Annotated in this window: 54 protein-coding genes and 4 tRNA genes (2 of these 58 only partly in view); 31 read left to right on the forward strand and 27 right to left on the reverse strand. The window is 42.0% G+C overall.

Annotated elements, in window-relative coordinates; translation table 11 throughout:
• From L0Z67_RS16120 to L0Z67_RS16150, 7 genes are all read left to right on the forward strand, one after another.
• Positions 1–1456, forward strand: the 3' portion of a protein-coding gene (locus tag L0Z67_RS16120) for an ATP-binding cassette domain-containing protein (RefSeq protein WP_062568378.1). 464 nt of this gene lie to the left of the window's left edge; 1456 of the gene's 1920 nt are visible here — the last part of the coding sequence; its start codon lies off the left edge, out of view; it ends in the stop codon at positions 1454–1456.
• Positions 1443–1859 (forward strand): TIGR02444 family protein, encoded by a 417-nt coding sequence (locus L0Z67_RS16125; protein ID WP_062568379.1) that lies wholly within the window; start codon positions 1443–1445, stop codon positions 1857–1859. Before L0Z67_RS16120 ends, L0Z67_RS16125 begins: the two co-directional genes overlap by 14 nt.
• 237 nt (positions 1860–2096) lie before the next feature.
• Positions 2097–2237: a DUF3149 domain-containing protein gene (locus tag L0Z67_RS16130; protein ID WP_074989877.1), complete on the forward strand. Its 141-nt coding sequence runs from the start codon at positions 2097–2099 to the stop codon at positions 2235–2237.
• A gap of 142 nt (positions 2238–2379) precedes the next feature.
• Complete coding sequence (locus L0Z67_RS16135) at positions 2380–3360, forward strand: hydrolase (RefSeq protein WP_062568380.1); 981 nt, start codon at positions 2380–2382, stop codon at positions 3358–3360.
• Positions 3357–3614, forward strand: a complete 258-nt coding sequence (locus L0Z67_RS16140; protein ID WP_062568381.1) for a YheU family protein — start codon at positions 3357–3359, stop codon at positions 3612–3614. The genes L0Z67_RS16135 and L0Z67_RS16140 overlap by 4 nt, the downstream gene beginning before the upstream one ends.
• Before the next feature lie 59 nt (positions 3615–3673).
• Positions 3674–4867 (forward strand): dipeptidase, encoded by a 1194-nt coding sequence (locus L0Z67_RS16145; protein WP_193987976.1) that lies wholly within the window; start codon positions 3674–3676, stop codon positions 4865–4867.
• A gap of 123 nt (positions 4868–4990) precedes the next feature.
• Positions 4991–5866 carry a hypothetical protein gene (locus L0Z67_RS16150; RefSeq protein ID WP_405128252.1) on the forward strand — a complete coding sequence of 292 codons (876 nt, stop codon included), beginning with the start codon at positions 4991–4993 and terminating at the stop codon, positions 5864–5866.
• A gap of 76 nt (positions 5867–5942) precedes the next feature.
• Here L0Z67_RS16150 and tuf read toward each other — a convergent pair whose 3' ends face one another.
• The 8 genes from tuf to murB form a co-directional block, all read right to left on the reverse strand.
• Entirely contained in the window at positions 5943–7127 is a 1185-nt protein-coding gene (gene tuf / locus L0Z67_RS16155) for an elongation factor Tu (protein ID WP_062567544.1), read from the reverse strand.
• Between the two features lie 136 nt (positions 7128–7263).
• A tRNA-Thr gene (locus L0Z67_RS16160) sits at positions 7264–7339 on the reverse strand.
• A 12-nt stretch (positions 7340–7351) separates the two neighbouring features.
• Positions 7352–7426 (reverse strand) — tRNA-Gly (locus L0Z67_RS16165).
• Positions 7427–7470: 44 nt separating this feature from the next.
• A tRNA-Tyr gene (locus L0Z67_RS16170) sits at positions 7471–7555 on the reverse strand.
• Positions 7556–7595: 40 nt separating this feature from the next.
• A tRNA-Thr gene (locus L0Z67_RS16175) sits at positions 7596–7671 on the reverse strand.
• A gap of 117 nt (positions 7672–7788) precedes the next feature.
• Entirely contained in the window at positions 7789–8487 is a 699-nt protein-coding gene (locus L0Z67_RS16180; protein ID WP_193987978.1) for a type III pantothenate kinase, read from the reverse strand.
• Entirely contained in the window at positions 8484–9476 is a 993-nt protein-coding gene (gene birA / locus L0Z67_RS16185; protein WP_062567542.1) for a bifunctional biotin--[acetyl-CoA-carboxylase] ligase/biotin operon repressor BirA, read from the reverse strand. Before birA ends, L0Z67_RS16180 begins: the two co-directional genes overlap by 4 nt.
• Entirely contained in the window at positions 9473–10483 is a 1011-nt protein-coding gene (murB, locus tag L0Z67_RS16190; RefSeq protein WP_062567541.1) for a UDP-N-acetylmuramate dehydrogenase, read from the reverse strand. Before murB ends, birA begins: the two co-directional genes overlap by 4 nt.
• 144 nt (positions 10484–10627) lie before the next feature.
• On the opposite strand from murB, the gene L0Z67_RS16195 reads away from it, so the two are divergent.
• Entirely contained in the window at positions 10628–12472 is a 1845-nt protein-coding gene (locus tag L0Z67_RS16195; protein WP_405128253.1) for a M1 family metallopeptidase, read from the forward strand.
• A gap of 54 nt (positions 12473–12526) precedes the next feature.
• On the opposite strand, the gene L0Z67_RS16200 is transcribed toward L0Z67_RS16195, so the two are convergent.
• Entirely contained in the window at positions 12527–13150 is a 624-nt protein-coding gene (locus L0Z67_RS16200) for a DUF2057 domain-containing protein (RefSeq protein WP_405128254.1), read from the reverse strand.
• A 104-nt stretch (positions 13151–13254) separates the two neighbouring features.
• Between L0Z67_RS16200 and L0Z67_RS16205 the strand changes: the two genes are divergently transcribed.
• The 4 genes from L0Z67_RS16205 to L0Z67_RS16220 all read left to right on the forward strand — a co-directional run bounded on the left by L0Z67_RS16205 (position 13255) and on the right by L0Z67_RS16220 (position 17139).
• Positions 13255–13626, forward strand: a complete 372-nt coding sequence (locus L0Z67_RS16205) for a histidine triad nucleotide-binding protein (protein WP_062567538.1) — start codon at positions 13255–13257, stop codon at positions 13624–13626.
• Between the two features lie 230 nt (positions 13627–13856).
• Positions 13857–14513: a response regulator transcription factor gene (locus L0Z67_RS16210; protein ID WP_062567537.1), complete on the forward strand. Its 657-nt coding sequence runs from the start codon at positions 13857–13859 to the stop codon at positions 14511–14513.
• Between the two features lie 109 nt (positions 14514–14622).
• The gene (locus L0Z67_RS16215) at positions 14623–16779 is read left to right on the forward strand and encodes an ATP-binding protein (RefSeq protein WP_237128192.1); all 2157 of its coding nucleotides are present in this window, start codon (positions 14623–14625) and stop codon (positions 16777–16779) included.
• 96 nt (positions 16780–16875) lie between these two features.
• On the forward strand, positions 16876–17139 hold the full coding sequence (locus L0Z67_RS16220; protein ID WP_405128255.1) for a hypothetical protein: 264 nt from the start codon (positions 16876–16878) through the stop codon (positions 17137–17139).
• Positions 17140–17197: 58 nt separating this feature from the next.
• Here L0Z67_RS16220 and L0Z67_RS16225 read toward each other — a convergent pair whose 3' ends face one another.
• The 3 genes from L0Z67_RS16225 to L0Z67_RS16235 are packed head-to-tail and all read right to left on the reverse strand — an operon-like array spanning position 17198 to position 20585.
• The gene (locus L0Z67_RS16225; protein ID WP_237128193.1) at positions 17198–18625 is read right to left on the reverse strand and encodes a mannose-1-phosphate guanylyltransferase/mannose-6-phosphate isomerase; all 1428 of its coding nucleotides are present in this window, start codon (positions 18623–18625) and stop codon (positions 17198–17200) included.
• A gap of 56 nt (positions 18626–18681) precedes the next feature.
• Entirely contained in the window at positions 18682–19455 is a 774-nt protein-coding gene (locus L0Z67_RS16230; protein WP_193987984.1) for an amidohydrolase, read from the reverse strand.
• The gene (locus tag L0Z67_RS16235; RefSeq protein ID WP_193987985.1) at positions 19443–20585 is read right to left on the reverse strand and encodes a methionine aminotransferase; all 1143 of its coding nucleotides are present in this window, start codon (positions 20583–20585) and stop codon (positions 19443–19445) included. The genes L0Z67_RS16230 and L0Z67_RS16235 overlap by 13 nt, the downstream gene beginning before the upstream one ends.
• Positions 20586–20684: 99 nt before the next feature.
• Between L0Z67_RS16235 and L0Z67_RS16240 the strand changes: the two genes are divergently transcribed.
• From L0Z67_RS16240 to L0Z67_RS16255, 4 genes are read left to right on the forward strand one after another with little or no spacing between them, the layout of a single operon-like run.
• Positions 20685–21314 (forward strand): methylthioribulose 1-phosphate dehydratase, encoded by a 630-nt coding sequence (locus L0Z67_RS16240; protein ID WP_062567531.1) that lies wholly within the window; start codon positions 20685–20687, stop codon positions 21312–21314.
• Positions 21311–21997, forward strand: a complete 687-nt coding sequence (gene mtnC / locus L0Z67_RS16245; protein WP_405128256.1) for an acireductone synthase — start codon at positions 21311–21313, stop codon at positions 21995–21997. The genes L0Z67_RS16240 and mtnC overlap by 4 nt, the downstream gene beginning before the upstream one ends.
• Positions 21994–22536: a 1,2-dihydroxy-3-keto-5-methylthiopentene dioxygenase gene (locus L0Z67_RS16250; protein WP_405128257.1), complete on the forward strand. Its 543-nt coding sequence runs from the start codon at positions 21994–21996 to the stop codon at positions 22534–22536. The genes mtnC and L0Z67_RS16250 overlap by 4 nt, the downstream gene beginning before the upstream one ends.
• Before the next feature lies 1 nt (position 22537).
• A complete protein-coding gene (locus L0Z67_RS16255; protein ID WP_193987986.1) occupies positions 22538–22888 on the forward strand; it encodes a gamma-glutamylcyclotransferase family protein in 351 nt (116 codons plus the stop codon).
• Positions 22889–22920: 32 nt separating this feature from the next.
• Here L0Z67_RS16255 and mtnA read toward each other — a convergent pair whose 3' ends face one another.
• On the reverse strand, positions 22921–23946 hold the full coding sequence (mtnA, locus tag L0Z67_RS16260; protein ID WP_193987987.1) for an S-methyl-5-thioribose-1-phosphate isomerase: 1026 nt from the start codon (positions 23944–23946) through the stop codon (positions 22921–22923).
• A 132-nt stretch (positions 23947–24078) separates the two neighbouring features.
• Between mtnA and mtnK the strand changes: the two genes are divergently transcribed.
• Positions 24079–25296 (forward strand): S-methyl-5-thioribose kinase, encoded by a 1218-nt coding sequence (gene mtnK / locus L0Z67_RS16265; RefSeq protein WP_405128258.1) that lies wholly within the window; start codon positions 24079–24081, stop codon positions 25294–25296.
• Between the two features lie 28 nt (positions 25297–25324).
• Here the strand turns inward: mtnK and L0Z67_RS16270 are convergent, their stop codons facing one another.
• Both L0Z67_RS16270 and L0Z67_RS16275 read right to left on the reverse strand, forming a co-directional pair.
• Complete coding sequence (locus L0Z67_RS16270; RefSeq protein ID WP_062567525.1) at positions 25325–26806, reverse strand: FMN-binding glutamate synthase family protein; 1482 nt, start codon at positions 26804–26806, stop codon at positions 25325–25327.
• 111 nt (positions 26807–26917) lie between these two features.
• On the reverse strand, positions 26918–28693 hold the full coding sequence (locus tag L0Z67_RS16275) for a DUF885 domain-containing protein (protein WP_405128739.1): 1776 nt from the start codon (positions 28691–28693) through the stop codon (positions 26918–26920).
• A 401-nt stretch (positions 28694–29094) separates the two neighbouring features.
• Here L0Z67_RS16275 and L0Z67_RS16280 point away from each other — a divergent pair, with 401 nt between their 5' ends.
• From L0Z67_RS16280 to hemB, 11 genes are all read left to right on the forward strand, one after another.
• On the forward strand, positions 29095–30081 hold the full coding sequence (locus tag L0Z67_RS16280) for a GGDEF domain-containing protein (RefSeq protein WP_062567552.1): 987 nt from the start codon (positions 29095–29097) through the stop codon (positions 30079–30081).
• Positions 30082–30195: 114 nt separating this feature from the next.
• Complete coding sequence (ubiE, locus tag L0Z67_RS16285) at positions 30196–30951, forward strand: bifunctional demethylmenaquinone methyltransferase/2-methoxy-6-polyprenyl-1,4-benzoquinol methylase UbiE (RefSeq protein WP_405128259.1); 756 nt, start codon at positions 30196–30198, stop codon at positions 30949–30951.
• A gap of 12 nt (positions 30952–30963) precedes the next feature.
• Positions 30964–31569, forward strand: coding sequence for an SCP2 domain-containing protein (locus L0Z67_RS16290; RefSeq protein WP_405128260.1), 606 nt, complete (start codon positions 30964–30966; stop codon positions 31567–31569).
• A 17-nt stretch (positions 31570–31586) separates the two neighbouring features.
• A complete protein-coding gene (gene ubiB, locus L0Z67_RS16295) occupies positions 31587–33188 on the forward strand; it encodes a ubiquinone biosynthesis regulatory protein kinase UbiB (RefSeq protein ID WP_062567521.1) in 1602 nt (533 codons plus the stop codon).
• Between the two features lie 78 nt (positions 33189–33266).
• Positions 33267–33509: a twin-arginine translocase TatA/TatE family subunit gene (tatA, locus tag L0Z67_RS16300; RefSeq protein WP_405128261.1), complete on the forward strand. Its 243-nt coding sequence runs from the start codon at positions 33267–33269 to the stop codon at positions 33507–33509.
• A 5-nt stretch (positions 33510–33514) separates the two neighbouring features.
• Entirely contained in the window at positions 33515–33847 is a 333-nt protein-coding gene (tatB, locus tag L0Z67_RS16305; protein ID WP_062567519.1) for a Sec-independent protein translocase protein TatB, read from the forward strand.
• A gap of 50 nt (positions 33848–33897) precedes the next feature.
• Positions 33898–34638, forward strand: coding sequence for a twin-arginine translocase subunit TatC (gene tatC, locus L0Z67_RS16310; RefSeq protein WP_062567518.1), 741 nt, complete (start codon positions 33898–33900; stop codon positions 34636–34638).
• A 1-nt stretch (position 34639) separates the two neighbouring features.
• Complete coding sequence (locus L0Z67_RS16315; protein ID WP_062567517.1) at positions 34640–35176, forward strand: hypothetical protein; 537 nt, start codon at positions 34640–34642, stop codon at positions 35174–35176.
• Complete coding sequence (locus L0Z67_RS16320; RefSeq protein WP_062567516.1) at positions 35176–35958, forward strand: TatD family hydrolase; 783 nt, start codon at positions 35176–35178, stop codon at positions 35956–35958. The genes L0Z67_RS16315 and L0Z67_RS16320 overlap by 1 nt, the downstream gene beginning before the upstream one ends.
• 1 nt (position 35959) lies before the next feature.
• Positions 35960–37807 carry a diguanylate cyclase gene (locus tag L0Z67_RS16325; RefSeq protein WP_237128197.1) on the forward strand — a complete coding sequence of 616 codons (1848 nt, stop codon included), beginning with the start codon at positions 35960–35962 and terminating at the stop codon, positions 37805–37807.
• A 12-nt stretch (positions 37808–37819) separates the two neighbouring features.
• Complete coding sequence (gene hemB, locus L0Z67_RS16330; protein ID WP_062567514.1) at positions 37820–38833, forward strand: porphobilinogen synthase; 1014 nt, start codon at positions 37820–37822, stop codon at positions 38831–38833.
• A gap of 76 nt (positions 38834–38909) precedes the next feature.
• On the opposite strand, the gene fusA is transcribed toward hemB, so the two are convergent.
• The 12 genes from fusA to L0Z67_RS16390 all read right to left on the reverse strand — a co-directional run bounded on the left by fusA (position 38910) and on the right by L0Z67_RS16390 (position 52727).
• Complete coding sequence (gene fusA, locus L0Z67_RS16335; RefSeq protein WP_062567513.1) at positions 38910–40997, reverse strand: elongation factor G; 2088 nt, start codon at positions 40995–40997, stop codon at positions 38910–38912.
• Positions 40998–41207: 210 nt separating this feature from the next.
• Positions 41208–41936: a response regulator gene (locus tag L0Z67_RS16340; protein WP_237114589.1), complete on the reverse strand. Its 729-nt coding sequence runs from the start codon at positions 41934–41936 to the stop codon at positions 41208–41210.
• A 36-nt stretch (positions 41937–41972) separates the two neighbouring features.
• The gene (locus tag L0Z67_RS16345; RefSeq protein ID WP_062567511.1) at positions 41973–43595 is read right to left on the reverse strand and encodes a sensor histidine kinase; all 1623 of its coding nucleotides are present in this window, start codon (positions 43593–43595) and stop codon (positions 41973–41975) included.
• 14 nt (positions 43596–43609) lie between these two features.
• Complete coding sequence (locus tag L0Z67_RS16350; RefSeq protein WP_062567510.1) at positions 43610–45148, reverse strand: tripartite tricarboxylate transporter permease; 1539 nt, start codon at positions 45146–45148, stop codon at positions 43610–43612.
• 3 nt (positions 45149–45151) lie between these two features.
• Positions 45152–45616, reverse strand: coding sequence for a tripartite tricarboxylate transporter TctB family protein (locus L0Z67_RS16355; RefSeq protein ID WP_062567509.1), 465 nt, complete (start codon positions 45614–45616; stop codon positions 45152–45154).
• Between the two features lie 13 nt (positions 45617–45629).
• Complete coding sequence (locus tag L0Z67_RS16360; protein WP_062567551.1) at positions 45630–46595, reverse strand: tripartite tricarboxylate transporter substrate binding protein; 966 nt, start codon at positions 46593–46595, stop codon at positions 45630–45632.
• An 18-nt stretch (positions 46596–46613) separates the two neighbouring features.
• Entirely contained in the window at positions 46614–47855 is a 1242-nt protein-coding gene (locus L0Z67_RS16365; RefSeq protein ID WP_237128200.1) for a porin, read from the reverse strand.
• A 219-nt stretch (positions 47856–48074) separates the two neighbouring features.
• Entirely contained in the window at positions 48075–48734 is a 660-nt protein-coding gene (locus L0Z67_RS16370) for a CoA transferase subunit B (protein WP_193987998.1), read from the reverse strand.
• A gap of 11 nt (positions 48735–48745) precedes the next feature.
• On the reverse strand, positions 48746–49453 hold the full coding sequence (locus L0Z67_RS16375; protein WP_193987999.1) for a CoA transferase subunit A: 708 nt from the start codon (positions 49451–49453) through the stop codon (positions 48746–48748).
• 9 nt (positions 49454–49462) lie between these two features.
• Positions 49463–50224 carry a 3-hydroxybutyrate dehydrogenase gene (locus tag L0Z67_RS16380; RefSeq protein ID WP_405128262.1) on the reverse strand — a complete coding sequence of 254 codons (762 nt, stop codon included), beginning with the start codon at positions 50222–50224 and terminating at the stop codon, positions 49463–49465.
• Between the two features lie 4 nt (positions 50225–50228).
• On the reverse strand, positions 50229–51416 hold the full coding sequence (locus tag L0Z67_RS16385; RefSeq protein WP_405128263.1) for a homoserine O-acetyltransferase: 1188 nt from the start codon (positions 51414–51416) through the stop codon (positions 50229–50231).
• A gap of 9 nt (positions 51417–51425) precedes the next feature.
• Positions 51426–52727 carry a GntP family permease gene (locus L0Z67_RS16390; protein WP_062567503.1) on the reverse strand — a complete coding sequence of 434 codons (1302 nt, stop codon included), beginning with the start codon at positions 52725–52727 and terminating at the stop codon, positions 51426–51428.
• 295 nt (positions 52728–53022) lie between these two features.
• On the opposite strand from L0Z67_RS16390, the gene L0Z67_RS16395 reads away from it, so the two are divergent.
• The 3 genes from L0Z67_RS16395 to L0Z67_RS16405 all read left to right on the forward strand — a co-directional run.
• Positions 53023–55314 (forward strand): TonB-dependent receptor, encoded by a 2292-nt coding sequence (locus L0Z67_RS16395; protein ID WP_405128264.1) that lies wholly within the window; start codon positions 53023–53025, stop codon positions 55312–55314.
• 112 nt (positions 55315–55426) lie between these two features.
• The gene (locus L0Z67_RS16400; RefSeq protein ID WP_054562939.1) at positions 55427–56089 is read left to right on the forward strand and encodes a response regulator transcription factor; all 663 of its coding nucleotides are present in this window, start codon (positions 55427–55429) and stop codon (positions 56087–56089) included.
• Between the two features lie 182 nt (positions 56090–56271).
• Positions 56272–57671, forward strand: partial view of a serine hydrolase gene (locus L0Z67_RS16405; protein WP_405128265.1) — the 5' portion only. The gene runs 85 nt beyond the window's last position; 1400 of the gene's 1485 nt are visible here — the first part of the coding sequence; the start codon lies at positions 56272–56274; the stop codon falls past the right edge of the window.

Here is a 57671-nt window from a genome sequence, read left to right on the forward strand (position 1 = left end):
TATGCGTCTAAACTTGGCTCAAGCGCTTATTCGTGACGCTGACTTATTGCTGTTAGATGAACCAACCAACCACTTAGATCTCGATGCCGTATACTGGTTAGAGCGCTTTTTACGCGCCTATACTGGCACCCTAGTACTGATTTCTCACGACCGTGAATTCTTAGACGCGGTGGTTGATCAAATTTGGCACATCGATCAGCAAAAAATTAATGTTTACAAAGGCCACTACTCGCAATTCGAACGCCAAAAAGCGGAGCGTTTACTGCAACAGCAAGCTATGTTCGAAAAACAACAAGAACAAATCGCTCATCTAGAAAAGTTTATTACACGCTTTAAGGCTAAAGCCAGTAAAGCAAAACAAGCACAAAGCCGCGTAAAAGCCTTAGAGCGAATGGAAAAACTAGCGCCTGCGCATGCCGACTCCCCTTTCGATTTTGAATTTGCAGACCCCACTGCGCTGCCAAACCCCTTGATGACACTCGACCAAGCCAAAGCGGGCTATGGCGACATCACTATTCTACATAGTATTAAGCTAAACCTAGTACCAGGTAGCCGTATTGCCCTGCTTGGTCGAAATGGTGCGGGTAAGTCTACACTTATCAAGCTGCTAGCAGGTGAACTTGACCCACAAGCGGGCGAAGTGTTCCAGCATCAAGGCTTAAATATTGGTTACTTTGCGCAGCACCAACTGGAGTCTCTTGATTTAACAGCCAGTGCTGTTACGCATTTACAACGTTTAAATCCGCAAGCAACAGAGCAATCACTGCGCGACTTTTTAGGGGGCTTTGCCTTCATTGGTGATAAAGCCCTTGAGCCAGTTGCGCCATTTTCGGGGGGTGAAAAAGCACGTTTAGTGCTGGCTATGTTGGTATATCAAAAACCTAACTTACTCTTACTGGATGAGCCTACCAACCACCTAGATTTAGAAATGCGACATGCTCTTGTCATGGCACTACAGGGATTTGAAGGTGCGATGGTTACCGTATCGCACGACCGCCATATGCTAAAAAATACCGCCGATGAGTATTACCTTGTTGATAACGGCGAAGTCACGCAATTTGGCTACGACCTTGATGCTTATTACCAGTGGCTACTCAATGCGAATAAAGAAGCGGCAAAAACACCAGAAGACAATGCAACAAAAGCTCATTCAAGTGTAAACCGCAAGGAACAAAAGCGCTTAGAAGCTGAGTTTAGAAAGTCAGTGCAGCCATTAAAAAAACAAATCGACACGCTTGAAAAGCAGCTCGATAAGTACGCAACAGAGCTTAGTGAAGTTGAAACTGCGCTCGGCGACAATGATTTATATAATGACGACAATAAAGCGAAGCTAACAAAGTTACTAGCAAAGCAAGCTGAGTTAACCCCAAAACTAAATGCCGTTGAAGAAGAATTATTGATGGCGCTGGAAGAACTCGAAGAAAAAGAACAGGCCTTCGCCGATGAAACCGCTTAATAGCGAAGCATTTTGGCAGTTTGCGTGTCGACTTTATGATGAAGAAGGCATGCAAACACGGCTGTTAGGTTATCAAAACCAGCAAGGCAAAAATGTGAATGTGTGCTTGTTGCTTTATTATTTAGACTCTCTTGAGCTTGCTTTAAACGAATCTCAACTTAATCAGCTTGAGTTATGCATTGGTGAGTTTGACCAGCAGGTATTAAAACCTCTACGCACGGCTCGCGCCTATCTAAAAGCTAATCAAAGCGAAATTGCTGACTACACCACAATTCGTAAAGAATTACTCAGTGCAGAACTCAAGCTCGAAAAACAACAGCAGCAAATGCTCATTGATAGCGTGAATACTTGCACACTTACATCAAACCCAAAAGCAGATAATTTAAAGTTGTATATAAGATAAAGGTGATTAGCAAACCCAACTCATATCACCACTACCTTACCCCGTAAAATTTCACAGCAATAAAATAACGCTCTCGCTCGAATAAAGGCGAGTACTAATAACTTAGACTCAGTAAACTTGATCCAAATCAACTTCTAAATCGCCTTGTGTAGCTTCAGGAAAATAGCTTGATCTGGATCATGTCAGGCTATGCCAAGCCAGCCTATGATTAACCCATAGACATTAGGAGGCACAACCATGAACGTATTCTTTAGAGATTTTTTTAGCGACCCAGTCTTATTTATGTCATTTGGCATTTTGGCAGTTGTTATCGTTTTATGCCTTTTTTACGTCGGGTATTTCATTAAAAAAGTACACGACGCTGAAGTTCCTAAGTAAGAATTAAGCACGACGCACAAAGCCCCTATCCAATTTTATTGTTTAGGGGCTTTTTATTTGCATAAGCCAAAATCGTTAAACTGTTCTAAAAAAGCAAAAACTTGCTACAATAGGCGCTTGTTTTGTCTTTAAAGTGTCAACTATGTTACCTGAGTTTAAACCTGCGTGGTGGATGCGCAATCGTCATTTACAAACCATAATGCCGCGCTTTTTTCGCCCTTTTCATAAAACACGTTACAACTTATCGACACTCAACACTCCAGATGGTGATTTCTTAGAGCTTGCATGGGCACAACCCCACAATGACCACGCACCACTGGCAATTGTATTGCACGGGCTTGAAGGCAATATAAATAGCTTTTATGCCAAAGGCATGATGAAAAAACTAAAGCAGCAAGGGTTTGCGGTTGTGCTTATGCATTTTCGCAACTGCTCACGGGAAGTTAATCGATTGGCTCGTGCCTATCATAGTGGTGAAACTGAAGACCTGCGCTTTTTTATTAATTATTTGAAAGGCAAATTTCCTTCTCGCCCATTATTTGCCGTCGGTTTTTCTTTAGGTGGCAATGTCTTAGCTAAATACTTAGGTGAACAAGGCCAATCCTCACACTTAACTGGCGCTGCGGTAGTATCGGCGCCATTTGACTTGTCTGCCTCGTGTGAAATTATTCGTAAAAGTTTGTGCAAGATATACCAAAAATACCTGCTTGATCGCATGAAAAAATCAATGCAAAGAAAGTTGCCACAAATTCAGCAACAAATAAATCTAACACCTGAAAAGTTAAAGTCGATTAATGACTTATGGCAGTTTGACGACATGCTGACCGCCCCCTTACATGGCTTTTCAGGGGCAGAAGATTATTATCAACAAGCCAGTGCTAAACCTTATCTAAAAACAATCGCGACACCGACTTTAATCGTACATGCTAAAGATGACCCCATGCTATCAGTTAAAGCAGTACCTAATGGTACAGATGTCAGTGACTATGTTACTCTGCGGGTGTCAGATAAAGGCGGACACGTAGGCTTTATTAGTGGTAATAACCCATTTAAGCCTGTTTATTGGTTAGAGCACATAGTGCCTAGCTACTTCACACAGATCGTTAAAAAAGAGCAGTTATGATCATCCCTCATGAACAAATTGATAAAGACACGCTATATAACTTAATTGAAAGCTATGTGCTACGTGAAGGCACCGATTATGGTGAGCAAGAGGTAAGTATTGAAAATAAAGTTGCGCAGGTTCATCAACAGCTTAAAAGTGGTGAAGCGATGGTGTTTTTTTCTGAGTTACATGAATCGGTAACAATAATATCGAAAGCTGAATTCATTGCTCTGCAAGCTGATCCTGAGTATCAGGCGTCGTTTAACGACTAAACTTGTAAGTTATACTGTAACCCTTCACAATGGCTTTTTAACTTAAAGAGCCATTAAAAATGAAAAAACTAAGCTCATTGGTTGCCGCCGTTTCGCTGGCTTTAATTAGCCAAGCACACGCTGAACAGGCTACTGCATCAGACAAAGCCATAAAACTGGCAAAAGACACTATTTTAATCGACACCCATATCGATGTTCCTTATCGCATTCATAATAAGTGGGCTGATGTAACAAAAGCCACCGATGACGGCGATTTTGACTACCCACGCGCAGTACAAGGAGGTTTAAACGCTCCTTTTATGTCGATTTATATTCCTGCAAACCTAGAATTTGAAGGCAAAGGGAAAAGCTACCAACTTGCTAATCAGCTGATTGATAGTATGGAAGCCATTGTGCAACGTGCTCCTGATAAGTTTGCTATTGCAGATTCAACCGCCGATATCAAAGCGCAGTTTAAACAAGGCAAAATGTCGATTGCAATGGGTATGGAAAACGGCTCGCCGATTGAAGGTGAGATGAAAAACCTTAAGCATTTTTATGATCGTGGTGTACGTTACATCACCCTTGCACACTCACAGAGCAACCACATTTCTGACTCATCTTATGATATCCGCCGTAAATGGAAAGGCCTGAGCCCATTCGGTAAAGAACTGGTTAAAGAAATGAACAACATAGGTATGTTGGTAGATGTTTCACATATTTCTGATGATGCATTTTATCAAGTAATGGAAATTTCAAAAGTCCCTGTGATTGCATCACACTCTTCACTTCGTAAATATACGCCTGGCTTTGAGCGTAATATGAATGATGACATGCTATTAGCGCTGAAAAAGAATGGCGGCGTTATTCAAATCAACTTTGGTTCAAGCTTTGTGACAGCACAAGCTGGCTCTTGGTATGACCAACTAAAATCAGCAAAAGCCGATAAGAAAAAAGACGGTACTAAGCTAAGCAAAGATTTTGACGCAGCTTATCGTGCTAAAAACCCATTCCCTTATGCAAGCCTTGAGCAGGTGCTAGATCACATCGACCATGTCGTTGAGCTCATTGGTATTGATTATGTTGGTATTGGCTCTGACTACGATGGTGTAGGCGACTCTCTACCTACTGGCTTAAAAGATGTAGCAAGCTACCCTAACCTTGTTCAAGGGCTTATGGATAGAGGCTACAGCGATAAAGATATTAAAAAGATTCTAAGTGGCAATATGCTACGTGTTTGGCAACAAGCTGAAGCGTATGCAAAAGCGCACTAATTTTAATCACCAATCAAAGCGCAGTACTCACTGCGCTTTTTGTTTTTATCAGTACAAGTGATTGATCATACTAATTGCCTGTTTTAATCTGCTGGTATTACACAGCAACTTGGATTATGTGATATGTCGACTTGGCAAGGAAATATTGCACTTGTTTTGGCAAGCACTGCGCTTGGACTAACGGTTTACAACCATTTCAGTGTAGATAAGCAACGTGCTCCTAGCTCACTTCCCTTTACTATCGATGATTCAATTATTCCCAAACAAGATAGAGAAAACCTCGTTGCTCTACATGGTTATATTCTTGACTTAGAGACACGTATTAACGAGCTTGAGAATAGTACACCCACGATTGAGCCTTCGCTTATCGAATCAAAAGTAAAACAAGTCATCGAAGAGCGTGAAAAAGCACGTATCGCAGAAGCAACGAAAAGAAACCCTTCCGTAAATTGGTTCCGACAACTACCTGAAGATTATCGACAGCGTATAAAAGCCGATCCGAACTACGCGAATAAATCGATTAATGATGCATTTACAGCGTTATTAAACATGAGTAATACCGACGATGATCGCCTAGCAGCTTATGGACAACTCAAAATGACCTTAGGTATGCTGAGACGAGACTTGGATGATACACAGGAATCCTCGGCCATTGATGCCATGATAAGCATCAGTGAGTATACAAACGAGCCTAAGATACGCATTCAAGCATTGGAGAATTTATCTCACTTAGATGCAGTTTCACCTAAACTAGCCGACTATTTTCAAAAGCTGTTATTAAATGATGCGAATGAGTACGTTAAAAATCTTTCAGCAAGTGCATTAGTGGCGCAGTTTTTCCGCGCCAAGCAGCTAGGAAAAACCCAATTAGCGACGACTCTGGCACAGCGCATCCAAATGCTAGAATCCAATGGTGATAGTAAAGTGGCGAATGCTATGACTAATAACCTTAAGCACCCGCACTTAAGAGATGAGCTCAATAAATTTATCGAGCAGTAGCCAAAACTTTCTTTGGGCATTAAAAAAGGCCGCCTAAGCGACCTTTTTATGAGCTGTGAAGCTCTATCTGTTGATATTACTCAACGATAGTAGCTACAACACCAGCACCAACTGTACGGCCACCTTCACGGATAGCGAAGCGTAAACCTTCGTCCATCGCGATTGGAGCGATTAGCTCTACAGTCATCTTGATGTTGTCACCAGGCATTACCATTTCAACGCCGTCTGGTAACTGTACGTCACCTGTTACGTCAGTTGTACGGAAGTAGAACTGTGGACGGTAACCTTTGAAGAATGGCGTGTGACGACCACCTTCATCTTTAGAAAGTACGTATACTTCTGAAGTGAACTTCGTGTGTGGAGTGATTGAACCAGGCTTCGCTAGTACTTGACCACGTTCAACGTCTTCACGCTTAGTACCACGTAGAAGTGCACCGATGTTCTCACCCGCACGACCTTCGTCTAGAAGCTTACGGAACATCTCAACACCTGTACACGTTGTCTTCGTAGTTTCTTTGATACCTACGATTTCAACTTCGTCATTCACGTTGATGATACCAGCTTCAACACGGCCAGTTACAACTGTACCACGACCTTGGATTGAGAATACGTCTTCGATAGGCATGATGAATGGCTTATCGATGTCACGCTCTGGCTCTGGGATGTAAGAATCTAGTGCTTCTGCAAGCTCAACGATTTTGTCTTCCCACTCTTTCTCGCCTTCTAACGCTTTAAGCGCAGAACCTTGGATTAGTGGTAAGTCATCACCTGGGAAGTCGTACTCAGAAAGAAGTTCACGAACTTCCATCTCAACTAGCTCAAGTAGCTCTTCGTCGTCAACCATGTCACATTTGTTCATGAATACGATGATGTAAGGTACACCAACCTGACGAGAAAGTAGGATGTGCTCACGAGTTTGTGGCATAGGACCGTCAGTCGCAGCAACTACTAGGATTGCGCCGTCCATTTGAGCAGCACCAGTGATCATGTTTTTAACATAATCGGCGTGTCCTGGACAGTCTACGTGTGCGTAGTGACGAGTTGGTGTATCGTACTCAACGTGTGAAGTTGAGATTGTGATACCACGCTCACGCTCTTCTGGAGCGTTATCGATTGATGCGAAGTCTTTCGCTACACCACCGTATACTTTTGCAAGTACGTTAGTGATTGCTGCAGTTAGGGTAGTTTTACCGTGGTCAACGTGGCCGATTGTACCTACGTTTACGTGCGGTTTTACGCGTTCAAACTTTTCTTTTGCCATGACGGAACCTATCAGTTTTGTGTATCTAGATTACATATGAAAATAATCCACCGAGGGTAGATTAATTTAATTTTTTCAAATTTCAAATAGTTTTTTCTGACAGATAAAGGAAGAAATTAAGATGAGTTCTCGATACTGGTGCTGATAGGCAGATTTGAACTGCCGACCTCACCCTTACCAAGGGTGCGCTCTACCAACTGAGCTATATCAGCAACACCAGAGTCTGGAGCGGGCAGCGGGAATCGAACCCGCATCATCAGCTTGGAAGGCTGAGGTAATAGCCATTATACGATGCCCGCATAGAAACCTGTTCTTAAACTACCTCTAACCGTCAAGAATAAAGTGGTGGAGGGAGCTGGATTCGAACCAGCGAAGGCTGAGCCGTCAGATTTACAGTCTGATCCCTTTGGCCGCTCGGGAACCCCTCCACGAAAATTCTTTACTAAGTCACTTCCGGTAAAAGGAAAGTGGTGCCGACTATCCGAGTTGAACGGATGACCTACTGATTACAAGTCAGTTGCTCTACCAACTGAGCTAAGTCGGCACTGCTTTAGTACGGGGCGAGATTCTAAGGTAAGGTTTATTGTGATGCAACAATAAAATTAAAAAAAGTGTGATTTTGTGTGTTAAACGCTCACTATTCAGGCAAATTAGCGCTTTTTTACGGTTTTGCTGTCAGTTCTCGCCAATAATTAAGGCCCTTAAAAACCAATAAGCTATCAAATTGACTGTGAGAAAATGAATCAGCTAGCAATTTTCCATAGCCACCGGCAAACAACAAGGTAACTGATGCACCACTTATGTGCTGCTTAGCTTGTTCAATAGCACCTAGCGTGGCCACCAGCGCACCATTTTTTAAACCATTCGGTGTATTACAGCCTAATTCAGGACTAAAAGGTATTTGTGCATCATCAAACACCCGCTTAGTGTTTTGGGTCAACGAGGTCGTCATTAAATCAAGGCCTGGTAATATCCATCCCCCCAAATGCGTACCTTCAGAGTTAAGTACATCAATCGTTGTAGCTGTACCGGCATCGATAATAATGCAGTTTTGCTGAGGATACTCTACAAAAGCAGCAATCACTGCTAACCAACGATCGATCCCTAAATTTTGATACTGCTGATAGGCGCAGCTTAAGGTGGCAAGCTTAGCAGTGACCACCGCTTCAAAGTTAGGAATGGAATGTTGTTGTGCTTGTGCTAATAAAGGCCTGAGTAACTCTGCGCTACCCACACACGCATAAACCAGTTCTTGTATTTGTGACCAAGGTATTGCGTTAAGTTCGCATGCCTGATAATGGTTACCATCAAACAAAACCGCTTTAATTGCGGTATTACCTACATCAACTAACAGTTTCATAACTCAGCCTTACGCAATGAAATTTCTCCACCATAATAGCTTTTTACTTCGCCATCTTGACGAATACGAACGCCACCTTGGCTGTCAATCCCTTCACAAATACCACGCCAACTCCGATGCCCTGTATTAAGCTCAACGTATTCATTTGCAAATGCGTTTAACTGATTCCACGTCAGATACATATCATTTAAGCCTGTTTGTTGATACTGCGCTAAACGTTTTTCTAAATAAAAACATAAGTAAGCCACCAGCTTATTTTTATCAAGTTCCTGAACATGTTGACTTAAGTCTGTCCATGCTTGGTCGATATGCTGACTGGCACTTTCTGGCATATGCAAATTAATACCTATGCCTATCACAAGCTGGCAAGGCCCCTGTGGCTGACCATCAAGCTCAACTAATACGCCAGCCAGTTTTTCACGGTTTAAGTAAATATCATTAGGCCATTTTAGCGCTATATCCAATTGATATAAGGCCTTAAGCGTGTCGTAAACAGCAAGCCCAACGGCAATAGATACACCCATAGCCGCTTGCAAGCCATCATCCAAACGCCAAAAATAGCTAAAATATAAATTTGCACCAAACGGAGACTGCCAAACACGCCCACGGCGACCTCTTCCTGCTTGCTGCATTTCTGCAACGAGTACGGTGCCGGACGTGAGTGGAATATCGCTTTGTAAGCGACGCATTAGCTCACTATTGGTAGAATCTATAATTGGCTGTACTTCGACATTAGCTGTGGTGCCACCCAACTCATTATAATGCTTGCCAATTTTATCTTTGTTCAGTAAGCCCGCACTATTATTAAGGCAATACCCTTTACCCGTGACCTTGAAAATATCGAGCCCCATTTCCTGCAAAGAGTGAATATGTTTACCCACTGCTGCGCGGCTGATACCGAGCTGCTCACCCAATTGCTGACCAGAAATAAAACCACCGGTATTCAGAGCCTGTAAAATTGCCAGTTTATTGCCGTCTGGCGCTTTCATGATGAAGCTCCCAATTCAATATGGCATTCACATTCGGCGTTAATCAGTCGCACTTCGTGTTGCAGAGCAATTTGATATTTTTGCCAGACCTGCTGCTGAATATGTTTCACCATTTTAATTAAGTCATCACCATTACTATTACCGTGATTCACTAACACCAATGCTTGCTGCTGATGAACCTCTACCCCTGCAACTTTATAGCCTTTTAAGCCTGCCTGCTCAATCAACCAGCCTGCCGCAACTTTATGATGCTCAGAATCGACAAAATAATGAGGTAAGTTTGGGTATTGTTGTAACAATAATGCTAGCTGCTCATTACTGATCACTGGGTTTTTGAAAAAACTGCCCGCATTCGCAAGTTCGCTTGGGTTAGGTAATTTACTGTTTCTAGTCGCAATGATTTGCTCAAACACTTGTTGTGGAGAAGGTTGTGTAAGTTTTTGCAATGGCCCATAACTTAGTACTGGCTGCCATTTTTTAGGTAAGAGTAATCCTACATGAGTGATCACCGCTTTATTTTTAAGTGCATGTTTAAAAATAGAGTCGCGATAGCTAAATTGGCACTCGTCTTTGGCTAAACGTTTAATCGTCTTTGTCGCAATATCAAAGTATTCAACATAGCTAACAAACTTTTCCAGTTCTACACCATATGCACCAATATTTTGCACAGGCGCGGCTCCCACAGTACCGGGGATCAGGGCTAGATTTTCAAGCCCAGGCATGCCATTAGCAATAGTCATAGCAACTAATTGATGCCAGTTCTCTCCAGCCGCCACATGAAATAAGAAAGCATCACTTTGTTCTTGAATTGCTACCCCTTTGGTTGTCATGTGAATCACTGAGCCTTGGTAGTCAGATAAAAATACCGTATTACTGCCTTCGCCTAAAATACAAAAAGGGACAGAAAAGTCTGTAGTTATAAGCTGATTCACATCATCGATTTGATAGAAGTGCTGGCATTGGCTTGGCAAAGAAAAGGTATGAAAAGATTGCAGGGACTGAGCCACAAAACGCCTCAAAGGTTACCGGTAACTAATCGCATTAGTGTAACCTATCGTCGCAAAATACGCATTAGATTGTAAAAATCACTCAACCCACTGCACTAATCATGTTATAAAACAGGCTCTTTTCATTACCGTTCTAGGGTTATTATGAAGTTTAAACCATTACTTTTAAGTCTTGCTATGGCCGGTGCTTGCTCTCAAGCAACTGCTGACGCAATCAGCCAGCACACTTACGCAAACTTAGATGACGTAACAACCACTCACCTATTACTAGATTTAGATGTTGATTTTGATGATAAGCAATTAGAAGGTTTTGTTGAGCATACGCTAGATTGGCATAATGCAACCAGCAAAACGCTTGTTCTTGATACCCGCGATTTAGATATCGACAAAGTCATGTATCAAGATGACAAAGGCAGCTGGCACAACGCTGACTTTACCCTTGCTGCACGTGATGACGTAAAGGGCTCAAAATTAACAATTAAATTTAAAAGCCAAGCGGTTAAAGCGCGTATTTACTACAACAGCCGTCCAGAAGCTTCAGGTTTACAGTGGTTAACACCAGAGCAAACAGCCAGTAAGTCACACCCCTTTATGTACAGCCAATCACAAGCAATTCACGCTCGTAGTTGGATCCCAGTACAAGATACGCCAGCAATGCGCGTGACGTACTCTGCTCGTATTCACACACCAAAAGATATTCGTGCGGTAATGAGTGCAGACAACAAAGATGCGCTCTATAAAGATGGTGACTATTTATTCAATATGCCACAACCCATCTCGCCATACTTAATCGCAATTGGTGCGGGTAATCTAGAATTTAAAGCCATGTCTAAGCAAACCGGTATTTTTGCTGAGCCAACCATTTTAGATGCATCTGTGGCTGAGTTTAACGACACGCAAGCGATGATTGATAAAACGAACGCGATGTATGGCGAATATGCATGGGGGCGCTATGACTTATTAATGCTACCACCAAGCTTCCCATTTGGTGGCATGGAAAACCCGCGTTTATCCTTCATCACTCCAACTGTTGTTGCTGGCGATAAAAGCTTAGTAAATCTAATTGCTCACGAGCTTGCTCACTCTTGGTCGGGTAACTTAGTGACGAATGCTACGTGGGAAGATTTATGGTTAAACGAAGGCTTCACGTCTTATGTTGAAAACCGCATCATGGAAGAAGTATTTGGTCGTGACCGTGCTGTGATGGAACAAGCGCTTGATGCCGCTGGCTTGCGTAAGCTCATTAAAACGTTACCGGCACCAGATACACGCCTTAACTTAAAACTTAATGGCCGTGATCCTGACGACGCATTTAGCTCAGTACCTTACACCAAAGGCCAGCTTTTCTTAATCTACCTAGAAAACAAGTTTGGTCGTGATAAGTTCGATCCATTTGTAAAAGCTTACTTCGATGAGTTTTCATTTAAGTCTTTAACAACAGCTCAGTTTGTTACTTACTTAAAAGCCAACTTAATCGAAAAATATCCAGGCATTGTCAGCATGGATAAAGTAAATGAGTGGATTTTTGAGCCTGGTTTACCAAGTGATGCACCAAACCCAACGTCTGATGCATTCGATAAAGTCGACGCAGTTACAAAAACATGGCTAAACGGTGAGATTAGCGCAGCTGACTTACCAACCGCGGATTGGTCTGTTCATGAGTGGCTACACTTTTTAAATAACCTACCTCGTGATTTAAGCATTGAGAAAATGACTGAGCTTGATAACCAGTTCAATCTAACGCAGTCAACTAATGCGGAGCGTGCTTTCGCATGGTTTATGTTAGCAGTCGGTAATGGTTATCAACCTATCTACCCTGCACTTGATAAGCACTTATCTGGTATTGGTCGCCGTAAGTTAATTGTGCCACTTTATAGAGCACTTATTAACAACGGTAAAAAAGACTGGGCGCATGATGTGTACTTAAAAGCCCGTGCGGGTTATCACCCACTTGCACAAGGTACCGTTGACGACTTATTCACAAAATAATAAGTCAAGCACAAAAAAGGCGCTGAAAATCAGCGCCTTTTAATTTTCCAATTCTTATTTTGTCACTTTATCTAAAAATGCACGACGCTCTTCAGGGCTTGCTTGTTGCCACCAAAACTCAAGCATGGACGCTGCGTTTGGCATATTTTTCAAGCCCGCCTGTCCGCCAGGTACTTTTGCTGGCAAAGTAACAGGGGCTGCCGTTGCCGGTTGAGGACTTGATGCAGCAACAGGCGCCCTCGCCACGGCTTGAGCAGGTGCTGGTGCTGTACGATAGCCTATGGTTGATAATGGCATAGCAAGCTCGCTACCTTTTGCTTTTAAACTTACTTGCGGTGATTCAGCAAACACTTCTGCTGCCACGGCATTGCTGGCACGATTAAACACTAAATCATAGTTTTTGCCGCTTTCAACCGTTACTTCAACCCAAAATGGCTCCGATTCAACAACTTGATGATCGTCATAACCTTGTTCATAAAGATCGGTGTATTTTAATTTTAACTGATAAGTACCAGGTGCAAGCTCAACATCGTCAACTCGACTAAAAAACGATTGTTCTATTAAACGTTCACCCACCTGCAAAGGCACAAGCTCTTCTGGAAAGTGGATAGTTTCAGCTAGGCTGCTGGCACTGTAAAATAGTGCAAACATACTAGTTAGTAATACTGACTTACGCATGATCACTCCTTGGTTGTTTAACTTGCGGCAGTTTCAGTTTGACACTGCAAATAAAGTTTGTCATTAGTGGGCGGTCAATTAACTACGAATTAAGAGAGCTAAGTATGAGCCAAGAGACTATTTTTACAAAGATAATTAACCGCGAAATCCCTTCTGATATCGTGTATGAAGATGATTTAGCACTCGCTTTTAAAGATATAAATCCACAAGCACCGTTTCACGTTTTAATTATTCCAAAAACGCCTATCGCAACGATTAATGACATCACACAGGAGCATGCACCTCTTGTTGGTCACCTATATGTAGTGGCTGCAAAACTCGCGAAGCAATTTGGTTTTAGTGATGATGGTTTTCGCGTTGTTATGAATTGCAATGACCATGGCGGCCAAACCGTGTACCATATCCACCTACACATGCTTGCAGGTAAAGAGATGGGTTGGCCTCCTTATCAAGATAAGAAGAAACAACAAATCTAATACGTTTTAATGTTAATAATTGTAAAAAACAATACAAACTAACTAATACTGTCTATTATAAATAGATATCAGTTAGTTAACATAAATATTAAGGTTAACTAACGGTATTTTTTGAAACAAAATAGACACAAACTGTACTTTTCCTGCGCAAGACTCAGAAATTTCTAATACGAAAGGGGTGGATGGCGTGGTAGGATGCAAGAGTCAACTTTATTCAAGAGTGTATAAATATGAGTAGTTCAGCCTTTTTACTATTAGATTCAGAACCGGTTAACACAATTGGCATTAATGTCTTAGAACCTTTATTGAAGACTCAAGGCCTTGCGGTTACATCTGGTACTGATATTTCTGAAGTTCCGGAAGGTACACGCTTGTTATTCATTGAAACATCAAGCACCGACGCGTGGGGAAAACTTAAAGAGCAACTGGTGAATCTTCGTATTAAATGCGACATTGTATTGTTTAATCTTGATGAAAACCCAGAACTTGCGAATCGCGCTTTATTAACGGGTATTCGTGGTGTGTTCTACACAACAGATAATGCCGACGTGTTAATGAAAGGCATTCGTCTATTGTTAGAAGACCAACTTTGGTATCGCCGTGAAATAATGTGTAACGCATTAAATCGCATGTTGCAGTTCAACAAAGATGCATTACATAAATTGACTGATGGTGATATTGAACCTGTTAAACTAACTAAACGCGAAAAAGCGATCATTTCGCTAATGAGCAAAGGTTCTAAAAACAAAGAGATTGCTGAGGACTTAAGTATTAGTCCGCACACGGTGAAAACTCATCTATACAGTGCATTTAGAAAAACTAAATGCCGTAACCGTATTGAGCTTTTATCTTGGGCACAGCAAAATATTCCTGACGAAATTCGTTAAGATTTATTCTCTAAAAAACAGACGCACATTGCGTCTGTTTTTGTTTCTGGTTGCTAAACATAACAATAGACTTTATTCTCAAGCTGTTAATTAATGCCTCGGAAATACAATGCTCGACTCAGCGACCCTCTACTATGCAAGCGCAGCCATGATGGCTGTGATGACATTACTTAGTTATCTCACGTGGCGAACCAACAAAAATACTCCAGGCACCTTACTTTATATTTTTTACCCATTGGTGATGTTTATTTCAGTTATGAGCTTTGCACTGCATGGTCATATCAATAACATCGCGAGTATTTCCATCGCTAACTCATTTATGTTTAGCGCATCAATCATTCACGTTCTCGCAATTTGCCAATTTTTTAACGCGAAATGTATTGGTTTAAGAGCCTTTATTGGCATAACTATCGTGCTGGCACTGACAATGATTTACCTTGCCACAGACAATACCGAGCTACGTAGCCGAATCCTCGTCTCAGATTTACAGCACATTATTGAATCATTATTTTTGCTGGCTCTATTTATCCGTAACGGTCGGAAAAGCTATCCGAATGGCAGCATTGTATACATTATGATCTTAGTAATTATTCTTGCAGTATTCACTGGTCGCACCTTAATGATGGGTGATGTCAGTACAGCCAATTTATTATCTGAGAACTGGTTTAGTATCACGCTGTTTATCAATGGTGTCATTGCACCTATGTTTTACGCCACAGGTATGGCTTTACTTTGTAATGAAAGACGCGAGCAAAATTTAAATCAGCTTACCGAGAAAGCACATAAAGACCTCGAAATTAGAGGATTATTTTTATCGACTATCAGCCATGAAATTCGCACTCCTTTGAATGGTATTTTAGGCAGTGCGCAGCTTATTATGAACCAATCTAGCGATCCCCGAGATAAACCTTATTGCGAAGCGATTATTAACTCAGCTGAATCCCTTAATTTACTGGTCGATAAGGTACTTGATTATGCAAGTCTCGACCAGCGAGACGAAGCCCTCTACGAAGAAGATGTTGAGCTTAAAACATGGCTTAATAATTTGTGTCTATTGCTGAGTCCTCTGGCTGAACAAAAGCACTTAAAGTTTGAACTTATTTATGACCTTCCTGAGCAAGCATGTTACTACTGTGATCAACAAAAGCTCAGACAAGTAATCATCAATCTTGTCGGTAATGCGATTAAATTTACAGATCACGGCTCAGTCAAAATTCATGTAAAACTACTTAAAGAAGGTCAGTTTGAAAACCTCCTTCGCATCAGTGTTATTGACTCAGGCCCAGGCATTGAAGATGAAGAAATAGCATATCTAACAGAACCCTATGTACAAAGTAGCGCAGGAAAAGAAAAAGGCGGTACAGGCCTCGGCTTGGCGATTACTAGTCGCTTGCTTGAAAAGCTCGGCAGTAAGTTAAATATAAAAAGTGAGCTGGCAAAAGGTAGTACGTTTAGCTTTGATATTAACCTTGCTGTTGGTGAATTAAGCCTTGTAGAACAACGCCATCAATCTAAAGATTATGTCACAGGCCTAGATGTTCTATTAGTGGAAGATCTCGACTTAAACCAAAAGATTGCAATTGAATTTATGGCTGATGACGAGCATAAAATTAAGCTGGCAAAAGACGGAAATAGCGCTATTGAGCTGATGCAAAAGCATCACTTTGATGTCGTACTTCTCGACATGAATTTACCGGATCTGACAGGCCAAGAAGTGCTTAAAAGGCTCAAGGCGATGGACCATCTAAACCAACGTACTCCTGTGCTTGCTTTTACTGCAAGCCTCAGTCCTGATGAAATAAAAGAATATTTGGCTCTAGGTATCAAAGACATCGTTGGCAAACCAATTAAACAGCAAAAGCTGCGCCAAGCGCTTAGTGATTCACAATCAAATCAAGCGGCGAGCATCGCAGTCGAGCTTCGAGATACCCTTTACGATGAAACAGCTGCCGCAGCACTTATTAGTTCATTCAATGAAGATGAAGTATCCTCTATTTATAATGAATTTGTTTTATCAGCCCGTAATAAACTAATTCGCTGCCAGCAACTCGTTGAAGATGATAAAGAGCAATGTATAAAGCTCTTGCACCGCCAAGCAAGTACTGCTTTACAGCTTGGCTTTAACCGCTATGGCTTAGAATTAAAAAAAGTAGAACGTAAATTACTCGATAATAAGCCCCTAAAGGAATCCCTCACCGGTGCGCTAGGCCTTTGGCAAGAAAGCTTGCAAGCATATTTGGCACATGTAAGAAGTGAGTTGAGCTAAATTAGATGTAGTTATAAGGCCAAACAAATTAAATATACAAAGTACCGTTACTCAAGTAATGATAATTAACGCACTACAGAACCAAGGATAGGACTTATGCTGATTTTTAAAATTTTAATTTTAGTTGCATTATTAAAGCTGTTAATAAATACCGAACGACCCAGTTTATGTGCGGGTATTTACACAGCTATTGTGTTGTTGTTTAACCTAATGTTCGGCCTTGGTTTCATTGCATCCATTGTTGGCGCTGCCATTTCTGGGGTACTCGCGTTAATTTATTTTTGGCTGTTGAACCATTTCAGAGAGACCGCTATTTTCTGGCTGGTACTCATTTTAGGGCTCGCTATTGGTTTAGTTTAGCTTGCCTCTTGAGTAAAGAGCATAATAGCGTTTTCAGTAAGCGCAACTTACTTAAGCGTCAAGAGTTGTGGCCATTTCGGCCATACTCATCTTCAAAACGTTCAATATCGCATTCATCTAAAACAGCACCGGTTTGCACCTCAATAACAACAAGTGGCTCATGATAATAGTTAGCTAAGCGATGTATTTGCTTTGCTGCAATGTAGCAAGACTGATCGGCACTTAGTTCAAATTCATCATCGCCCACACGTACACTTGCAATACCTGAAACCACAACCCAATGCTCTGCTCGATGTTGATGCCGTTGTGTAGACAGCGTAGCGCCACAATTGACGCTAATTTTTTTTACTTTAAAACCAACGCTTTCTACCAATGTGCGATAGTTACCCCATGGCCTAAATACGACTTGATGGTGCGTTAGTTTATCACTTGCTGATACAGTAAGTTGTTTGAGTAACTCAGGGAGTTTATTAAGGGCATTTTTATCAGCGACTAAAGTCGCATCATGGGTATGTATAATTGCTTTATTAGTCACCCCTAACGCGGCAATTGTATGATCGGCTTCGCTTATTAGTAGATTATTATCGCTATCAACGCTCACCCCTTGTGAGCTTAAGTAGTTACCAAACGGGTCTTTATCAGCAAGTTTCGAAAGCGCAGAAAAGCTCCCTATATCACTCCAATTTAAATCAATCGGGATCACTGCGACCTTGTCACTACGCTCTAAAATAGCGTAATCAATTGAGTCACTTGGGCATGTACTAAGTACTGTGTTATTCGGCCTGAGAAAACCTAGATCTTCTTTAAATTCAGCAGCCTTAGTGACACTTTCTGCTATTTTTGGTGCAAAGCGGTTAAGCTCGTTTAAATACACATTAGGTAGAAACAAAAACATGCCACTATTCCAGTTATAGTCACCACTAAGTACGTATTGCTCTGCCAGCGTTTGAGCTGGCTTTTCTTTAAACTCTACAACCTTAAAACACCCTTCACGGCTTAGCTCTTCACCTTGGCGGATGTAACCATAACCGGTATGTGGTGCGGTCGGTTTAATTGCAAATGTTATTAGTTGCTGTTGTTCGCAAAGAGCAATAGCGTCATCTAAGCGCGCTATTAACTTTTCAAAATCACTAATATGGTGATCAGCGGGCATGACTAATAACGGATCCATTAGACCATTTTGCACTGCATATTCAGCGGCTAGTGCGATAGCTGGCGCCGTGTTTTTACCTTCTGGCTCAAGTAGCAAAGTAAAGTCATCAACGACCTCTGATACCTGTGACTTCGCAATAAAGCGATGCTCTTCATTGCATACCAAAATAGGCGGATTGAAGCGTGAGCTTATCACCCGTTTCAAAGTACTTTGTAGTAGTGACTCATCACTAAGCAAAGATAAAAATTGTTTAGGCATTGCTTTACGCGACAATGGCCATAGCCGAGAGCCGATGCCACCAGCAAGAATAACAGGCGTGATTTTGTAACTCATGATTGCTTACAGTAAAAAAAACAACCATGAGTTTAACAAATTTTTAAGGGTTCGGCTTAGAGTAACTGAAATTGATCAGCATCTAAGTGGGCAGGAAAAGTACGACGAAAATCCTCCAGCGGCGATTTTTCTATATGCTGAATAATAATACCCGACTGATTATCATCTAGCTTAGCAAGCGTATCCCCTTTAAAATCATAAATTGCTGTGCCACCACTGTGGGCAACATCATTGCCATCTTCACCGATGCGATTGACACCTGCAACATAACAAAGATTTTCCATCGCTCGTGCTTTTAATAATGTGTCCCATACATGACGTCTGGCTGCTGGCCAGTTTGCGATATTAATCATTACATCATAATCATCACTATTACGCTGAAACACGGGAAAGCGTAAGTCATAACACACTTGTGGGAGAATACGAAAATCATTGATGGTGAACACCTCACGCTGTTTACCTGCAATAACATAATCGCCTTCGTTACCTAAGCAGAATAAATGGCGTTTATCGTAAAATCTCACTTCACCATTTGGCCAAACCCAATAAAAGCGGTTTGCCTTTTTGTCTCCTTGCGCAACCAGCACAGAGCCAGCAATCACGGCATTCTTTTGCTTTGCTGTGGCTTGTAACCAATTTAGCACTTCACCTTGCTCTGGCTCACTACAATCAAGATTAATCGCAAAACCAGTGGCAAAGGTTTCTGGTAATACGATTAAATCAACTTGTTCATTGAAGCTATTAAGCTGCTCAGTAAAGTGTGCAAGGTTAGCGCTTTTATCAAGCCAATGCAGTGATGACTGTATTAAGGCTAAGGTTAAAGTTGACATAAAACCTCCGCGGCACGTTTTAACGTGTCATCATTTTTGGCAAAACATAACCGTATCACTTTATCGTGACTCTGAGTGCTGTAAAACACACTCAATGGAATTGCCGCCACACCTGCTTGCTCAACTAACCAATGACAAAACTCAACATCATCTAAATCAGACACGTCACTGTAATCAAGCAATAAAAAATAGGTTCCTTCACTTGGCAAAATAGTGAAACGGCTTTCTTTTAATGCTTCACTTAGTAAGTCACGCTTTTGCTGATAAAATTCATTTAACTGCTCAACATGCTCAGGTTTTAACTCTAACATATCAGCGAGTGCATGCTGTGCAGGAGTAAAACTAGAAAATGTCACGTATTGATGAATTTTACGAAACTCCTCCATTAACTCACTCGGTGCCACACAGTAACCCATTTTCCACCCCGTACTGTGGAAGGTTTTACCAAAGCTTGAAATGACAAAGCTGCGAGCAAACAATTCTGCGTCAGTGAGTACACTTAAATGAGCTTCTTTATCGAAAATAATATGCTCATAAACTTCATCACTGATGACATATAAATCATGTTTTTTAACAAGATCCTTAAGTGCTGAAAAGTCTTCAGCTTTAAGCGTTTTGCTACTCGGGTTGTGTGGTGTATTGATAATAATAGCACGGGTTTTTTCACTAATAGTATTCGCAACGACTTGCCAATCAATACGATAATCAGGAGCCTGTAATGCCACATGAACCGATCGCCCACCAGCCAGCTCAATCGCTGGTTGGTATGAGTCATAAGCGGGATCAAACACCACTACTTCATCACCCTCTTTTACAAGCGTTTGAATGGCAACAAATAATGCTTCGGTTGCGCCTGATGTTACAGTTACTTGTTGCTCATAATCTATGTTGTTATGGTATTTTCTAGCTATCAGTGCCGCAATTTGCTGTTGCAGGCGCACAATGCCACTAGAAGGTGCGTATTGATTAAAGCCTTCTAACACATAATGGTTGAGCTGTTTTTTTAGCAATTCAGGCGCATCGAATTCAGGAAAACCCTGAGATAAATTAATAGCTTGATGCTGATTTGCCAAAGCTGTCATTTGACTAAAAATACTGATGCCTAAGTTTGGTAATTTACTTTCAAACACAGAGATTCCTTAAAGATGGTTTTGCGCCCGAAGCGATGCTATCATTGCTTAAAACAGATGTATAGCCGTCTAAAAAACTTTTAGAATGTCGAGGAATGTATGCATAACAATACCGCTATTTCAGAACTAATTGAAGCTGGTAAGTGGGTAAGCCAACGTGGTTGGGTTCCTGCTACTGGTGGTAACTTCTCAGCTCGTACAGAAAGTGGTTATGTGGTCACCGCCAGTGGTTTTGATAAAGGCCAACTTGGTACCCATGCATTTATTGAGTTTGATCATAACGGAAACCGCACTAAGGGCTCAGGTAAACCATCCGCAGAAACAGAGCTTCACTTGAACATGTATAAGCTGATCCCTTCAGCAAAGTTTGTTCTTCACACCCACTCAGTAGCTGCAACGGTATTATCTCGCGTAATCAAAGGTCATGCCATTCATTTACATGGCTACGAAATGCAAAAAGCCTTGAGTGGGGTAAAATCACATCTAGATACACTTAGTATTCCTATTTTTGATAATGACCAAGATATTGACCGTCTTAGCTTATTAGTCAGCGATCATCACTTGCACACACCAATTGAACATGCGGTGCTTATTCGTGGTCATGGTTTATACGTTGTAGGCAGAGACATTAAAGAAGTTTTACGCCACTTAGAAGGGCTAGAGTTTTTATTCAGTTGTGAGCTCGAACGTCTAAAACTAGAGGGCATTCAAGCTGGAGTGCAATTATGATCAAAGCAATTTTAACCGATATTGAAGGAACGATTACACGCATCTCATTTGTCAAAGATGTGTTATTTCCTTATGCTGCAGGGCAACTCCCTGAGTTTATTAAAACACATAAGAACGACCCTGACGTTGTAGAGCAGATAAGCGCAGTCAAAGCGCACATTGAGCAGCCAGAAGCTGACTTAGGAACAGTAATAAATACCTTGCTACATTGGATTGCAACAGACCAAAAAGTCACACCATTAAAACAATTACAGGGTTTAATTTGGCAAACAGGTTATGAAAATGGCGATTTTACAGGTCATATTTACCCTGATGCTTATGATTTCTTGCAAGCTCAAAAACAAGCAGGAAAAAACCTGTATGTGTACTCTTCTGGCTCAGTAAAAGCGCAGCACCTTATTTTTGAGTTTTCTGATTACGGCGATATTAGACCTTTGTTCAGCAACTACTTTGACACTAAAGTTGGCGCTAAGCAACAGCAGCACTCTTACGAGAATATTATTGCAGAGTTGCCATTTGACGCCGCAGAGGTGTTGTTCTTAAGCGATGTGGAAGCAGAGCTTAATGCTGCAAAAGCTGCGGGTCTTCGTACCTTGCACCTTGTTCGTGATGGCCAACAAGTGAGTGACGCGCACCCATATATTAATGATTTTACGACATTTAGCGCGGAGCTTTTAGCATGAGTCAATTAACGATTTTTAATGATAACAACGCTGACGATGTATTGTTTTATAGTGAAGACTTAAGCGCCATAGCAAAAGAACTTAAAGCAGTAGGGGTACGTTTCGAGCAATGGAAAGCAACTCAGCATATTGATGAAAGCACCAGTCATGACGCAATTTTAGCTGCCTATGATAACGATATAGAACAGCTTAAGAGCGAAGGGGGCTATCAAACTGTCGATGTTATTTCACTGGCTAAAGGTAACCCGAATGCACCGGAATTACGTAGCAAGTTTTTATTTGAACATACTCACAGCGAAGATGAAGTGCGCTTTTTTGTAAAAGGCCAAGGGTTATTTTGCTTACATTTAAACGATAAGGTCTATCAAGTGCTTTGCGAGCAAGGTGACTTGATTTCTGTGCCAGAGCTTACCCCCCATTGGTTTGATATGGGCAGTAATCCTGAATTTACAGCAATTCGCTTATTTAATAATACCGAAGGATGGGTTGCTAAAAGTACAGAATCAGCCATCGCTAAACGTTTCCCGTTACTGGATTAACATGGAAAAGTTGTTTTCATATGGGACGTTGCAATACCCGCAAGTTCAGCTAGACACTTTTGGGCGCTTACTCGAAGGTCAGTCAGCTACCTTATTAGGTTATGTCATTGGCGAAATTGAAATTACTGATGCGGCTGTTTTAAAAAGTAGTGGGCAGCGTTTTCATCCTGCCCTATTTTACACTGGGAATCAAAACGACACAGTTAATGGCACAATTTACGCAATTACAAAGCAAGAGCTTGCCCAAGCTGATGAGTATGAGGTTGATGATTATCAACGGATTGCACAGCAGTTTCAGTGTGGAGCAAATGCGTGGGTTTATGTGGTGAAAAGCCCCCTTCAAAACCAGTAAAGCGCTTATAAGTAAGCGCTTATAAGTAAGCGCTATTTTAACTCCCTTAATGCCCCACGGGCAATGTCTGCTTGATTATAAACGCCCGTATCAAGTACCCACCCTGTTACTAGCTTAGCCGGCGTGACGTCAAAAGCGGGATTATAAACCTGTGCGTTATTAGGAGCCCACAAGGCTTCGCCAAAGCTGCCACTCACACCACGTACCTCAATGGGGCTGCGCTGTTCGATTTCAATATCATCACCGCAGGCTGTTTTTGTATCTAACGTAGTGAGAGGCGCAACAACATAAAATGGGATATTATGAAAGTGAGCTAAAACAGCAAGATTGTAGGTGCCTACTTTATTGGCAAAATCCCCATTAGCGGCAATACGGTCTGCCCCAACAAAGATTTTATCGACTTTACCCGCTGCCATTAGACTTGCAGCCATATTATCGCAAATTAATGTGTACGGTATTTGCCAACATTCAAGCTCGAACGCGGTAAGTCGGCCACCTTGTAATAAAGGTCTTGTTTCATCAACCCATACGTGAATATCACCGTGGCGTTGTTGTGCTTTATATATCACACCTAGTGCAGTACCAATGCCCGCAGTAGCTAATGCACCTGTATTACAATGGGTAAGAATGTTATCGCCTTTTAATACAAGGTTTGCACCATGTTCAGCCATGCTATCGCAAAGCGCTATATCCTCATTAAATAACTGCTCTGCTGTTTTAACCATCTCTTCAACAAAGTCACTTTTTGCTAAAGCCTCTCGCAGCTTGGTCATGCAATGCATCAGATTCACAGCCGTTGGTCTGGTAGACTCTAACTCATCAATCGCATCTGCAAGCGCTTCTTTACTCATGCCTTGCTCAGCCAAATGAGCTACAAGCAAGCTGGCTCCTAGACCAATCAAAGGTGCTCCACGTATTTTCAACGTTAAAATCAGATCTTTCATTGCTGCAACATCGTGACATACATGCCAATGTTGTTGATGAGGCAGTAAATACTGGTCAAGCACTGTTAAAGTACCACTTTGGTATTTGATGCTATTTGCGATGAGGTCTTTCATAGTAAGTCCAAGTTACTTAATTAGCAGATTGCTATTCTACAGCAGTTTTCACAACTAACAAGCTAGATGTATGGACATCTAAACGCATGAAGGTATAGAATGCTTAAAGTTACTTTTCAATGAGATGAAACCATGGCGAACTACATAGCCTTCACTGCAGAGCATGCTATTGATTATATTAAAGAGATCATCAAAAAAGAGTTGATTACTGTTTTCGCTGATAATGCAGAGCTCAACGCGTATGAGTTTGGTGATGGTAATTTAAACCTTGTTTTTCGTATCGCAGATCAAGATGGTAACAGCGTAATTCTCAAACAGGCTTTACCCTACGCCCGCTGTGTTGGTGAGTCGTGGCCATTATCATTAGATAGAGCACGTATTGAAGCCGAAGTACTTATCAATCATGGTCAATTATGCCCCGAGCATACCGTCGCGATTTTGCATCACAATGCTGATTTAGCATTAACGGTTCTTGAAGACTTGGGGCATCTACAAATATTGCGTAGTGCACAAAACAATGCAGAGCAATTTCCAAAGCTGGCAAGTCATGTCGCACTTTATCTAAGCTATACAAGCTTTTATAACTCTGATTTTTATTTATCTGCAGAAGATAAAAAGGCCAAAGTCAGTCAATTTATTAACCCTGACTTGTGCAAAATTACTGAAGATTTGTTTTTTACAGATCCCTATATCGAGCATGAGCGAAATAACTTTCCCATCGAACTTAAAAGTCATGTAGAGAGTATTCGTAATAATCAGGCTCTAAAACTTGCAGCAGCCAAGTTAAAAGCTAAGTTCCTATCGAGCCCACAAACTTTATTACACGGTGACATGCACAGTGGCAGCATTTTTGTGGATGCAAACAGCACCAAAATGATAGACCCCGAATTTGGCTTTTTTGGCCCTATTGGCTTCGATATTGGTTCTTTTATGGGCAATCTGTTACTAAACTATTGTGCTCAAAATGGTCGTATTACTGAGCTTGCAAAGCGCCGTCAATATCAAACACATTTATTAACCTGCTTACAAGATTGCTATAACCAATTTGAACAACATTGGCTACGTCTTGCAAGTAGCGAAACAACGGATGTTAGCTTTGCAAGTAACGCATTTACCGAAGATTATTTACACGATGTATTGCGTGACGCGATTGGTTATTGTGGTGCTGAGCTTATTCGCCGTACGATTGGCCTCGCACATGTTGCTGATATTGATGGTATAGAAGATGAGCAAGCTCGACTGGCTGTACAACAACAAACGTTAGTACTGGGTGAACAACTCATGCTCAATGCAACAAGTTGCACCTCTAAAGATGAGTTTTACTCATTACTTGTCAGCTTATTAAATTAAATAAAGGCGCATAGAGCGCCTTTGTTCTTTACTGATAATGTTCGTACATTTTATCGAGCGGCTCTGATAAGCCATTCTCTTGCACCACACGCACATGATGACGAGCAAGTTCTCTGGCACTTGATACGCCACAGGAATGAGCAATGAGCCCTGCACCGTAGTGAATATATTTATTATAGTTAGCGACGCGCTGTGCTTTATCCGTTACATCTAAACCTCGTTGTAAGCGTTCATTGTGCGTTGTTATGCCAGTAGGGCAAGTATCTTTATTACATTGCAGTGCTTGAATACAGCCCAATGAAAACATATGTCCGCGCGCCGAAACAATAAAATCAGCACCCAGTGCAAGTGCCCATGCAACCTTTGAAGGCACAATTAACTTTCCAGAAGCAATCACTTTAACACGCTCTCTCAGGCCATGTTTTTTCAGTAAATCAACCACTAAAGGCAGGCTTTCCTTAAGCGGCAAACCAACAGAATCCATTAAAGGTTGTGGTGCCGCACCTGTACCACCATCCGCGCTATCGATTGTTATGAAGTCGGGTGCAGACTCAATCCCGCGATTATTAATTTCACTAAATAAAGTTTCCAGCCACGCATATTCACCAATCACAGCCTTAAAACCGGTAGGTTTACCTGTTGTAGAGCGCACGGTTGCGATCATATCGAGCAAATGAGCGGGTGTTTTAATTTCGGGATGACCATTAGGGCTAATAGAGTCATGTCCCTCTGGGATCCCTCGAATTTTGGCAATTTCAGCTGTAACTTTACGACCTGGCAACATGCCACCTTTACCTGGTTTAGCGCCCTGACTCATCTTTATTTCAAACATCTTAACTTGTTCGTGTTCAGCGATGGACTTTAGCTTTTCGAGACTAAGCTTGCCTTGTTCATCTCGCACACCGTATTTAGCTGTGCCAATCTGAAATACAATGTCAGCCCCTCCTTCAAGGTGATATGGGCTTAATCCCCCCTCCCCCGTATTCATCCAACAACCAGCCAGTTTAGCGCCTCGCGATAATGCTCTCACAGCAGGTTTAGACAATGCACCAAAGCTCATGCCCGAAATGTTAAATAACGAATTAGTCGAATAGGGCTGCTCACAATATGGGCCTAAAGTGACATGACTAGGTTCAAGCGCTTCTTCATCCAACGTTGGAAATGCACAGTTCATAAACATTACAGTGCCTGTTGTTTCTAAACTTTGTGTTGATCCAAATGCGGTCGTGCGATCCACATTTTTGGCTGCTCGGTACACCCAGCTACGCTCTGCACGGTTAAAAGGAAGCTCTTCCCTGTCCATTGCAAAAAAGTACTGACGAAAAAACTCGCCTTGGCGCTCAAAAAAATAACGAAACCGTCCTATCACAGGATAATTGCGACGAATAGCATGTTTAGACTGGGTTACATCACTGATGTAAAAACAGATTATCACCAGCAATCCAACTCCAAGTAAAAAGATAAATAAGCTGGCAAATACATCAATACTGAAAATTATAAAATCACTCATTCAAGGCCCCTTTGTAGTGACGATTTCCTGCAAATCATATAAGTAGTTTAAAATACACGCAATAAACAAAAAGGCGTGTTTTAAACACGCCTTTTTTAAACTCTCTGTCTGTTACGCTTTTTTTGCAAGTTCAGCGTTAATATAAAGCTGAATTTGCTCTTCAAGTACAGACATAGGAACCGAGCCATGACGCAAAATTTGATGATGGAACTCTCGCACATCAAAATCTTGTCCTAGTGCTTGTTCCGCTTCATGACGCAAGCGCTTAATTGTTAGCTCACCAATTTTGTAAGAGAGCGCCTGCGCTGGCCAAGAAATATAACGATCGGTTTCCGTTTTAACGTTATGTAATGACAGTGCAGTATTTTCACTCATAAACTTCATAGCCCGCTCACGACTCCAACCATACATGTGCATGCCAGTATCAACCACTAAACGCGCAGCTCGCCACATTTCGTAAGTTAGGCGACCAAAGTCACTGTAAGGGTCTTGGTAAAAGCCAGCTTCTATGCCTAAAAATTCTGAATAAAGCCCCCAACCTTCACCAAATGCCGATAAATATGCATTGCGACGATAACTTGGTAATGACTCAAGCTCAGCATTGAGTGATATTTGTAAATGATGACCAGGCACAGCTTCATGAAGTGTTAACGCTTCGAGTACATAGAGTGGACGCTTATCCAGTGCATACGTATTGACCCAGTAGTAGCCGGCTTGATCATCACGACGCGAACCCGAGTATCGTCCGGTCGTATACTTAGGAGCAATACTTTCAGGCACTGGCGCAACGCCATAAGGCATTCTTGGTAAGGTATGGAATAACTTAGGCAATTGTGCATCCATTTTTTTCGCAATATAAGATGCTTCTTTCAATAATTCTTTTGGTGTTTTTGCATAAAACTGCGGATCGGTACGCAAGAAATGTACAAATTCAGCAAAACTACCTTCAAAGCCTACCTCTTTGATTATTTCATCCATTTCAGCACGAATACGCGCCACTTCCTTAAGGCCCAACTCATGAATTTCTTTTGGCGTCATATCAGTCGTGGTGTAGTACTTTGCACGGTTTTCGTAAAATGCTTTACCGTTTGGCGTACTAGAAATACCAATATCAGTGCGTGCACCGGGTTGGTATTCATCATTAAAGAAGGTGAGATAATCTTTATAAGCAGGAATAACTTGCTGTTTGATAATTTTTTTTGCTTGCTGTTGTAAGTTCACGAATTTGCTATGACTCACACCAGCAGTATTTTTTAAAAATGGTTTGTAGAACTCAGACTGAGTGGCATCATCAACAATATAAGCAGTAATTGAATCTTGATACCCTTCTAAAACCGCCTTGGGCTGTGTTAACCCTACTTCAAGGCCTTTACGCATCCAACCAATGTTTTGTTCAAAAAAGCGTGGTAATTGCTGTAATTTTGCTAGATATAGCTCGTAATCACTTGCTTTTGTGTAGTCTGAGCTTGAAATCATAAACGACAAGCTTGAGTGAAAACCATACTCAGATGTCAGTGGCATATAATGCGTATTAAAGACATATTCATCGACACTATTTTGTACTTGCCCACGTAAAATCGTTAAATTTATGCGATTTTCTTCCGACAGCTTATCGCGGTCAATTGCATCTAGCTCAGCAAGAAATTCAGTATTTTTTTGATATTTTTTCTCAAGAAATGAGGCTGAAAGGTTCTCTAATAAATAACCATCAACACCTTCGGCCTTACCATATGGATTAATACTCGCTCGATAATCAACAATGTGTTGCGCAACTTGAGTAAACTGCTGATCAGCATCCACTTTTGTTATTTGACATGCGCTTAAGGTACAGGCGAGTGCAACAGCAATCAGTGAATGATTTAATGTTCTAGATAGGGTTTGTCTCATGGGCTTCTTATTCATTTTAATCTTTATCGATAAAGTAACGTAGCATGTAAAAAAACCCAAACAAATGCGACCAAGCTCACCTAAAGTACGGTCAAATAAACACCATTGCAGAATCAACAATGCACAGTGTTTATACAGCTTTCAGTTACACTTGTTAAAGTTGCCGATAAAATCAACTAATGAACCCAAACGAAACAAATTTATGTTCCAAAGTTAGCGATTTTGCTTTTAAATAGACTCATTACAGATTACTGTAAACTGGTATACCCAAATTAATTGAACACAAATTATCAATATAATTTGCGGATTATTGCTTGGAAGCAAAAGAAACCTTACGGAGGAGATGATTTTATGGTTGTTATGCGTATTTAGTGGTATTGAAAATGATGTTCCATGATTCCATGGTAATTGCCCAAGAAAAAATGACGAAGGTGTGTATCTTTTTAGAACATCACGCATTACCGCCGTCGCCGCTAAATTACCAAGTAGTTTACACTTACGTCAGCCAAGTAAATCCTAAACTCAATGCCACTCTCGACCGTGCAATAGCCCAAAAAGTCTCTATCGATTCAGTTTATATAGAACAGCTTTATTTTGATTTCATTGAGCAAGGCCACAAAATGAAAACGGCCATTGTTCGCAACGTTGACTCTGTTATTAATTCCTTATCTCGCGGCGCAAATAATAATGAACAACACATTGTTCGTTTTGCCGAGCATATAAATGATTGTGTTCATGCAATTGATGAGAACAACAAAGAACAAACACGCCACGCGTTAAAAATGCTGAGCAAGCAATCTGAGCAACTACTTGCTCAGCATCGTCAATTTAAACAAGAAATAGCCAAAGCCAAGTCGTTACAAGAGAAAACACAAAAACAACTCACGCAATTACGTAAGCAACACATAACTGATCAGCAAACAGGTTTATACAAGCGTCATTATTTAAACCAACAGACACAGTTATGGCTCGGCCAAAACAAAGCGATATGTGCAATTGCGATTCATATCGAAAACCTTGACCATTTTATTGATAATTATGGTGATGTCATTGGCGAGGTTATTTTGAATAAAGTCGCCAAGCAAGTACAAAAATATGTACTTGAAAGTGGTTTACCTGGCCGTACAGGCAAAGATGAATTTACTATCTTACTTGCCGACATAGAGCCTGAAACGGCCAATGTCATTGCTGAAAAAGTCCGTAATGGCGTTGAGAAGCTTCGTTTTGTTAGTTCAAAGAATGGTACTAAATTACCTCCAATCCACTTAGCCCTTGGTATTGCCAAATATGAAAACGAGGGTGACTTTACCAATCTTGCCCGCAAAGCATCTCATGCAGCGGCGAAAGCTAAATCTCTGGGTCAAAGCAGTTTCATCGCAGGCCAGTAACCCTGCGCTTAATGATAAAAATAATCGCTAATCTGGTGATTTAGTTATAATCAAATTGCACCCTACAGCCACAATCAAGTACACTAGACTTTATTGCCACGATAGAGATTAATCATGAACGAGAATCAAGAAAAGACCACGCATTTTGGCTATAAAACCGTTGCTGAAAACGATAAAGCATCGATGGTTGCAGATGTATTCCACTCAGTTGCAGCAAAATATGATGTAATGAATGATCTCATGTCGTTTGGTATTCATCGTTTATGGAAACGTCAAACTATAGCAAGTTCAGGTGTTCGCAAGGGTCATCGTGTATTAGACCTAGCCGGTGGCACGGGTGATTTAACAGCTAAATTTAGCCAGCTTGTTGGTGACACAGGACAAGTCGTTCTTGGTGATATTAACTCTTCAATGCTTAAAGTTGGCCGTGAAAAGCTAAGAAACCTAGGCCACGTTGGCAATATTGAATATGTGCAAATGAATGCCGAAGCACTGCCATTCCCTGACAATAGCTTTGATTTAATCACTATCGCATTCGGCCTTCGTAATGTGACCGATAAAGATAAAGCACTACGTTCAATGTATAGAATTCTTAAGCCTAGTGGCCGTTTATTAGTGCTTGAGTTTTCAAAGCCTGAACAAGAAATTCTCAGCAAAGCTTACGACTTCTACTCGTTTAACATCCTCCCTAAAATGGGTCAACTCGTTGCTAATGATAGTGAGTCATATCAATATCTTGCAGAATCTATTCGCATGCATCCAGATCAAGAAACACTCAAAGATATGATGGAAGACGCAGGCTTTGAGCAAACGAGTTACCAAAACCTAACCGGTGGCATTGTCGCCCTGCACCGCGGCTTTAAGTACTAAAAGGCATAAATTATGTTAGCAAATGCTCTATTATCACTGGTAGAACGAGTTGTTAATCATGTCTTGCAGCTAGATAACTCTTTAAAGGATAGATTAGCTGCTATTGCCGATAAGCAATTACTCATAGAGATCCGCGACTGGCAACAGCGCATTTTGTGCGTTTACAGCAACGAGCAAATCCATTTATACAGCACTGAAGAGCTGAGTTTTGATTGTATTATCAGTGCTGATATAAATACGCTTTTAACACTCAAAAATCCCGCAATGCTGACTCAGCTAATTCGCCAAGATAAATTAGATTTACAGGGCGATTTAAATATAGCGCAAGGATTCAGTAATGCGTTTGCAGAGCTTGATATTGATTGGCCAGAGCATTTCTCACGTTATATTGGCGACGCGCCGGCTCAACAACTATGGCTTTCATTACAAACGCTCAAAACACGTGGCGCGCAAATGAAAGGCAAACTTGAAAAAACACTCACAACGTTATGCCAAGATGAGCTAGCAGTTACAATCCACCCGCTTGAATTAGCAGAATTTAAACAACAAAACCGTCAATTAAAAAGCCAAGTATCTCAACTGGAGATGCGAGTCAATGCGCTATTGAAATCATGCTAGTTTGCTAAGGATATTGTGTGTCTACTACACGTCTATACTTCATCACCAAAACATTACTTTGCTACGGCCTTGATGAGCTCATCCCACAAAAAAAAGTACCTTGGTTTGCCAAACTAGCCCGCGGCAGTTTATTTTGGTTGCGTAACCAACATAAAGATAAACCTGCAGGGATGCGTTTGCGTTTAGCCTTACAAAAACTTGGCCCTGTATGGATTAAATTTGGACAAATGCTTTCAACCCGTCGTGACTTACTCCCTCACGACGTCGCTCTAGAATTAGCGTTATTACAAGATCAAGTCGAACCATTTGAAGGTGAGCTTGCTCAACAGCTGATTGAAAAAGCACTTGGCATTAACGATATTAGTGAATTATTTAGCGATTTCTCGCAAACACCACTGGCATCCGCTTCCATTGCACAAGTACATACTGCCACCTTAATTGATGAGCAAGGTGCGCCACAAGATGTGGTGATCAAAGTGATCCGTCCTAACATCAAAGAGCAAATTGATGCCGACTTAATGCTCATGCAAAAAGTGGCAAGGCTGGTTGCCAAGCTACTCAAAGAAGCAAAACGCTTACGTCCTATCGAAGTCGTAAACGAATACAAAAAAACACTGCTTGATGAACTTGATTTAATGCGTGAAGGTGCAAATGCGATTCAGCTGCGCCGTAATTTCGAAGAATCTGACTCACTCTATATCCCTTTTGTTTACAGTGACTATAGTCGCAGTAATGTGCTGGTTATGGAACGCATATATGGTATTCCTGTATCTGATACAGAGGCACTACTTGCACAAAATACCAACATGAAATTACTCGCTGAGCGAGGCGTTGAAGTATTTTTTACACAAGTGTTCCGTGACAGTTTTTTCCATGCAGATATGCACCCAGGTAATATTTTTGTCTCGCGAGAAAACCCGCACAACCCACAATATATTGGCATTGACTGTGGCATCGTGGGTACTTTAAACCGCGAAGATAAACGCTATCTTGCAGAAAACTTTATCGCCTTTTTTAACCGCGATTACCGCCAAGTTGCACAGCTGCATGTTGATTCAGGCTGGGTGCCCGCCGATACCTGTATTGAAGAGTTTGAATTTGCAATTCGTACTGTCTGTGAGCCTATTTTTAATAAACCATTGGCTGAAATTTCATTTGGCCATGTGTTGGTCAATTTGTTCAACACAGCTCGTCGCTTTAATATGCAGGTTCAACCACAATTAGTGTTACTACAAAAAACCCTGTTGTATGTTGAAGGGCTTGGTAGGCAACTTTATCCTCAACTCGATTTGTGGAAAACCGCTAAACCATTTTTAGAAGACTGGGTCAAAGAACAAGTGGGCCCGCTGGCTGTCATGAAAAAAATGTACGCAAACCTACCATTTTGGGCTGAAAAAATGCCCGAGTTACCGGATTTAATCTATCAAAACTTAAAGCGTCATCAACAACCTGTACAATTGCCGCCACAGCCATCGTCAAAACCTTTACTTTTAAGTATTTTTGCGGGGAGTTGCTTTATTGTATCAGGCCTGTGTTATTTGCAGGATGACCTAATTGCTGCTGGTATCACAACAGCACTTGCAGTTATTGGTTTTATTGCTGCATGGCGAAGCGCATAAACTAAGTGCTATTTATGTTTTGGCGAGTATAATCTAAACAAGTAAATTCATTAAATTTGACAATAATTGGAGTAACCCATGGGTTTTGGTGGTATCAGTATTTGGCAATTAGTCATCATTTTAGCAATCATCGTTTTATTATTTGGCACAAAAAAATTACGTGGCATCGGCGGTGATTTAGGCAGTGCTGTTAAAGGCTTCAAAAAAGCAGTATCTGATGATGAACAAGTAAATTCAAAAAACGAAAAAATAGAGCAAACGTCGAATACTACGCAAAACAAAGAAACCACAGAGAAAAGCAAAGACGACCATAAGGTTTAATCAGCATGGGGATGTGGGAACTCGTTGTTGTAATGATAGTAGGTCTAATTGTTTTAGGGCCTGAGCGCTTGCCTGTGGCGATTCGTACGGTAAACCGCTGGATAAAAACACTAAAGTCAGTGGCTAACTCAGTCAAAGCTGAGGTGAATGAAGAGCTTCGTATCCATGAACTTCATGAAGACTTGAAAAAAGCAGAGCAACAAAACCTACAGGAGCTTTCTCCTGAATTGAAAAGCTCTGTGGACGAGCTTCAAAAAGCAGCCCAATCAGTAACTCACAGTTACAAGAAACGTACATCCGAACAACTAGAAACGAAGAATAATGATGAAAAAAAGTGAATTTAATTTCTGCTTTTGTGGTCAATGATAATGAAGATGAATAATAAACTATGACCGAGCAAGCTCATACAGGCTTTGTTGGCCACTTAATTGAGTTACGAAATCGACTCATGAAAGCGTTGTTAAGCATTTTGCTAATATTTATCGGCTTGGTGTATTTTGCCAACGATATTTATGATTTTATTGCAGCACCATTAATCGCAAATTTGCCTAGCACAGCCACCATGATCGCAACGGATGTAACATCACCGTTTTTTGCACCGTTTAAACTCACTTTATTTGTTGCGTTATTTGCTGCTATCCCAATGATATTGCATCAAGTTTGGAGTTTTATAGCACCGGGCTTATATCAACATGAAAAGCGTATGCTCATGCCTATTCTAGCCTCTAGCATTTTGCTATTTTATAGTGGAATCGCATTTTGTTACTTTGTGGTGTTGCCTATTATTTTAGGATTTTTTACTAGCACGGGCCCTGATATGATGACATTAGCGCCTGATATTAGTAGCTATTTAGGCTTTGCTTTAAAACTGTTTTTTGCATTCGGCATTGCGTTTGAAATACCGGTGGCTATTATGCTGTTATGTTGGAGTGGCGCAACAACAACAAAAAGTTTAAAAGAAAAACGGCCTTATATTGTGGTTGGTGTATTCGTGATTGCCATGTTCTTAACACCGCCAGACGTACTGTCACAAACATTACTAGCATTACCTATGCTGCTATTATTCGAACTAGGCTTAATTTTGGCTGCATTTTACACTGCTAAGCCTCAACAGGAATCAGAGGAATAAAATGAAAAAACAACTCATTCCCATCGTTGCACTTTTCACGATTACTGGCACTGCGCACGCTAACGAAGTAAATATCCAAGCACTTCAAGCCTGCACTTTCGTTGAAAATGATTTTAATCGTTTACTTTGCTACGACAACATCATGGCAGGTAAATCACTAACAAAGCCTGCAGCCAAAAAACAGCTAGAAAAACCTGCCGCAACCAGCTCTTCTGCTACGGATACTAAAGCGGTTGTAGCGGCAGCACCTACTCAACAACCTATCCAAGCGAAAAATGACAACTTTGGTTTAGAGCACAAAGAAGTCACAAAAGAGAACGATGACGAAATCAGCGCGGTTGTTAAAAGTGTTGAACAGGCTGCTTATGGTGAACTCATTATTGAGCTTGATAACGGTCAGCAATGGCGTCAAGTAGGCTCTGATCGTATGCGCTTAAAAGCAAATGACACAGTGATAATTGAACGTGGTGTTTTCAACTCTTTCTTATTGAAAATCAAAGGCCAAAATCGCTCTATTCGCGTAAAACGTACTAACTAATGACTATTGAGCTTGTTGATGCTGGCGTCAACTTAAGCAATCATCAATTTGATGAGCATCATGATGAAGTGTTACAACGTGCAGCTCAAGCCGGAGTAAAACAGATGCTATTGATTGGCTGTGATTTACAGAGCAGCCAAGCATCATTAGAACTTGCAAAACGCCACTCCCTGCTGTGCACCTCAGGTATTCATCCCCATGATGCAAAAACGGCTGATACAGCTTTAGAACAGCAGCTAACCTTACTAGCAAGTCACCCAGAAGTCGTTGCTATTGGTGAGTGTGGACTCGATTATAACCGTGATTTTTCACCTCGCGATGTACAACGTACTGTATTCAGAAGACAACTCGCTCTTGCTGAAACACTTAATATGCCAGTCTATTTACACGAGCGCGATGCAAGCAAGGATATGCTCGCAATACTTAGTGAGTATAGTGTAAAAGGAGTGCTTCACTGCTTTACTGGTGATGAGTTTGCACTACAACGTTACTTAGAGAAAGGTCTTTATATTGGCGTTACTGGCTGGGTGTGTGATGAGCGCAGAGGAGAGCAATTACAATCATTAATACCTAGCATACCTTTAGAGCGCTTGTTGATTGAAACAGACGCACCTTTTTTACTTCCAAGAACAATAAAACCGAAACCAAAATCGCGTCGTAATGAACCTAGTTATTTAACCTATATCTGTCAGCAAATTGCTGATTTAAAAGGCTGCGAATTTACTGAGGTGGCAAAACAAACTACACTCAACTTTCAGCAATTATTTTCCATTAGGGGCTAAAATGACACGCCTATGGTCACTGTGTAGCGTACTCTTTGTTGTTTTATTCAGTCCCTATTTAGTGGCTAATCCTATTAATGTTGGCATTGATTTCAAGTCTCAGCAGCTTTTAAATGTTGAGTACACCCTTGCGCCTAGCACTGAACAACAGATTCTTAATAACAATCAAATAGAGTGGCTAGACAGTGATGGAACATCCCTTAATTTAGGTATGAACTTAACTCCTGTCTGGGTAAAACTCGCAATAAATAATACTTCCCTTACAGATATACCCGTTATTTTATCTATTGATAACCCCCTCTTAGATGAAGTTAATGTACTGCATACTCAAGGCACTAAAACTATTTTTGTGACAAAGATAGGCGATGCATTACCGCTTGCTAATCGGCAAATAAAGAGTGAGTCTTTGCTAGTATCGCTCACACTCCCTAAAGCAAGTCATACTACGGTCTATTTACAAGTAAAGAATGATGCAGGACTGCGTATCCCTTTAAGTTTATGGTCACCAAACGAGTATCTAAAACATAAAACGAAGTTTAACTTACTGTATGGTTTGCTGGTTGGTTTTATCTTGTCGCTCGCCATAACAAGCTTTGTTTTATATGGGTTTTCTAGGCGACATTATTTTGCTTATACAGGCATATTACTCACTTTGCTTTGGCTCACACTCGCTTACTTATACGGCTATGGTTATCGCTACTTACAGCCTGATGGCATCTCATTCCAGCAACTCGCTATTCCTAGCTTGCTGTTTATAAGTAGCGCTTTATTTGCACCACTGCAACAGGCTATTTTTGGTCCAGCTAAGCGTCGGCTTATACATGGGTTAGGGTATGCAATAATGCTACTCACCCTGTTCACGTGGTTTGTACCCGTTCATATCGCTCTGTCGCTATGTTTATTAAGTTTACCCATTTTTCTTAGCTTAATTGCTGCCATATCAGTTAAACACTATAATTATCAGTACACGCAGCCTTCTATCGCTTACTTGATTGCAATCAGCGCTTTTTTCTGTGCCATTATTTACAGTGCCTTAGGTGTATTTAATCCCTTTGATTTAAACATTGGCGTGTTATCACTCACCTTTGTGTGCTTCTTAATATGTAGCCTTAGTTTGAGTTACGCCGTGATAAAAATGTTTTTAATGCAGCGAGACGCTGAAGTAAGTGCTCAACAAAATGCCCTTGCCGAAAGTAAAGCCCAAGACACCCTCATGCGTGAGCGTTTAGCGATACAAGAGCAAGCGAGGCAAGACTTAGAAAGCAACATCGAAGAACGTACATTTGAGTTACAAGTTACGTTAAGAGAGCTTGAAGAGAAAAACCGAGCCCTTGAGCAGCTCAATATGGAAGATGCATTAACAAAAACAAAAAACCGTCGTTACTTTGATAAAAAGCTATTGATGGATATACGCCGCTCGAGACGCGAACAAACCCCCCTAAGTATTATTATGTTCGATATTGATCACTTTAAAGCGATTAATGACAACTATGGACATTTAACAGGGGATCAAACAATTCAGGCTGCTGCAAATATTATAAAAAACCACCTAAAACGTCCTCTTGATGATGTAGCAAGATATGGTGGGGAAGAATTTGTTGTGCTGTTGCCCAACACCCCTCACCGAGGCGCATTAGAAATTGCTGAGCAAATACGCAAAGCGGCTCAGAACACTGATATAATAGTCGCCGGAACAACGATTAAATTTACATTAAGTGCAGGCGTTTACAGCGCAATTGCTGAAGATATAAATAACCCAAATTTATTCACTGACTATGCCGACAAAGCCCTTTATCATGCCAAGCAATCAGGCCGAAATCGTGTAGTTAGTTATCCTCTACCAGACTAGGAGCATTAAAGAATGGCCCAATCAGGACTCGACCTCTTTCCTTATACACGCATGCGCCGTATGCGCCGTGATGATTTCTCTCGTCGCCTAATGGCTGAAAACCAACTTACCGTCAATGACCTTATTTTCCCTGTATTTGTATTAGAGGGTAAAAACCGTCGTGAAGCGGTTGAATCGATGCCTGGTGTTGATCGCCTCTCAATTGACCTATTACTAGAAGAAGCCAAAGAACTAGTGGATTTAGGTATTCCCGCAGTTGCTATTTTCCCTGTGACTCCAAGCGATAAAAAATCTCTGCTCGCTGAAGAAGCTTACAACCCTGATGCACTTGCGCAACGAACTGTACGCGCATTAAAAGAAGCATTCCCAGAGCTCGGCGTTATCACCGATGCTGCGCTTGACCCTTTCACAGTGCATGGACAAGACGGGATTATTGATGAAAATGGCTATGTCATTAATGACGTCACGACTGAGATTTTAGTAAAACAAGCCTTATCTCACGCCGAAGCAGGTGCTGATGTAGTTGCTCCATCAGACATGATGGATGGTCGTATTGGTGCGATTCGTGAAGCACTCGAAGCTGAAGGTCATATCCACACACGTATTATGGCTTACTCTGCGAAATACGCTTCAAGCTACTATGGTCCATTCCGTGACGCTGTTGGTTCTGCGGGTAATTTAAAAGGTGCAGATAAGAAAACATACCAAATGGACCCTGCCAACTCAGACGAAGCAATTCGCGAAGTTGCACTAGACCTTCAAGAAGGTGCAGACATGGTTATGGTAAAACCAGGAATGCCATATTTAGACGTAGTTCGCCGCGTCAAAGATGAATTCGGTGTTCCGACATTTGCTTATCAAGTTAGTGGTGAATATGCGATGCATAAAGCGGCTATCGACAACGGCTGGCTTGCTGAAGAGGCAATCATCATGGAATCGTTACTTGCATTTAAACGAGCGGGTGCAGACGGTATTCTGACTTACTTTGCCAAGCAAGCAGCAACATGGTTAAAGAATAACCAGTAAGTTATTTATATCAGCAACCTAATAAACAAAAAACCCGCAACGAGTGCGGGTTTTTTTATAAAGGTCAAAAGGCTAATTATTTAGCAGCTTTTTTCTCTTTTTCTGCAGCGATTACAGTTTCAGCTACGTTCTGTGGACATGGTGCGTAGTGTGAGAACTCCATAGAGAACTGACCACGACCAGACGTGATAGTACGTAAGTGACCGATGTAACCGAACATTTCTGAAAGTGGTACTTCACCCTTGATGCGAACGCCCATTGCGCCTGCTTCTTGGTCTTTGATCATACCACGACGACGGTTAAGGTCACCGATTACGTCACCCACGTTGTCTTCCGGAGTGAATACGTCAACTTTCATGATTGGCTCAAGAAGTTGTGCACCCGCTTTAGGGATAGACTGACGGAACGCGCCTTTAGCAGCGATTTCGAACGCGATTGCTGATGAGTCAACTGCGTGGAAAGCACCATCGAAAAGCTCAACTTCAACGTCTAATACTGGGAAGCCAGCTAGAACACCTTCTTCCATCATAGACTTGAAGCCTTTCTCAACTGCAGGCCAGAATTCCTTAGGAACGTTACCACCAACAACTGAAGATGTGAATGTGAAACCTGAGTTAGGCTCACCTGGCTTGATGCGGTAATCAATCTTACCGAATTGACCAGAACCACCAGATTGTTTCTTATGCGTGTAGCTATCTTCGATTTCTTTCGTAATAGTTTCACGGTAAGCAACCTGAGGTTGACCAACAACTAGCTCAACACCGTAAGTACGCTTAAGGATATCTACTTTGATATCTAAGTGAAGCTCACCCATACCTTTAAGGATGGTTTCGCCTGAATCTTCGTCAGTTTCAACTTGGAATGAAGGATCTTCTGCAACCATTTTACCGATCGCAATACCCATCTTCTCGTTACCACCTTTATCTTTAGGTGCAACAGCGATTGAGATTACTGGATCAGGGAAGATCATCGCTTCAAGTGTACATTCGTGCTTAGGATCACAAAGAGTGTGACCAGTTTGAACGTTCTTCATACCAACAACAGCGATGATATCACCCGCTTGTGCTTCAGAGATCTCGTTGCGGTCATCAGCTTGCATCTCAACCATACGGCCGATACGCTCAGTTTTACCTGTTGCTGAGTTAAGTACTGTGTCACCTTTTTTCATGCGACCAGCGTAGATACGGATGAACGTAAGTGCACCGAAACGGTCGTCCATGATTTTGAACGCAAGCGCTTTAAGTGGCTCATCAGCAGAAACTGTAGCAACTTCACCAGTAGGCTCACCTGTTTCAGGATCAGTTAGAGGCTGTGGATCAACTTCTGTAGGCGAAGGTAGGTAATCTACAACAGCATCAAGTACTAATTGCATACCTTTGTTTTTGAATGCAGAACCACAGAACGTTGGGAAGAACGCAAGGTCACGAGTACCTTTACGAATACAACGTTTGATGTCTTCTAAAGAAGGCTCTTCACCTTCCATGTACGCCATCATTAGGTCTTCGTCTTGCTCAACAGCAGACTCAACAAGCATTTCATGGTATTCATCAACTTTGTCTACCATGTCAGCAGGAACGTCTTGTACTTCATAGTTTTCAGGAAGACCAGTGTCATCCCAAACGTATGCTTTTTTCTCAAGTACGTCTACAACGCCGCAGAATTGGTCTTCGATACCGATTGGTAAAGTCATCACTAGTGGGTTAGCACCAAGTACTTTCTCAACTTGACCTACAACGCGGTAGAAGTCAGCACCCATACGGTCTAGTTTGTTTACGAAGATAACACGTGCAACTTCTGATTCGTTCGCATAACGCCAGTTAGTTTCTGACTGCGGCTCAACACCACCAGAACCACAGAATACACCGATACCACCGTCTAGTACTTTAAGTGAACGGTATACTTCTACTGTGAAGTCAACGTGTCCCGGAGTATCGATAACGTTTAAGCGGTGGCCTTTCCACTCACAAGTTACAGCTGCTGATTGGATTGTAATACCACGCTCAGCTTCTTGTTCCATGAAGTCAGTAGTAGACTCACCGTCGTGTACCTCACCAGTCTTATGAATTTTACCCGTAAGCTTAAGGATACGCTCAGTGGTGGTAGTTTTACCCGCGTCAACGTGGGCGAAAATACCAATATTTCTGTACTTCGATAAATCTGCCATTATTTTACTCTTAATAAAGTCGAAAAATTATTCGGCGGGAGTATAGCATTACTTAAAGCGAACATCACCATCGAAGTCGCTTAAAATGCAATCAATTTTATAAAATTTTTCTATGCTAAAGATAAGTGGTACTTTTTAAAGTAGCTTGAAATGATTTTACGCTGTAAAAATCACATAAAATCCGCGAACACACTAATAAAACACCGCTATCTAACCAGTAAGCATTTTATAACAGCGTTCAGGTCTACCAATACTGCCATAGCTTTGATCAGCACTGACTTTTTCTGCTTCCAGTAAATATTCAAGGTATCGACGAGCCGTTGAGCGACTTACCCCAACTAAATCACCCATCTGCTGGGCAGTAAAATCCGTTCCTAGGTTCGCTTCAAATGCTTTTAGAATTTTTTGCAAAGTAAGCTGATCGACACCTTTAGGTAATCTAACAGGCGTTTTTTGCTGCTCTTGTGAACCAAAAAGGGTATCAACCATAGATTGTGTGACTTCATTTGCATCTGACAAACATTGCTGTCTTGCTTCAAAGCGCGCTAAAGCTTGATCTAAACGATTAAGCATAAGTGGTTTAACTAAAAAATCGCATGCACCAAGTTGCATGGCTTTTTCCAATGTTTCGACTTCTTTTGCCGCAGTTAACAGCATCACTTCACTTTTAAGCTCATTACGTCGCAACTCATTTAACAGCTCAAGACCATTACCGTCAGGAAGGTGGATATCAAGCAGAATTAAATCTGCATCAACTGCTTGTAATAATGCTTTGGCTGTCGCTAAATTACCGGCAATACCCACCACTTGATATTGCCCTTGGCGTAATGTTTGACGCGCTCCTTGTTGACCTGCAATACCATGAGGAAGTAATAAATATTGCGCTAACAGCTGTGCAACCTCGACTTCATCTTCAACTATGACAACCGAATAAGTCATCTTCTTTACCTTTTATTTATAGGCTGATCATTTTTATTATTTTGGAATGTAGACACTTAAGCGTGCCCCCATCAGATCAGACTCACCTATTTCTAAACTACCACGACACGAATCTAAGTTGGTTTTAACTAAATAAAGACCTATGCCATGCTCTGCCCCTGACTTAGAACTGTATTGTGGTGTAAATATCACATCCTTGTCATCGCCCAAACCAAAGCCGCTGTCTTCAACATCGAACAGCAAGGTTTTACTGGTTTCATCGACCGTAACTCGCACCTTGGGTATACGTGTATCGCTGGCTCTAATCGCAGCTTCAATTGCGTTATCAATCAAATTGCCGAGTATAGAGACAACCCGTTCCAGCATATCTTTACGGGTGATCGATCCCAGTAAACTATCAGGATTGAGCTCAAGGATTACATTAAGTTCACGGGCTTTATGGTATTTACCGACCAGTAACCCAGCAAGTACCGGATCTTGGATCCTTTCGAGTAAATGATGGATCTGCGCTTGTGAGCCTTTGCTTTCTTGGCCTATTAATTCAATAGCTTGATCCGTTTGCCCCATTTGAATTAACGCACCAATTAAGTTTAGCTTGTTTGAGTAATCATGCGTTTGCACCCGCAATAACTCAGCAAAGGCTTGCACTTTGGTTAATTGCTGCGATAAATATTCAAGCTCATCAGCAGGGCGCATACTCAACAAAATACCATCCGCCTGACCTTGCACTTGCAATGCATATCGCGACAACACAATACGCTTATCGGCAGCAAACAATTCAAAACCAACAATCGGTCGCTGTTGGTTATGCATTAAAAACTCGGTATGTTCAGGAAGTAAGTCTTCAAGCTTAAGTGGCTGATGGATACAGCTAGTTGGTTTGCCAAGGATTTCGCAGGCACGTTGGTTTAAGTTACGCACATTGCCTTCTGGATCAAGGGCGATAATACCGCTACGAACCGTATTCAAAATAGCATCTTGCTCAGAAAAGAGCCGTGCTATTTCATCTGGTTGCAAGCCAAAAATAGCATTACGAACCCGTTGACCAATATACACCGCAGCCAAAATGCTCAACCCCACTAACAATAAGCCCCAAAGCATGATTTCGGCGCTTCGAGCACGAATGAGCGGCTCAATCGATTGCACCAAAAACCCCACTGAAACAAGCCCTATTATCTCACCTGATTCAGAATAGACTGGCACTTTTCCGCGAATTGACTCACCTAAGCTGCCTTTCGCAATAGATACGTAGCGCTCACCTCTTAGTGCAGCTTGGCTATCACCCCCAACCATGTGCTTACCCAGCTTATTAGCATCAGGATGAACAATACGTGTTGTTTGGCTATCGCCAATAACGATAAAACTTGCTTCCGTTAATTCACGAATTTGCTCTATTTCAATATTAAGCTTTGCGTGGTCTTTTTGTGTTAGTAACGCTTTTTGTACATCATCTCGCGATGCGATGCTCGTTGCTAACGCCAGTGCCTTGTCACCCATATGGCTATGTAGACTCTGCGCTGTGATCTGATACACCAAAGCGCCAAACAACACAGCTTGTAAAACACATAGACCGGTAACCCAAATAATGAGTCGCGTTTCTAAGCGCTTTGGCTTTTTAACCATATGCTGAAATGGGTTTAGCTTATTGGTGTATCTCATCTTATCGCCTTGTACTACGCATGCTGCTCTGCTTGCGTGGCTGCTTTTTCTTTTCGACGTTGGACAATATAGTCTTTCAATGGGAACAACAACACTAAGATTGAAATTACGAAAATACTGAGTGTTAATGGGCGGTCCCATAAAAAGCTCAATGAGCCATCTGAAATCATCATCGCACGACGGAAATTTCGCTCAATCATATCGCCAAGTATAAAGCCAAGTAACAAAGGTGCCATCGGGAAAGCTAGCAACCTAAGGACTAATGCCACCAACGCAAAGCCCACCATCATAAATAAATCAAAGGTGTTAAATGACACTAAATACACGCCAATTAAGCTAAAGAACAAAATCATCACGGTTAGCACCGATTTAGGCATAGCCAGCACTTTAGCAAAATATGGGATCAACGGCAGGTTCAGAATAAGCAGTACGATATTGCCAAAATACATACTGACAATGACAGCCCAAAACACGCTTGGGTTTTCTTGCATTAACATAGGACCTGGTTGAATGCCGTAGGCGATTAAGGCGCCTAACATAATCGCTGTCGTGCCAGAGCCAGGAATACCTAACGTCAGTAGCGGTACAAATGAACCCGTACAGGCTGCATTATTAGCCGATTCAGGGGCTGCTAAGCCACGCATCGAGCCCTTACCAAATTTATCTTTCAGTGCCTTTGGAGCAAGGTTACGTTCCGTGGCATAGGCCATAAAGCTGGCAATCGTCGCCCCTGCCCCTGGTAAAACACCGACAATAAAACCAAGTAAAGAGGAACGGCCAACCACAGGAGCCATGTCTTTTACTTCTTCTTTGGTTAATTTTGTTGAACCAATTTTTGGCGTATTAGGATCATCCAACTTGTTATCTGGCTCAGCCTCAGGGCGCGCCACATTAATCAGTGCCTCAGCCAACGCAAACGTTGCCATTGCCACTAATAAAAAGCTAATGCCATCTAATAAATCGGCTTGGCCAAAGGTAAAGCGCTCAGTACCCGAAGACGGATCAATCCCTACCGTTGCCAGCATTAAACCAAATACCGTCATCATCATCGCTTTTAAAAATTGCCCTTTATTAGAGAACGCGGCAATGGCCGTTAAGCCTAAAAACATTAGTACAACATAATCAGGGGATTGAAAACTTAACGATACTTTCGCTAATAATGGCGCAGCCACCATCAGTAAAATGGCGCCAATTGTTCCACCAATAAAGGACGCATAGGCTGCAATGGCAAGGGCTTTACCAGCTTTGCCTTGCTTAGCTAAAGGATAACCATCGAATGAAGAAGCAACTGTCCCTGCAACCCCTGGCGCATTAATCAAAATAGAAGACGTAGAGCCACCAAATATAGCGCCGTAGTAAACACCCGCCATTAAAATCATACCCGAATCAGCACCAATGCTGTAAGTGATCGGGATCATCAATGCAATCGCAGTAATTGGACCAAGTCCAGGTAGCATACCGATGAAGGTGCCGACAAAGCAGCCAACAATCACATATAACAAGTTGTTCCAGTCGAGTACGGTCGACAAACCTAACATAATTCCATCAAGCATAACTTAACTCCACAGGTTGCCAGGTACTAAGTAAATGCCCAGTACTTGTGTCATTAAAAACCAAAAAACTACAGCCACAGGCACAGAGGCAAACAACAACACCGTTTTACGGCGTTCGCCCATAATAAAAAAGCCAGCAATTAAAAAGGCACTGGTGGCAATTAAAAAACCAAACGGCTCGAGCATGGCGCTATAGGCAACCATTAGCACTAACAGTGCAAAGGTACGTAGTAAGTTGCCCTTACTGAGTAGCTCTGCTTTTTCTGTTGGCGCTTGCTTTAATAAGTTGGCACCAATCGATAGTACACACACCACAATACCAAATACGGCATACACTTTTGGTAAGGTTGCAGAAGTAACGCTTTCATACTCTTCAAATGGCATGAGTGGAATTTGCCAAGCCACAAGGGCGTAAAGGGTAAAGAGGACCAAGAATAAACTTGGTCCAATTAGTTCACGGTTTAACATTAAAAAGTCCCAACTAACCTAGTCTACGAATAAAACCAAGCTCTTCCATGACCACTTTTAGCTGTGCTTCCTGCTGCTCAAGCGCTTTAATAAACGCTTCTTTCTCTTGAAACAGGTTTAACCAACCATTACGCGCACGAACCGCTTCCCACTCAGGTGTTGCTTGTAATTTACGCAACTTTTCTGTGTACTGAGCTAGTTTGTCCGCGGGTAAATCTGGGGTTGCAAAAAAGCCGCGCCAGTTTACGAATTCCATGTCGTAACCTAGCGACTTTAAGGTTGGAATTTCAGGATAATCCGGTAAAGCATCTGCTGAAGTCACTGCTAAAATACGCGCTTGACCGCCATTGGCGACTTCGAGTGCTTCACTTAAGCCCGTTGAAAGTAAGTTGACCTCACCCGACAACAAACCTGCTTTCGCTTTACCACCCGCATCATAGGGAATGTAACGTAATCGACGACCATCAATACCCGCCGCCTTTACAGCTTGTGCTGCCACTAAGTGATCCATACTGCCGCGCGCTGACCCTCCCGCCACTTTGACTGAGCTTGGATCTTTTTTCATAGCATCAATAACGTCTTGCCATGTTTTATAAGGCGAATCATTACGTACAACAAACGCGCCGTAATCGGCAATCATGCTGGCAACTGGCGTTAAATCACGATAGCTGTAAGGAATTTTGCCTGATAATGCGCGTAGTACGATAGGCGTTGAGTTCACCATCAACATATCGCCTTTTTTAGTACCCGACTCAATCAAATAAGCTATCGCACGGCCACCGCCGCCACCCGACATATTTTGAAACGACGCATTATCTTCAATCCCCGCTTTTACCATGGCTTCACCCACACCACGGGCTGTGGTATCCCAACCGCCACCTGGACCACCGGGTACTAAAAAGTGTAAGTCAGCTAACGCCAACGGGCTGGTTACTAATAACGAGGCTGCTAATAAAGAGCTCTTAATTGATTTAAACATAGTCATAATGCACGACTCCTAAAATAAGTACTGCATACGAGCGCTGATGCCCATACCTGAATCTTCATCACCTACCAGCGAAGAAGCGCCTGCACCATCAACATCGCTGTAAATCAGGTTGCCCATAAACTTAATATCGCTGCTTAGGTAATAGGATGTGCCTAACGTATAAGTGGTTACGTCAGTGCCTTGGTCTTTACTACTGGCATTCATTTGTGAAACACGGGCAACCAATTCCCATGCGTCTTTAATCCCTTTTGGCTGAACAAATAACGCAGAGCCCGCTTTGTAATTGCGCTGCTGACCACCTAAGAAGTAACTGGCAGAAACATGAAAACCATCAAAGCGCTCACCATCTAATGCATTGCTACTATCAATCGTATCGAGGTAACGGCTGGCATATTCAGCCTCTAGAGTGAAAGCATTTGCTTGGTAGGCAAATTCAAGACCTGTTTGCGACATACTATCGAGTGCAGCCGTTTCACCGCCTACTGCGTAATCCACTAAGCGCACATTGGTTTCACGCACTTCACCGCGGGCAAAACGAGCGCTTAAATCATTACCGCCCATATCGCGATAGGAGTGCCAAGCACCTAAATGAATCACATCACCAGGCGCCGCACTTGACCACGTTAAGCGACCTGTTACAGCCAATGTGAGTTTGTCGTCTTCGTCATGGCCTGATGCACCAAACGCATCATTTTTGTAAACACCTACGGCATAACGTAAGCCTGAGTCCTTAAAGTATTGATAAGCTGAAATACCCCAACGAAAGAAAGGTGAGAAGGTATTAGCAAGGGTGCTGCGCTCAATAGTGTTAATGTGCTTAGAACTGGTTAGCGCATTGAGCGACATGTCTTCACGAATTTTACCGGCTTTTACTTTTAAGCCGTTGTCGAATGCATAACGAACACGGGCTAGAACAATTTCAGCTGTGCCTTCTGCAAATTCGAGTAATAGTTTGTGATCCCAGTTACCATGTTCACTTTCAACATAAGTACGGATACGTCGAGGAAAGAAGTCGCTGCCTCCAGCGCCATCATTGTCGGCATTGTAAGCGCCGTCGAAATAGTTGTAATCAAGCTGTACGCGACCACCAAATTCTAGGTTAAAGCCGCTAGATATTTTTAATGAGTCCACTTCTTTTTGAAGTGCATCGAGTTGTTGCTGTAGTTGTTCAGTGTCGCTTTGTGCGAACGCTGATGTACTTGCTAACGCCGCTGCAACGGCTAAAGCGAGCTGTGTGTTACTTGCTTTCATGAATTACTCCACACCAGATTATAATTATTTGTTGTCGTTGATCGGCCGACTGCAAATGGCGATCTGGTTTGGAGCTTAGTGTTAACGATAGATTAACGAAATGTTTAGGAGGTAAGTTGCATTGATGATAATAAATGGCTTTTTGCTCATAAAATTCATGAACAAAAAGCACATTACTAGGGTTTAGTATAAAATTCAGTCAAATTAGGAGCTTAATTGCTAACTAAAGGTCATTTCAGGTACATCTTCAGAGACAATAAGCTTACCTTGTGTCTTAGCTATAATCTCATCGACTGAGACTCCTGGGGCACGCTCTAATAAATGAAATGCACCGTCTTTAATTTCTAACAGTGCCAAATCGGTGATCACTTTATTGATACAACCAACCCCAGTTAGCGGTAAACTACATTCAGTCAGCAGTTTTGACTCGCCATGCTTGTTGGCATGGGTCATAGTACAAATAATGTTTTTAGCACCGGCCACTAAATCCATCGCACCACCCATCCCTTTAACCAACTTTTTCGGGATCATCCAACTGGCAATGTTGCCGTTTTGGTCCACTTCAAACGCACCCAGCACGGTTAAATCTACATGTCCACCGCGGATCATGGCAAAGCTTTCTGCGGAGCTAAAAATAGCTGCGCCTGTTGCTGCGGTGACCGTTTCTTTGCCTGCGTTGATCATATCGGCATCAACTTGGTCTGCACTTGGGTAAGGTCCCATACCGAGTAAGCCATTTTCTGATTGCAGCATCACTTCGATGCCATCAGGGATATAATTAGCGACCAAGGTTGGAATACCTATGCCCAAGTTAACGTAGTAACCATCCTGTAGTTCCATCGCCACGCGTTTAGCGATTTGTTCTCGTGATAATGCCATCAGCGTGCTCCTTATTGATTCTCTTGCTTAGTGGTAACTTTCTCGATGCGTTTTTCAAATTCACCTTTAATCACTCGGTCAATATAGATACCCGGCGTGTGAATTTGGCTTGGCTCCAGCTCCCCTGGCTCAACAATTTCTTCAACTTCAAGAACCGTAATTTTGCCTGCGGTTGCTGCCATCGGGTTAAAGTTCATCGCCGTATGACGATAAATACAGTTACCGTAGCGATCTGCTTTCCACGCTTTAACAATCGCAAAGTCGCCGGTAATACTTGGCTCTAATAAATAATCGCGACCATTAATATTGCGGGTTTCTTTACCGTCAGCCACCGGTGTACCGACACCCGTTGCGGTATAAAATGCAGGAATGCCCGCACCGCCAGCACGCATTTTTTCCGCTAAAGTGCCTTGCGGTGTGAGCTCAACTTCAAGCTCACCATTTAATAGCTGCTGCTCAAATAACGCGTTTTCACCGACGTATGAGGCAACCATCTTACTGATTTGCTTGTCTTCAAGCAGCACCCCTAAACCAAAACCATCAACACCACAGTTATTCGATACCACGGTTAAATCTCGGGTGCCTTGATGTTTAATTTGCGCAATCAAGCCTTCAGGAATACCGCATAAACCAAAACCACCTGCTATCACTGTCATGCCATCTTCAAGGCCAGCCATTGCTTCGCTATAACTTGTAACTACTTTATCAAACCCTGCCATTGGCTTCTCCTATTGTGCAGTCCAACCGCCATCAATGGCGATTGCTTGGGCGGTAATATTGCGTGCTGCATCGGCCATTAAAAAGCTAATGGTATGCAGGATCTCATCTAAGCCGATAAATGCTTTTTTCGGCATCGGTGCTAGCATAATTGTGTCGATCACTTGTTGCTCAGAAATGCCATGCTCTTTGGCTTGTGAGGCAATTTGTTGCTCCACAAGCGGCGTTTTTACATACGCAGGGCACACGGTATTAATGGTGATATTGGCATCATTAGTTTCAAGTGCCATGGTTTTAGCAAAGCCGATTAAGCCATGTTTTGCAGCGATATAAGCCGACTTATATTTAGACGCCACCATCGCATGGATTGAGCCAATATTAATGATGCGACCAAAATCTTGCTCACGCATGCGAGGGAGTACAGCCTTGGTCATCATCGCAGGGCCAACAAGCATGACTTGTTGTAAAAACTGCCATTTATCAGCCGGAAAATCTTCAAGCCTTGCAACGTGCTGAATACCTGCATTATTAATAAGTACATCTATTGGCTGATTAAGCTCAGTGAAAAACTGCTCTATTGCGGTGCTTTCTGCCACATTGAGTGCATACCCTTCGGCGCTGCCACCTTGCTCAACAATGTCTGCTGCCGCTTGTTGTGCTGCTTGCTGATTTAAATCAGTGACAATAATAGTGTGACCTTGCATCGCCAGCTGCTTAGCAACATATAAACCAATACCACTGGCTGCACCGGTAATTAAAACTGTTCTGCTCATCGGGCTACTCCTCTAAAAACTCACTGATAAGCTGCGCTTTAGGGGCGATTGAGAAGATGCCATCAAGGTGTCCCCAGCCCCCTTCAATTTCTGAAATCGCAACATCTTTACCTTGTGCTTTCATGGTGTCGTACACAGTCCGCATGTTTTCGGGGCGTAGCAATAAGTCGTTCTTTGCGGGTAGTAATAATGTTTTGGCAGAGACATTTTTAAGTGCCGTTGTTAAATCGCTTTGCATGCCAGCGGTAAATAGTTGTGATGCCCGGACCAAATAAAGTACATGGTTTGCATCTTGCGTTTTCGCACGCGCCATTGCCCGCCCAGCCAATACCTGATTTAACTTAGGCAAGGTACGAATGTCTTTTAACGCGCCTTCATCCAATATGTTAAAGTCAGGGAAGCTAGCGTTATAAATAATTGGATGCATCGCATCTTGCGTAATATTAAGCATGGTTGCCGCTAAGCCATCTAACGGACGCTCTTTGCCGTAGTAATTACCTTGCTGCCAGTTTTTATCTAAACGAATTGGTAACGCCCATTTTTCAAGTGCAGCGACTGTCCATGCATCCATCGTTGCAGCGCCAATCACGTGAATTAAACGCTCTACTTTATCTGGGTAACGCGTTGCCCACTCAAGAGCTTGAAACGAACCCATTGATGCGCCCATCACAGCATGTAATTTAGTGATACCTAGGCTTTCTAGTAAACGTTTTTGCACATTCACAAAGTCAGTAATTGTGACTACAGGGAAGTCCAAGCCATAAGGTTGACCTGTTTTGGGATTGGTTGACGCAGGACCTGTGGTGATCACATTAGGATCATGCCAATTGGCATTTACTAAGGTATCTGAGCTAATCACATAATATTTATTCGTATCAATCGCTTTACCTGGGCCGATAATCGCATCCCAATAACCTGGTAAGGCATCATCCGCTTTATATTTACCTGCAGCATGAGACGTACCAGAGAAGTAATGAGTGATTAAAATCACGTTATCTTTATTGGCATTTAGTTTTCCGTAACTTTCCCAGCCAATATCCACTTGTTCTAAAGTCACACCAGACACAGTGGTAAAATCTTTTGTCGTAAAATGCTGCTTTTCCACCAGCATAGTGTCGGCTTTGCTTGCAGCGCCAAACGCAGTGCTACTAAATACAACTAGCCATAGCAAAATTATTAATTTGGTTTTCATTGCTGTTCCTTAAAAGAAAATAAAGAGTCCGAGTGCCAATGCCACACCGATAAGCGGAATGACCGCGGTGAGTGCTGCCATTGACCAATACGCTCGTTGATGCGTTTCTTTACAGATAGCACGTATCGTTGTGACCACATAGCCATTATGCGGCAAGGTATCGAGTGCTCCAGAACTAATCGCCACCACACGGTGTAGTTGTTCTGGATTCACACCCATATCTAAATAACCCGGTGCGACAAGTGGTAATGCGATGGCTTGTCCACCAGAAGCAGAGCCTGTTAAACCCGCAATGACACTCACTGCCACGGCTGCGCCAAGTAGTTCATTCCCTGGCATATGGGTCATCACATCGACAGCGGCGGTAAATGCTGGTGACACTTTCGCCACAGCGCCAAAACCAACCACGGCAGCGGTATTACCGATTGCTACTAAAGCACCGGTTGTACCCACATTAATAGCATTACCCATATCGTGAAAATGCTTAAAGTTGATAATCACAATACTCAGTACACCACCAAGTAAAGCGACAATCAGCGCTGTTTGCTGCAATACATCATGTAGTGTAAATGATAAAAGTAGCACCACGATTAGCGGGATCACACCCGTGATTGGATGCGGACGACGACGTTCAATAATGACAGGATCATCATCACGCGCTTCAAAGGTTTCGCCGTTAGCAACGGCCTTTTTGATCATCTTGTTTAACCAAAAATAGCCTGCTGTTGCCATGAAAATAGCCACCACTAAGCTGACTTCCCATGCCGCATAGGGTGACGTACCAAGGTGTTTAACCGGGATCCAGTTTTGAATTTCTGGCGAGCCAGCTGAGGTCATGGTAAAGGTCACCGAACCAAATGCCAGCGTTGCTGGAATAAAACGGCGTGGTAAGTTTGCATCTTTGAATAGACTTAATGCCATTGGGTAAACAGAAAACGCAACGATAAAGACGCTCACGCCACCATAGGTTAAAACAGCACAGGCAATCACCACCGCAAGAACTGCGTGCTTCATACCTAATTTACCCACAATGTAGCTTGCAACACTGTCTGCAGCACCGGTGTCTTCCATAAACTTACCGAATAACGAACCCAGTAAGAACATAAAGAACCACGCACTTAAGAAGCCTGCAAAGCCATCCATATAGGCGTTAATAAAGTTTGTATCTGCCGATACAGGGAAAATGGCCATGCCACTACTAAGTGCAACTAACAGTGCACAGATTGGCGCAGCGATAAATAAATTTACCCCACGCAGCGTTAAAATGATCAGCAGTATTAAGCCGCCTAACAGTCCTATCATGCTCAGCATAGACATTCCTATAATTATTGTTATTACACAGATGAGGTGACATCGGAATAATGCTTTTAGTCTTACCTTAAGCGTTCAAAAAATACATAACACTAAGGTACTATCTGCTTTAAAAATAGCTTAATTGCTTGATAAATAAAGGGCTGTGGTGGGTATAGCACTATGGTACTAATTCAATTTTTGCAACTATCTTCTACATTAACTGACAGGTGACACGGGCAAATCTTATTCAGTCTTCGGCAACATCGATGTGAGTGGCCATAAGACTAATGACAACAATAACAAGGAATACAACATGATAAAGCTTAACCCAAAAGTCGCGCCACTTACTCTGGCTGTATCACTTGCTTTGGCAGGTGTCAGTGCTCAAGCGGCAGAACAAGCCGAACCTGCAGCAAAAAAAGGTGAACTTGAACGTATTCAGGTAACAGCACGTAAAACCGTTGAAAATCTGCAAGAAGTGCCTGTTGCTGTCACTTCAATTGGTGCTGAAGAACTGGCAGAAAATGGCATTGTCGTCATGACCGAAGTTCAGCAGTTCTCGCCAAATACTACCTTGCAAGCCAGTCGTGGTACTAACTCTACCATTACTGCGTTTATTCGTGGTGTAGGTCAGCAAGATCCTCTTTGGGGTTATGAGCCAGGCGTAGGTATTTATATTGATGATGTTTATCTTGCTCGTCCACAAGGTGCCGTGCTTGACCTACTTGATGTGCAACAAATCGAAGTATTACGCGGCCCACAAGGAACGCTTTACGGTAAAAACACCATTGGTGGTGCAATTAAATACGTCACCAAAGAAATGAGCGGTGATGCCACGTTAAATGTACAGGGGACTGTGGGCAGCTATAACCAGAAAGATTTAAAGATTACCGGCCAATTACCGATTGTTGACGAAAAACTTTACGTAGGCTTTGGGTTTGCAACGCTTAACCGTGATGGCTTTGGTGAGTTTTTAACATCGGCTCTTGATAACCAAGACCGCGAAAACTACAACAAAGACGTGACCGCAGCACGTGTTACACTGGAATACACACCGACTGATGACTTATTCTTTCGCTTAGCGTGGGATAAAACAGAAGACAAGTCAAACGCAAAAGGTGGCTACCGTTTACTACCAAGCCTACTAACCGATGCACCGGTTCCAGATAGTGTGTATGACTCATACACCAGCTTACCAACATGGAACAAAGTTGAACTTGAAGGCTACAGCCTGACTGCTCGTTGGGATATGACTGACTACACCAGCATTAAATATGTAGGTTCAAGCCGTGAGAGCTACTCACCAACCAACATCGACTTTGATAATACTTCAATTCAAATTTTCGATGTTCCTGCAATTTACGATGATGAGCAAACCACTCATGAATTACAGCTAAACCATCAAGGCGATAACTACAAACTGGTTTCGGGTCTTTATTACTATGACGGTGAATCATGTGGTCAATTCCAAGCTATCTTGAAAGTATTAGGTCAGGCATTAGGTGGCCCAAGCTTAACCCGTGAAACCGGTGGCTGTAGTAACTCAACAAGTAAGGCAGCTTATATTCAAGGTAGTTATGACTTTAACGAACAATGGTCAATGACATTGGGCGCGCGTTACACCAAAGACAAAAAAGAAGCGAATGTTTATAACGGTTTAATTTTTGATACAGTCTACCCTGAATCAGACTGGGTGCCAGGTTACACTCGCCCAGAAGGTCAGCTTGTACCAACGGTACTCGATGATGAAGAAGAATGGTCACGCTTCACACCGCGTGCAGGTGTTGAATACCAGTATTCAAACGACATCATGTTCTTTGCAAGTTACGCGCAAGGCTTTAAGTCAGGTACGTTCAACCCACGAGCAAGTACAGCAGAGCCTGCTGCAAAACCAGAAATCGTTGACTCATTCGAAATCGGCATGAAGAGTGAGTGGAACAATAACTTACGTGCAAACGTCACCTTATTCTCACTCGACCATAAAGATCGTCAATATATTTCTGTGTTACCCGGTGAAACAGATGCAGATCTAAACCAACGCTTAGGTAACATTGGTGAGTCAACATCTGATGGTATTGAGCTTGAGCTTAACTATGTAGCATCTGAATCGCTCAGCTTTGATGCATCAATAGGTTATATTGACAGTAACTTCGATAACGTGATTGATTTTGACCCTGTAACAGGTGAACAGTTCGATAAATCAGACCGTTTTACGGTATCAAACACACCTGATTTAACCTTTAATCTGGGTGCAACATACCGTATGTACACAGAAATGGGCGACTTTGTCATTAATGGTAACTATTACCACAGAGGCGACTACGCGTTATTCGAAGAAGATAGCCTATTAACGCAAGATGCTTACGGTATTTTTAATATGGGTATTACTTGGTACAGCACAGATGGTCACTGGACTGCCGGTCTTTACGGTAAAAACTTAACGGATGAAGAGTACATGATTGGTGGTTACCAGTTCGTGGCACCTGATCCAACAGACCCAACAGATACCAGCAAATACACCCCAGGTTTAGGTGGTGATAATACCCTAATTGGTTACTACGGCGACCCTCGCACTGTCGCCTTCACTGTTGGTTACCGTTTCTAAAATAGAATCTAAATCCTTGTGTGAGAAAAGGTTTGTCTGAAACTTCCCTCAGGCAAACCTTGTTTCAAAAGGCAAAATCACTTATAACATAACGCATTGGAGAATCGAGGGAATGTCTTTAGCTGTGAACACCATAATCGCCGATGATCACCCGTTATTTAGAAGTGCGCTGCGTCAAGCTGCCGCGACATCAGTGCCTGAAGAACATATTAAAGAAACCAGTGACATTGATGGTTTGTTTACACTGTTAAGCGCTCACCCTGAGATTGAACTAATATTTTTAGACCTCACCATCCCAGGTGCAAATGGTCTACAAGCCCTTTCGCAACTGCGTAACCACTACCCTGATATTCTAGTCATTATGGTCTCTGCCAATGAGACACCTGCCATAATCAAACAAGCTATGAGCCTTGGCGCTGCAGGCTATATTCCGAAGTCATCTTCTTTAGATGTTATTAGTGAAGCAATTAGCCATGTACTCAACGGCGATACGTGGTTACCACCCGAAGTTGATTTAACCGATGTGGTGATCAACGACGAACAAAGCGAATTTGCTCGCAATCTTGAAAAGCTAACCCCACAGCAATACCGCGTATTAGCGATGATTGCCGACGGTTTATTGAATAAACAAATCGCCTTTGAAATGTCGATTCAAGAAACCACTATCAAACAACATGTGTCAGCGATTTTACGTAAGCTTAATGTCTATAACCGTACCCAAGCGGGCATTTTGTTTAACCAGCTTTCGCAGGTTGGCAAAATCGAAGAAAGCTAATTTAAGCATTTACTCCCAGTTTTAATTTGAAATTCCCATAAATGGGAATTCCTAAACCAAGAAAAAAATAAAAACTATAAATTTCAAAACGTTAAATATTGGCATGCTCCTCGCTATAGTGCTCACATCAAAACTATCTAAGTAAAAAATAATAGATAAAAATGAACACTAAGGACAACATCGTGTACACAGCTTGCAAAAAACTAGCAAAAAAATTAATTCTTCCGACCATAACACTGCTATCAGCCAGTTTCTGCGCCTTTTCTGCACATGCAGATGAGCTTGACCAATGGGTGGTTGAGTTAATGCAAAAAAGAAATATTCCAGGGCTACAACTCGCCGTCGTTCGAGATAATAAAGTAACTAAAGTTGCCAGCTACGGAGTTGCAAATATTGAAGATAATATCGCCGTTGATGGCAACACTTTATTTGCCATTAATTCTGCAACAAAAGCTTTTGTTGGTGTGGCGCTGATGCAGCTTGTTGAACAAAAGAAATTAGATCTTAATGCGCCTATTGGCACTTATCTGCCAGAATTGCCAACTGAGTGGCACGCTATAACAACCAGAGAGTTAATGAGCCATACATCAGGCTTACCTGACATAATAAAAGGTGAAGTTGCTGATTTAATCTCAGATCAAGGACCCGATGATGCATGGCAATTAGTTCAAACCAAGCCATTAGAATTCGAAACAGGCACTCGCTTTAAATACAACCAAACAAATTACGTTATTATTGGTAAGTTAATTAACAAACTATCGGGGATACCATTTCAGCAATTTATCGAAAAAAATCAATTACAGCAGGCTGAAATGAGCAGAACACTTGAAGCGGGCTTTGGTAATCTCAACAATGTTGTAAAACATTCAGCTAGACGATACGAAAAGCAAGGCAACGAACTGTTCAATTCAAGAGAAGCCATTTTTTCTGAAATGTTACAAACCGCCGCAGGTATGGCCTCAACAGCAACAGAATTGGCAAATTGGCTAATCGCTTTACAAACAAATCAATTTATTAGTGAAGACAGTATGCAGCAAATGTGGACTCCGGCTCGACTAAAAAACGGTCGTACTCAAGGCTTCAATCAACGCTTAAATGGCTACAGTCTTGGCTGGCCAGTTATGGGACGAGAAGAGCATCCTGCATTAGCCGCTGTGGGCGGTAACAGGGCTGGTATCTTTGTTTACCCTGAAGATAATATGTCGATTGTGATCTTAACCAACTTAATTGGCGCAATGCCATCGCAATTTGTAGATGAAATTGCGGGCTTTTATATTCCACAAATGAAACAAGAGAATGGCTTTGGTTTACCGAAAAATATTAAACGCTTATGGCAAGTTCTTGAAGTACAAGGCTATGAAAATGCGATTACAGCTGCGGATCAATTAACTAAAGACGAGCAGATTCAATTTACTGAAAACGATATTAACTTATGGGGTTACTCGCTTATTAACCAAGATAAACTCAATGAAGCGTTAGCGATTTTTAAACTTAATACGCACCTTTACCCACATAGTTACAATACCTTTGATAGCTTAGCAGAGGCATATTGGTACCTCGGTGATCTCAAGCAAGCAACCAC

This window comes from Pseudoalteromonas sp. PB2-1, from assembly GCF_045040605.1.
Taxonomy (GTDB): domain Bacteria; phylum Pseudomonadota; class Gammaproteobacteria; order Enterobacterales; family Alteromonadaceae; genus Pseudoalteromonas; species Pseudoalteromonas arabiensis.

Bases quoted from the DNA above. Each gene is read 5' to 3' on its own strand.
- L0Z67_RS16290 (WP_405128260.1), top strand. From the start codon at position 30,964: ATGTTAGCAAATGCTCTATTATCACTGGTAGAACGAGTTGTTAATCAT.
- mtnA (WP_193987987.1), bottom strand. From the start codon at position 23,946: ATGAAAGACCTCATCGCAAATAGCATCAAATACCAAAGTGGTACTTTA.
- L0Z67_RS16205 (WP_062567538.1), top strand. From the start codon at position 13,255: ATGAGCCAAGAGACTATTTTTACAAAGATAATTAACCGCGAAATCCCT.
- L0Z67_RS16125 (WP_062568379.1), top strand. From the start codon at position 1,443: ATGAAACCGCTTAATAGCGAAGCATTTTGGCAGTTTGCGTGTCGACTT.
- L0Z67_RS16255 (WP_193987986.1), top strand. From the start codon at position 22,538: ATGGAAAAGTTGTTTTCATATGGGACGTTGCAATACCCGCAAGTTCAG.
- mtnK (WP_405128258.1), top strand. From the start codon at position 24,079: ATGGCGAACTACATAGCCTTCACTGCAGAGCATGCTATTGATTATATT.
- L0Z67_RS16195 (WP_405128253.1), top strand. From the start codon at position 10,628: ATGAAGTTTAAACCATTACTTTTAAGTCTTGCTATGGCCGGTGCTTGC.
- L0Z67_RS16220 (WP_405128255.1), top strand. From the start codon at position 16,876: ATGCTGATTTTTAAAATTTTAATTTTAGTTGCATTATTAAAGCTGTTA.
- L0Z67_RS16365 (WP_237128200.1), bottom strand. From the start codon at position 47,855: ATGAAAGCAAGTAACACACAGCTCGCTTTAGCCGTTGCAGCGGCGTTA.
- L0Z67_RS16270 (WP_062567525.1), bottom strand. From the start codon at position 26,806: ATGAGTGATTTTATAATTTTCAGTATTGATGTATTTGCCAGCTTATTT.
- L0Z67_RS16385 (WP_405128263.1), bottom strand. From the start codon at position 51,416: ATGAAAACCAAATTAATAATTTTGCTATGGCTAGTTGTATTTAGTAGC.
- tatC (WP_062567518.1), top strand. From the start codon at position 33,898: ATGACCGAGCAAGCTCATACAGGCTTTGTTGGCCACTTAATTGAGTTA.
- L0Z67_RS16375 (WP_193987999.1), bottom strand. From the start codon at position 49,453: ATGGCAGGGTTTGATAAAGTAGTTACAAGTTATAGCGAAGCAATGGCT.
- mtnC (WP_405128256.1), top strand. From the start codon at position 21,311: ATGATCAAAGCAATTTTAACCGATATTGAAGGAACGATTACACGCATC.
- L0Z67_RS16275 (WP_405128739.1), bottom strand. From the start codon at position 28,693: ATGAGACAAACCCTATCTAGAACATTAAATCATTCACTGATTGCTGTT.
- L0Z67_RS16360 (WP_062567551.1), bottom strand. From the start codon at position 46,595: ATGTTTAAATCAATTAAGAGCTCTTTATTAGCAGCCTCGTTATTAGTA.
- L0Z67_RS16315 (WP_062567517.1), top strand. From the start codon at position 34,640: ATGAAAAAACAACTCATTCCCATCGTTGCACTTTTCACGATTACTGGC.
- L0Z67_RS16390 (WP_062567503.1), bottom strand. From the start codon at position 52,727: ATGCTGAGCATGATAGGACTGTTAGGCGGCTTAATACTGCTGATCATT.
- fusA (WP_062567513.1), bottom strand. From the start codon at position 40,997: ATGGCAGATTTATCGAAGTACAGAAATATTGGTATTTTCGCCCACGTT.
- L0Z67_RS16150 (WP_405128252.1), top strand. From the start codon at position 4,991: ATGTCGACTTGGCAAGGAAATATTGCACTTGTTTTGGCAAGCACTGCG.
- L0Z67_RS16130 (WP_074989877.1), top strand. From the start codon at position 2,097: ATGAACGTATTCTTTAGAGATTTTTTTAGCGACCCAGTCTTATTTATG.
- L0Z67_RS16230 (WP_193987984.1), bottom strand. From the start codon at position 19,455: ATGTCAACTTTAACCTTAGCCTTAATACAGTCATCACTGCATTGGCTT.
- hemB (WP_062567514.1), top strand. From the start codon at position 37,820: ATGGCCCAATCAGGACTCGACCTCTTTCCTTATACACGCATGCGCCGT.
- ubiE (WP_405128259.1), top strand. From the start codon at position 30,196: ATGAACGAGAATCAAGAAAAGACCACGCATTTTGGCTATAAAACCGTT.
- L0Z67_RS16345 (WP_062567511.1), bottom strand. From the start codon at position 43,595: ATGAGATACACCAATAAGCTAAACCCATTTCAGCATATGGTTAAAAAG.
- L0Z67_RS16395 (WP_405128264.1), top strand. From the start codon at position 53,023: ATGATAAAGCTTAACCCAAAAGTCGCGCCACTTACTCTGGCTGTATCA.
- birA (WP_062567542.1), bottom strand. From the start codon at position 9,476: ATGAAAGCGCCAGACGGCAATAAACTGGCAATTTTACAGGCTCTGAAT.
- L0Z67_RS16320 (WP_062567516.1), top strand. From the start codon at position 35,176: ATGACTATTGAGCTTGTTGATGCTGGCGTCAACTTAAGCAATCATCAA.
- L0Z67_RS16400 (WP_054562939.1), top strand. From the start codon at position 55,427: ATGTCTTTAGCTGTGAACACCATAATCGCCGATGATCACCCGTTATTT.
- L0Z67_RS16355 (WP_062567509.1), bottom strand. From the start codon at position 45,616: ATGTTAAACCGTGAACTAATTGGACCAAGTTTATTCTTGGTCCTCTTT.
- L0Z67_RS16325 (WP_237128197.1), top strand. From the start codon at position 35,960: ATGACACGCCTATGGTCACTGTGTAGCGTACTCTTTGTTGTTTTATTC.
- L0Z67_RS16135 (WP_062568380.1), top strand. From the start codon at position 2,380: ATGTTACCTGAGTTTAAACCTGCGTGGTGGATGCGCAATCGTCATTTA.
- L0Z67_RS16200 (WP_405128254.1), bottom strand. From the start codon at position 13,150: ATGCGTAAGTCAGTATTACTAACTAGTATGTTTGCACTATTTTACAGT.
- L0Z67_RS16280 (WP_062567552.1), top strand. From the start codon at position 29,095: ATGGTAATTGCCCAAGAAAAAATGACGAAGGTGTGTATCTTTTTAGAA.
- tatA (WP_405128261.1), top strand. From the start codon at position 33,267: ATGGGTTTTGGTGGTATCAGTATTTGGCAATTAGTCATCATTTTAGCA.
- L0Z67_RS16340 (WP_237114589.1), bottom strand. From the start codon at position 41,936: ATGACTTATTCGGTTGTCATAGTTGAAGATGAAGTCGAGGTTGCACAG.
- L0Z67_RS16180 (WP_193987978.1), bottom strand. From the start codon at position 8,487: ATGAAACTGTTAGTTGATGTAGGTAATACCGCAATTAAAGCGGTTTTG.
- L0Z67_RS16350 (WP_062567510.1), bottom strand. From the start codon at position 45,148: ATGCTTGATGGAATTATGTTAGGTTTGTCGACCGTACTCGACTGGAAC.
- L0Z67_RS16250 (WP_405128257.1), top strand. From the start codon at position 21,994: ATGAGTCAATTAACGATTTTTAATGATAACAACGCTGACGATGTATTG.
- L0Z67_RS16380 (WP_405128262.1), bottom strand. From the start codon at position 50,224: ATGAGCAGAACAGTTTTAATTACCGGTGCAGCCAGTGGTATTGGTTTA.
- L0Z67_RS16140 (WP_062568381.1), top strand. From the start codon at position 3,357: ATGATCATCCCTCATGAACAAATTGATAAAGACACGCTATATAACTTA.
- L0Z67_RS16210 (WP_062567537.1), top strand. From the start codon at position 13,857: ATGAGTAGTTCAGCCTTTTTACTATTAGATTCAGAACCGGTTAACACA.
- L0Z67_RS16145 (WP_193987976.1), top strand. From the start codon at position 3,674: ATGAAAAAACTAAGCTCATTGGTTGCCGCCGTTTCGCTGGCTTTAATT.
- L0Z67_RS16215 (WP_237128192.1), top strand. From the start codon at position 14,623: ATGCTCGACTCAGCGACCCTCTACTATGCAAGCGCAGCCATGATGGCT.
- L0Z67_RS16225 (WP_237128193.1), bottom strand. From the start codon at position 18,625: ATGAGTTACAAAATCACGCCTGTTATTCTTGCTGGTGGCATCGGCTCT.
- L0Z67_RS16370 (WP_193987998.1), bottom strand. From the start codon at position 48,734: ATGGCATTATCACGAGAACAAATCGCTAAACGCGTGGCGATGGAACTA.
- L0Z67_RS16240 (WP_062567531.1), top strand. From the start codon at position 20,685: ATGCATAACAATACCGCTATTTCAGAACTAATTGAAGCTGGTAAGTGG.
- tatB (WP_062567519.1), top strand. From the start codon at position 33,515: ATGGGGATGTGGGAACTCGTTGTTGTAATGATAGTAGGTCTAATTGTT.
- tuf (WP_062567544.1), bottom strand. From the start codon at position 7,127: ATGGCAAAAGAAAAGTTTGAACGCGTAAAACCGCACGTAAACGTAGGT.